Here is a 55,868-nt window from a genome sequence, read left to right on the forward strand (position 1 = left end):
TGCGGATCATCATCGCTCTGGTGGTGATCTCAATCCTTGGCCTGCTGGCGGTCCCGTCTGCGAATGCGGGCGGACTGCCCGAGGCGAAGTTCCAGCCGCGCAATGCGCCGATCACCTCCGGCGCATCCGTCACCGAAAAGCAGATCATCGAGAGCGCGCTGCCCTTCCTTGAGAAATGGGAAGGCGTGCGTCTCAAGGCATATATTCCGGTGCCCGGAGATGTGCCGACGATCTGCTCGGGCACCACGCGGGGGGTGAAGCTAGGCATGGTGCTCACGCCCGCGCATTGCAAGGCGATGCTGCGCTCTGAGGCAACCGAGTATTGGCGCGGGGTTGCCGCCTATATGACCGAAGCAACCTTGCGCAGCCGGATCACCGTGCCGCGCGGTGGGGCGTGGACCAGCTTCTCGATCAATCTCGGCTGGGTGACCGCTGGCCGCGCGACGGCAATGCGCCGCCTGAATGCCGGCGACATTCGCGGGAGCTGCGATGCCATGACTTGGTACAATCGCGCAGGCGGGCGGATCATGCGCGGGCTGGTCAACCGGCGCGACGCGGAATGGGTCAACTGCGTGTCTGGGCTGGGCAATGCCTAGCTGGCGCCTGATCTTTGGCGTCGGGGTGATCGTCGCGGCGTTCTGGGCTGGGTGGCTCGCTCGCGGCACCTATGAGCGCGCACGGGATGCGGATGCGTTGCAGTCGCAGATCCACGCCACGAACAAGGCGCAACGCGCTGCGAACGAGGCAAACGCGGCCAACACCGCCGCAGAGGTGGCCCGCCTCGCAGCACAGGCCGAGAATTACGCGCTGGGGCAGCAACTGGAGGATCAGGCATATGCTGACACGTCAAATAGCTGCGGCCTGTCTGCTGGCCGCGTTGAGCGGCTGCGGCAGCGATGAGCAGGCGACACCGATTGCGCCAGTTATCCCGCCGTCGCTGCTGGTGCCTTGCGCTGCGCCGGTGGCGATCACGCCGGGGGCAATGAGCGATCGCGATGTAGAGATCGGCTGGGGCCGGGACCGCGCCGCGTTGCGGGCGTGCGGGTCTCTGCATCGCGGGCTTGTGCAGGTTGTCGCGCCTGCGGATGGGTGATTGCAGGCGGATCTGGCTGCGTCCAGTCGGCGGTGCAGTCTACTCGCCGACTGGCCAATCATCCGGGGTGTTTGGACTGCGCGGCGGGATTCGAACCCGCAATCTCAGAAATAGAAGTTCCGTGCCTTATCCAGTTTGGCTACGCGCAGGTTTCTGGGGGTTTAGGACTCGGCTCGGATGATGGTCAGTCCCCGCGTCATTTTCTCAGGAACCATCATCTTCTCGTTGCCGACTGCGGGCTTGTTCGTGAGGGGCTGCACCTCGATCATGCTCTCGACGTGCAGCGCGCCGAGGTGGATACCTGCGACCTTCCATTGAGTGACAAGCCCGAAGCGTGGGCAGCGATATTCTAGCATGTCGCCGGGCTTGATCTGGGTGTGATCGTCTATGGTCTGATATGGCATATCGGCCTCCGGGGTTTTTAGGACTAGTCGTTTTCGGCTTCGTATAGCGCCTGATCTTCGGCGCTAGGATCGTGGTTTTCACGGCGGTGCTGGCAGGCCGCACAGTCACATTCATCGTCGGCGCATGTGCAGCAATCATTGCAGTTGCCGCACTCGCATATCGGGCCAGCCGCCCATTCGCCGCACAGGCATTCATTGCAATACTTCTGCGTCATGTCGGCCTCCGGGGTCAGTTGGATTGGATTTTGTCGGCGGTTACGATGCTCAAGCCTTGAGCGCGCAGTGCCTTCCATAGCCGGTGCGCTACTTCGTGGCGCGCGGCCTCATCGCCAGCGTTCGCGGCGGGCAGCGGCCCGTAGTCATTCGCAAAAGCCACGGCTGCGGATCGGATAGCCTCGACCCTTTGCTCGGGGGTCATTTTCTTGCGCATCTGCGACTCCTTTCGGGGTTTAGATGGACTCGCGGGCCGCTTCGATTTCGGCCTCGACCTGTTCCTCTGCGGTCAGCGTCGGGTCTTCCCGCCACGCTTCAAGCCACGGCTCAGGCCCGGTAGTCGCGACAAGGCTTTCGCCCTGCGGCATGTAGCCAACCCGCACCGCTTCGGCGTCGATGGCGTCAAGATACTGCTGTTCAGTCTTCATGGTGGTTCCTCCGGGGGATTGTTGGATTCAGTCGTCAAATGGTTTGCAGGTCCATGAGTGAGAGACATGGATCGACATTTCGAAGTCCTTGTCGCAGCTTTCGCATGTGCTGCTGTCGTTGCTCTCATTGTAATAGTTGGCGGGATCTTCGCTCGGCTGGTGCTGGTGGCCGCAGTATGGGCATTCCGGCCCGTCTGTGCTGTAGGTTTCATCTGGCATCGGCCCCTCCGGGCTCAGTTGGACTGGTTGAAAGGGCGCACTTCCGGGCCCCACACGAAATCGGGGATCCACTGCCCGGGTTCGATCCCGGGGACGCTGACACTCAACCGCTCATCGCCCTCCCCGTTGTTGTCGTTGACCTGAACGACCTCCCAGTCTGTGGACGCCCAATCCTCGCCCTCGGGCATGCGTGTCGGATGGACCAGCTTGGCCCAGTAGTGGCCTGGCCTGTTTGGTGTCGGATGCTTTGGCATGGGTTACTCCGGGAGTTAGTTGGACTGTTGTTTTTCTGCTTCAATCTTGGCGCACGCCTCGGCAAATAGCTGTGCATTCTCGCGCTGCGTTTCGAGGTATTTTTCGTAGAGCGCCTCTGAAACCTCTCCTTCGCCGTGGCAAAGCGGGCAGGATGCTTGTCCGTAGTTTTCGCAGACGCACAGGTCGCCACCGCAATGGCAGTCGATTTCGCCCCATCCCGAACATCGTGGGCATTGGCAGAAGTCCTCGTCAAAATCTTCGCACATAGCGCCTCCGGGGTTTTAGGACTGGTCGACCAAAGCGCTCTGTAGGGCGCAGATCATCTCTGCCGCGCTGCCATATGCACCGATAATCTCTTCCTGAAATGCGGATTTCCCGTTGTGAGCTGCGACAATCCATCCACCGTTCGGAGCCCCTCGAAGCAAGAGCTGATCGGTCTTGGAAAAAACGCCAATCATCGGCTTTTCATTGGTGTGGCGCGATGTCTCGCTGGTCGCAATTTCTTCAGTCATTTAGTCGGCTCTCCTATGTTCCATTGTTGCGCTTTCATATCATTTACAGAAAGCACATTCTGTTGACGCTTGCAATTGCTTTCTGTACTGAGAAAGAAAGCGGACAGAAAGCGAGTGGGATGGACATTGATAAGAAAGAGGACCCGTTCAACGGGAAATGGGCTGTCGTTACCGTCAATGAACGCCTGCCATCGAGGGGTGAGCAGATTGCCCGGGCCCGCGCTTGGGGCGTCACTGAATCGATGCTGGGGCGCAAGGATATCTCAGCACTGATCGTGGATGATGTGACCGGAAAGAGAACGACGAACTGGCCGGGGCTGCTCAAGAAGCGCGCGGTTTTCCTCGACGTGATGGGCACGGTATTGCCTGCCGGTGATCAGGTTTTTTTCGCCACGCCGCTCTGCATCGGGTTCTCGCCCGCGCATGCGCGCCAGACCATCGAGCGCATTTGGTCGTGCGGGATGCTGGTTTACGTTCACACGGTGCGCGGCAACGGGTCAGCTCTCTATGAGGCTGGCGACGATATCACCGACTTGCTGGATATGGTGGCCGCAGAGCAGAATGCCGCCAATGTTCGCAAGTCCCGCAACAAGGTCTAAACAGGAGCGAAGGCATGGAGCGAGCGAGGCGAAGATGTGAGACGTGCCCGTTCCGCGGCGCGACGGATAGCTACAGGCGGTCTGCGTCTCACCTGCAACCGGAGGACTGGCCGTGCCACACCGAGGATCTGCACGGCGATCTTGGCATCCAGTGTCGCGGGCACTGGCAGGCGGCGCGGAAATTCGGCCACCTGATCGGACCGCAAGCTGATGAGCGAGATTTGTCCGACGAAGGGCGAGCAGAACAGCGGGCGCTGATGGCGCTCGAATCCAACTGAGGAGCAAAAGCGGACATCAGCCACTGTTGTCTCGGAGATATTGGCGATATAGACAAGTTTTGGAATACCGATGATCTGCGTCGCAGTCTTGCGGACATCGGGGTACCCATCTCTCGGGTGGGATGGGGCGGATAGCCGGGATCGCGACCCGGAACCGTTCGGCGGGGAGAACTGCGAATGCTCCCCGCCAAGCCTGAAATATGAATTCAATCAGCTAAACCTTACCAGCGGTCCAGGGCAAGCCGATCCAATCGGCTCGCCAATGGTTTTAGTTCATTTGCAGGTGTAAGAGTATTCCCACTGTGCAACCAAAACCATGCGGTTTTCAGTGATAGTGCACCCCTTACTGGAAGCAAATGATCTGGCAGCATCGCGGAAGGTTTGCTCGAGCTTCATATTGTTCCCGCCGATCCCAAATGTTGCACCGGCTTTTGCTCCCTCTAGCGAGGCCTTTCCAACGGTCGGAGTGATCATGAACTTGCCAAGGTCTGGACGGTCGAAGATGCGCCACGTTCTGCCGTCCGCAGAATAAAGCGATGGCTTGAAGTCATAGTTTTCGAAGGCATATCCAACGCCTTCCCCCGCGCATGCTGACAACGCACAAATACCGGCTAAGGCAAATATAAAGCTTTTCATGTGTCTCTCCTCTCAAAAGCTGATAGAGAGTACATGCTGTATGGTTTGGTTAAATATGTTCGAGATAATCTGCTTCAAAAGGTAGCAAAATGGCATCAGGGGAAAGCAGCGTTGCCAATAGCGTCAGCATTACCCGCTAAACCTTGCCAGCCGTCCAGCCAAAGCGAACGTCTGGCCTTCCTCGATGCCCGCAGCGGGCGCACCTCATCCGCGCGAGAATCTCGGGCCTGATGGTCCACCCCATTTCATCGAGCCACTCTCGCGGCAGGTCTGCGAGCTCAAGTATGCGCCCGTGGCCACACTGCAGGCAGTTGAGGCTGGCGAAGTGGCCTCTCTTCATGTGGGGCCTGTCAATCTCTGGCTCCATTTACGAAGTGCTCCAAAGTTCACTGAACCTGGAAAGGCCGAAATTCCTTGGCCAAACCGAGAACATCGCCCATATACGAAGTGTTTCAGGGGCTAAATATCAATAGCTTGGCGACGATCCGCTTTGTTTACACCGAAGATGTCGGGGGTTCGAGCCCCTCACCGCCCACCAGTTCCCACAAGCACACCCCATGTGCTGCGCTAAGGCGCAGAGGATCTGCGCGGGTATCGCGCTGTGAAACTCCGGCGATTTGACCTAGCTTTAAGCCAAACGGAAGGAGACATCTCATGAGCTGGAATCCCGCCCTCGATCCCGACATTCCGATTGGCGATGCTGTCGATGCCATTGAGACCGTCATCGCCCCCCGGGCGCGCGATATCGGCGGTTTCGAAGTGCGGCGCGCCTTGCCCTCGGCTGCGCGCCAGATGATCGGGCCGTTCATTTTCTTCGATCAGATCGGCCCGGTCGAGTTTCTCTCGGGCAGTCGCGGCATCGACATCCGCCCCCATCCGCATATTGGCTTGGCCACCGTGACCTATCTGCTCAAAGGTCGGCTGCATCACCGCGATTCTCTGGGCACCAATCAATGGATCACGCCGGGCGCTGTGAACTGGATGAGCGCGGGCTACGGAATCACCCATTCCGAGCGCACCGATGGCAAGGTGCGCGAGACAGGTCAGGATCTCTTTGGCGTGCAGACATGGGTTGCGCTGCCGGAGGATCAGGAGGAAGGGCAGGCGCGTTTCGAGCATGTCGGTGCCGAGGCGCTGCCGCTCCTAGAGGGCGAGGGTAAACAGGTGCGCCTTGTGCTGGGCGATGCTTGGGGGGCGCGCGCTCCGCTCAAACTGCCCTCCGAGATGTTTTACGCCGATGCGACACTTGAGGCGGGCGCCAAGCTGCCTTTGCCCGACAATCACGAGGATCGCGGCGTCTATGTCCTGAATGGCGCTGTCACCGTGGCGGGTGAGACCTATGAGACGGGTCAGATGCTGGTCTTCCGCCCCGGGGATCGGATCTCGCTCACAGCGGGCCCACAGGGCGCGCGTGTGACGATTCTTGGTGGGGCCACGATGAACGGTCCGCGCTATATCTGGTGGAACTTCGTGGCCTCCTCCCGCGACAAGCTGGATGCCGCCAAGGAAGCTTGGCGGGCGGGCGATTGGGCGCATGGCCGCTTCCGCCTGCCGCCCGACGATGACGCCGAGTTCATTCCCGCGCCCGAGCGCTGATTTGCCTAAGGCGACGGGCAGGTCTCTCGGTCCGCCCCGCCACAATCCGGCCCGGCCCTTTGGAAAAATCCAAGGGTCGGGCCTTTTAATTCTCAGCAAAGAAAGGCCGAAATTCGATGGCGTGAAATTTGCCGCATTTTTTCGCGTCGGGCCGCTTGACGGGGGTAGGGGACCTGCGTATTACGCATCCCACGCTCGGATGGCGATCTGGGCAGATGGAAATACGCGGTTGTAGCTCAGTTGGTTAGAGTACCGGCCTGTCACGCCGGGGGTCGCGGGTTCGAGCCCCGTCAACCGCGCCACCATCCAGATCGCCCCGAGTGTTGTGCGCGGTTGTAGCTCAGTTGGTTAGAGTACCGGCCTGTCACGCCGGGGGTCGCGGGTTCGAGCCCCGTCAACCGCGCCACCATCCAGATCGCCCCGAGTGTTGTGCGCGGTTGTAGCTCAGTTGGTTAGAGTACCGGCCTGTCACGCCGGGGGTCGCGGGTTCGAGCCCCGTCAACCGCGCCACCATCCAGATCGCCCCGAGTGTTGTGCGCGGTTGTAGCTCAGTTGGTTAGAGTACCGGCCTGTCACGCCGGGGGTCGCGGGTTCGAGCCCCGTCAACCGCGCCACTTCTTTCCCTGTTTCGCTTGAGATACCGCCTTCGGGCGGTTATATCCGGGCGAACAGGTATGGAGACCGTCATGATCCTCTTTGTCCCAAGGTTTCGACCAGCCTTGCCGCCATGGGCGGCGATCTGACAGCGAGACGGGCCCGCTTTCGGGTCCCGGAATGGACAAGACGAGGGGCAGCAGCGCCCCGGCAGGAGTGACGCGATGAAAGACGAATTGGACGCAAAAACCCTTATCGATCAGCTGGGCACGCAGGCCCGCGCGGCGGCAACCGAGCTCAGTGTAGCCAGTGCCGAGCGTAAGGATGCCGCGCTGATCGGGGCCGCCGAGGCGATCTTGGCCCGGCGCGCAGAGATCCTCACCGCGAATGGCGAAGACATGGCTTATGGCGCCTCAAAAGGGCTGAGCCCGGCGATGATGGACCGCCTGATGCTCGACGAGGCGCGTTTGAGCGCAATCGCCGACAGTTTGCGCGCGGTGGCTGGGCAAACCGACCCCGTGGGCGATGTGATTGCTGCGTGGGACATGCCGTCAGGCCTCCATATCGAGCGCGTGCGCACGCCGCTTGGCGTGATCGGCGTCATCTATGAATCGCGGCCCAATGTGACGGCAGATGCGGGCGCGCTCTGCCTTAAATCGGGCAATGCGGTGATCTTGCGCGGTGGCTCGGAGAGCTATCATTCGAGCCGGGCGATCCATGCCTGTCTGGTGGAGGGGCTGCGCGGCGCGGGGCTGTCCGAGGACGCGATCCAGCTTGTGCCGACGCGCGACCGCTCGGCGGTGACCGAGATGCTGCGTGCGACGGCCTATATCGACGTGATCGTGCCGCGCGGCGGCAAGGGGCTGGTGGGTCTCGTGCAACGCGAGGCGCGCGTGCCCGTCTTTGCCCATCTTGAGGGGATCTGCCACGTCTATCTCGATGCCGAAGCCGATCCGGCGATGGCGGTAGAGATCGCGCTCAACGCCAAGACGCGGCGGACCGGGATCTGCGGGTCGATGGAATGCCTGCTGCTGGATCGTGCCTTTTATGCGCGTCACGGCGCGGCTGTGATCGAGGCGCTGGTGGCGGCCGGTGTCGAGATGCGCGTTGAGGGGGAATTGAGCGAGATTGTCGGCACAGTGCCCGCCACGCCGGAGGATTTCGGGCGCGAGTTTCTCGACATGATCTGTGCGGCGCGTCTGGTTGATGGGCTGGAGGGCGCGATTGCGCATATCCAGACCTATGGCAGCCAGCATACCGATGCGATCGTGACCGAGGATGCGGCGGTGGCCAGGCAGTTCTTCGCGAGGCTCGACAGCGCGATCTTGATGCATAACGCCTCGACTCAATTTGCCGATGGCGGCGAGTTCGGGATGGGGGCCGAGATCGGGATTGCGACCGGCAAGATGCATGCGCGCGGCCCGGTCGGGGCCGAACAGCTCACTTCGTTCAAATATCAAGTTACGGGAAAAGGCACCTTGCGCGCCTAAGGCGGGTGGCGGTGCGGTTCGGCTATAGCCGGATCGTGCCGCCCGCCTCACCGATCTCCCAGCTCAGAGAGCGCCCCAGCCGCGCCATTTCGCGCGGCAGAAGGGCGAACTGCACCTGGGCGGGAGTGATGTCATGCAGACCGCCGTTCAGCGCCTTCCAAGGCGCGGCCTGCGGCCTGCTTTTTTCGCCCTGCGCGCTGAGGACCCAACCCTTGGATCCCGATGCAATCCGCAGCACACCGCCAAAGGGCAGGAGCGTCTCCAGACAGAGGATCGCCAGAAAGGCCAGCTTCACCTCGGCGCGCGGCAGGTCGCCTGATATCTGCCAGTCAACGGCGATCCGACCTTGGGCAAACATACCATCGAGCAGCCCCGAAATCTCGGCCTGTCCCAAGCGCTGCTCCTGCCCGGCCTGCCCGAACGCCACGCGAAAGAATTTGACCCGTGCATTCGCGGCCTCCACGCTTTGCGCGATCAGCTCCATCTCTGGCCCAAGCTGCTGACCCGAAAGCGCCAGCAGCTCGACCCCGTTTCCAATTGCGCCCAGCGGACTGATCAGGTCGTGACAGAGCCGAGATCCCAACAATGCGGCCAGAGACTCGTCGTCAAGACTTGCGTCGGAGGGCTCAAGGGGCATTTATATCTCCGAAAGTGAGGGCGTGATGTACGAAATACTCGAACCCGGAATGTTGGTGCGAAATCCCCGCGAACCCGATTGGGGTGTGGGGCAGGTGCAGTCGCGGATTGCGCAGAGGGTCACGGTCAATTTCGAGCATGCAGGAAAGCTGGTGATTGATGGCCGGCAGGTGCCGCTGGAGTTGGTTTTGCCCGATCAAGGTTGATAAAAGGTTAATCTTTGCTCTGTCTTTGTTGAAGCATGCGCGCAACGCCGCGGCCTCGCAAGCCCCCGCGTTTGGTTGAGAGATATTGCCAAGCGCGATACGGGTTTCTATGTACCTGCGACACGATCAAGGGATGGGGCCGCGTGACTGACACCGCTTCCTTCGAAATTCGACTGGCCGAGACAGCCTGCGATCTCGAGGCGTCGCAGCGCCTGCGCTACCGTGTTTTCGTTGAGGAATTGGGCGGTGGCGGTGCGACGGTGGATCATGCCGCGCGTATCGAGCGGGATTCTCTCGACGCGGTCTGCGATCACCTCGTTCTCATCGATCCCGCCCGGGCTTCGGGCGATCACGTCGTGGGCGCCTACCGGCTGTTGCGCAGTGATCAGGCGGCGCGCGCGGGGCGGTTTTACTGCGATAGCGAGTATGACCTGGGGCCGTTGCGACGCTCAAACCGCAAGCTGTTGGAACTGGGACGGTCCTGCGTGCATCCCGATTATCGGGGCGGGGCTGCGATGTTGCTGATGTGGAATGCGCTCGGGGATTACGTGCTGGCCCATGACGTCGAAATCCTGTTCGGCGTGGCCTCGTTTCACGGCACGGATGCGACGGCTCTGGCGCAACCTCTGGCCTGGCTGCATCACCATCACCTCGCCCCCGAGGCGCTGCGTGTGCGCGCACTGCGCGAGGCCTTCCAGCCGATGGATCTGGTGGCAGAGGACGCGTTGGATCGGCGCGCCGCGATGGCGGATATGCCCAATCTGATCAAAGCCTATCTCCGGCTTGGCGGGTTTGTGGGCGAGGGCGCATTCATCGATCACGCCTTCAACACCACCGATGTCTTGCTGCTGATGGATACCGAGGCGATGAGCGCACGCCACCGGGCCTTTTATACCCGCCGGTTCGAGGAGCGTGCATGAGTTGGATTGAGGCAGAGCCGCCGGTGACACAGATCGGCGCAGTGGGTTGGGCGCGCGTGTTGTGGCGCGGTCTGATGCTCGGGAGCGTGACCTTTGGCGGGCTCATCATACTGCTGCTGATCCGGCTCATCGAGGCGCCCAAACACGGGATGCGCCGCCCTTGGACGCCGCATATCACGCGGTTTGTCTGCCGGATGGCCTTTCCGATCCTTGGGATCGAGTACAAGGTGACGGGGCTTCCGATGACACAGATCGGCGCGGTTGTCGCCAATCACGGCTCGTGGCTCGATATCTTTGCGCTTAATGCGTGCCAGAGCGTCTATTTCGTCTCCAAGGCCGAGGTCGCGCGCTGGCCTTTCATCGGTTGGCTCGCCCGCTCCACCGGGACCGTCTTCATCCGGCGCGCCCGCAGCGAAGCCAAGGCGCAGCAAAAAATTTTCGAGGAGCGTATCCGCGCGGGTCATCACCTGCTGTTCTTCCCAGAGGGCACTTCAACAGATGCGCGCCGGGTTTTGCCTTTTAAACCAACGCTTTTTGAAGCGTTCTTCAGTCACGGCCTAGACCGGATCATGCAGATCCAGCCGGTCACGGTGATCTACCGGCCGCCCGAGGGCGAAGATCCGCGCTTTTACGGCTGGTGGGGCGATATGGCCTTTGGTCCGCATCTGCTCAAAGTCTTGGCGCAAAAGCATCAGGGTGGCGTCGAGGTGGTGTTTCACCGTCCTGTCAATGTCTCGGATTTCGACTCGCGCAAAGGGCTCGCGGCGGCGGCGGAATCGGCGGTGCGCGCAGGTCTGCCCTATGAGATCGCGCGCGCCCGGTAATAGGCCAGAACGTAAAGCCGCATCGCCGTGGCAAGCCCGGTCTCAACACCGCGTTCGACATCAATTTCAGACGCCAGCGCGTTGATCCCCATGCCTTTATCGCGTGCGACATCGCGAAAGGCGCGCCAGAATTCATCCTCAAGCGTCACCGAGGTGCGATGCCCGCCCAGCGTCAGCGAGCGCTTCTTGGGGCGGCTCATGTCTCATCCTCGCGGCGATGCCCGTCAAGCTGGCGATCACGGAGCGCGCGCTGTGCGTCGTCACTCTTTTTCTGGGCGGCGGTGCGACCGAATTTCGCAGCATTTTCAGCGCCCTGCGCGCGTTTCTTCGCGCGGGCCTGTTGCTTGCGAAACTGATTGAGATTGCTCACTTTGCTCATCGTTCAAGAATGCCACAGGGCACGCGGTCGGAAAAGAGGTGGCGATCTGCTTTCGCGCATCACGCGCGGTGATGCGCTTCCCGTTTGACCCTGTGGCCAATCGCGGCCTAGATAGGGTCGACACGAGCGGGCGGAGTATCATCCATGAAAGTCATCATCTGCGGTGCAGGTCAGGTCGGCTGGCAAATCGCACGCCATCTTGCCGGGGAACGCAACGATGTGACGGTGGTCGATTCGAACCCCGATCTGGTACGCCGCGCCGCCGATACGCTGGACGTTCAGGGCGTTGTGGGCTTTGCCTCGCATCCGGATGTGCTTGAGCGTGCAGGCGCGCGCGATTGCGATCTGATGATTGCGGCCACCCATTCGGACGAGGTGAATATGGTGACCTGTCAGGTCGCCATGTCGGTCTTTGGGGTGACCCGCAAGATCGCGCGAATCCGCGCGCAGGCTTATCTGCAGCCCGAATATGCCGATCTCTATCGGCGCGATCACCTGCCCATCGACGTGGTGATCAGCCCCGAGCGCGAAGTGGCGGAAGCTGCGTTGCAGCGTCTGGCCGCGCCCTCGACTTTTGACACCGAGAGTTTTCTGGACGGTGATCTGCAACTTCTGGGGATCGAGCTGGACCCGGAATGCCCGGTGCTTGAGACACCGCTGCGCCAGCTTACGGATCTGTTCTCGACGCTGCGGGCCTTGGTCGTGGGGATCCGGCGCGAGGGGCGGCTGTTTGCCCCGGAGCCGGGCGATCAGCTGTTCGCAGGCGATCAGATCTATGTCTTTTCTCATGTCGAGGATACCGCGCGCACGCTTGATATCTTTGGCAAATCCACCCGCAAGCAAGAGCGGATTGTGATCATTGGCGGCGGCAATGTGGGCCTTGGCGTGGCCCGCGCGCTTGAGGCGCGCTCGGACCGGGTGCGCGCCAAGATCATCGAGGGACGGCGCGAGCAGGCGGAAGCGGCCGCCGATGCGCTCGACCGCACGATCGTGCTCAATGGCGACGGGATGAGCTCGGAGCTGCTTGAAGAGGCCAATATCGGCAATGCCGATGCGGTACTTGCGGTCACCGATGACGACAAGACCAACATTCTGGTCTCGGTGCGCGCCAAGCAGGCGGGCTGTCGGATGGCGATCTGTCTGATCAACGATCCGACGCTCGCCCCCTTGCTCAGCGCGCTCGATATCGACGCCTATATCAACCCGCGCGCGACCACCGTGTCCTCTATCCTGCGCCATATCCGGCACGGGCGGGTGCGCGCGATCTACTCGATCGGCGATGCAGAGGCGGAGGTGATCGAGGCGCAGGTGATGGGTACCTCGCCGATGTCGGGCAAGATGGTGCGCGAGATCGACTTCCCCGAAGGTGTGCTGATCGGGATGATCCGCAAGGGCGACAAGCTGGTCAAACCCTCGGGCAATACCCGCGTTGAGGAGGGCGATATCGTCGTGCTCTTCGCATTGAGCCCTGATGTGCCGGAGGTGGAGCGCCTGTTGCAGGTGTCCATCGACTTCTTCTGATGTTGATGCGTCTGCGCGGATTGCCGGTTTCGATCCAGCTCATGCTGGTCTCTTCGCTTGCGATGTATTTGCCCGCGACCCATGCGCTGATCACCCATCACCACCTGATCGCGCGGGCGTTTTTCTATTCGGGCACGCTGTTCTTCTTCGTCTCGAGCCTTGTGGCTCTCGCCAATGCCTCCAACCCGCGACCGCGCCGCGCGGGGCGGGCGAACCTTCTGAGCATGCTGGCGGTGTTTCTGATCCTGCCGATGATGCTTGCGGTGCCGTTCTATATCTCGCTGCCCGACACGTCCTATTTCAACAGCTGGTGGGAGATGGTCTCCTCGCTCACCACGACCGGCGGCTCGCTTTATGAGCCCACGCGCCTTGCGGGCTCGCTCCATCTGTGGCGCGGGTTGGTGGCGTGGCTCGGCGGGTTTTACATGCTGGTGATGGCGATTGCGGTGCTCGCACCGATGCGCTTGGGCGGCTTTGAGGTGTTCTTCTCGGGCGGCCCGTCGGGCGCGCCCAAATCCGGCGCACCCGCAGCCGAGGGCGGGGCCGATACGAGCGAGCGCGTGGCCCATTACGCAACGCGCATTGCGCCCGCCTATATCGCGATGACCGGCGGGTTGTGGCTGCTGCTGCTGATGGCGGGCGACACGCCGCTCACCGCTTTCATTCACGCGATGTCGACGCTGTGCACCTCGGGGATCTCGCCTGTGGGCGGGATGGAGGGCAGCAATTCGGGGCTGGTGGGCGAGTTTCTGATCTTCGTGTTCCTGATCCCGGCGCTGTCGCGCAGGCTTTGGCCGGGCGGCGGCGAGCTGCGCGCCTCTGATCGGCGCCGCGACGACCCCGAGCTGCGTCTGGCTGCCGTGTTGATCTTGATCGTGCCGCTGTTCTTGTTCCTGCGTCACTGGATCGCGGCGCTGGAAGTGAAGATGCCCACCAATTTTATCGCGATCTTCGATTCGATCTGGGGAAGCCTTTTCACTTCGCTGTCTTTCCTGACCACGACCGGTTTTGAATCCACCGCGTGGCAAGAGGCGCGCAACTGGTCGGGGCTGGGCACGCCGGGCCTGATCCTTGCGGGGCTCGCGATCATCGGCGGGGGCGTTGCGACCACGGCGGGCGGGGTGCGGCTCTTGCGGGTCTATGCGCTGTTGCGCCATGGTGAGCGCGAGCTGGACAAGCTGATCTACCCGACCTCGGTGGCAGGCGGCGGTGCCATGGCGCGCAAACTGCGTCGTGACGGGGCCTATATCAGCTGGATTTTCTTCATGCTGTTTGCGATCTCGATCGCGGCGGTGATGATGCTGGTTTCGCTCTTTGGCCTGTCCTTCGAGCCCGCCACGATCCTGACTATCGCCGCGCTCTCCAATACCGGGCCGCTGGCAGGCATTGCAGCCGATGTGCCGCTGAGCTGGGCCCATCTGAGTGAGCCGATCAAAGCCATATTCGCGCTGGCTATGGTCTTGGGGCGGCTTGAGACTTTGGCGATCATCGCGCTCTTCAACCCGGAGTTCTGGCGCGGCTGAAAAGCCATAGATCCGGCAAAATAATGCGTACAACCTAACAATTTGTTTTTTGGGCTGGAATCTCCGGCCTTGCACTGCATACTTGAGGAAACAGACGGGTCAACGGAGCTGTCCCGTAATCCGCGACAAAAACAAGGGCAAGAACAATGGCTGGCGACAAACAGAACCTTCAGGACGCATTCCTCAACCACGTTCGCAAGACCAAGGTTCCGGTGACGATCTTCCTGATCAACGGAGTGAAACTGCAAGGTGTGATCACCTGGTTCGACAATTTCTGCGTGCTTCTGCGCCGCGATGGCCAGTCGCAGCTTGTCTATAAGCACGCGATCTCGACGATCATGCCGGGGCAACCGATCTCGCTCTATGAAGGCGACGACTGAGCGCCCCGCCTTGAGTGAACTTCACGTCTCCGAACGCGCGCCCACACGGGCTTATGTGCTCCATCCCGACATCCCGTCGCGAGAGGGCCCTCGGCATTTGCCGAAATTCGCCCTCGCCGAGGCCGAGGCGCTTGCCCATGCGCTGCCCGGCCTAGAGGTCGTGGGCGGGCAGGTGGTGCGCCTGCCCAAACCCCATCCGGGCCATTTGTTTGGCACGGGCAAAATGGCCGAGCTCAAGACGCAGCTCGAGGCTGATGAGATTGAGCTGGTGCTGATCGACGGTCCGGTCTCGCCGGTGCAGCAGCGCAATCTCGAGAAGGAATGGGGCGTCAAACTGTTGGACCGCACCGGGCTGATCCTCGAGATTTTCGCGGATCGCGCGCGCACCCGCGAGGGTGTGTTGCAGGTCGAACTGGCCGCACTTAGCTATCAGCGCACGCGCCTCGTGCGGGCCTGGACCCACCTTGAGCGCCAGCGCGGTGGTTTGGGTTTCGTGGGCGGGCCGGGCGAGACGCAGATCGAGGCCGACCGCCGCGCCATTGACGACCAGATGGTGCGCCTGCGCCGCCAATTGGCCCGCGTGGTCAAAACCCGCGAGCTGCACCGCGCCGCGCGTCGCAAGATCCCGTTCCCGATTGTGGCGCTGGTGGGCTATACCAACGCGGGCAAGTCGACCTTGTTCAACAAGGTGACCGGCGCCGAGGTCTTCGCGCAGGACATGCTGTTTGCCACGCTCGATCCCACGATGCGCGGGCTGACGCTGCCCTCTGGGCGCAAGGTGATCCTGTCCGACACGGTGGGTTTCATCTCGGATCTGCCCCATGAGCTGGTCGCAGCTTTCCGCGCCACGCTCGAAGAGGTGCTTGAGGCCGATCTGATCTTGCATGTGCGCGACATCTCGCATCCCGAGACAGAGGAACAGGCGCAGGACGTCAATGATATCCTAGGCACCTTGGGGGTCGATGAGGACGTCGTGCTCTTGGAGGTCTGGAACAAGATCGACGCGATGGCGGAGGAGCCGCGCGCCGCCCTTCAGGTTCAGGCCGGGCGCGAGCCCGATATCGAGGCGGTCTCTGCGCTCAGCGGCGCGGGGCTCGATGGGTTGCTGTCGGCGATCGATGCACGGCTGGCCGAAGAAAAGCTCTTTGAGACGCTCGACGTGCCCTTTAGCGAGGGGCGCAAACATGCCTGGCTGCACGAGCAAAACGTCGTGCGCGCCGAGCAACAGAGCGAGACCGGCTGGCGCTGCGATGTCGAATGGAGCGCGGCTCAGCGCAACCGTTTCCGCGCTCTTTGATCGTAGGCCCAAGAGGGCGGTTCTGCCCTGCTGCCAAATCTTTTCAGGTTGGGCAGTCCCCCCCAGGATATTTTCGTCAAGAGGAAGCCAAAAACCGGCTGACTTCCTCTTGATCTAAATATCCTTGCCGGAGGCATCCGACATCTGAATGGGCTTAGTTTCCGCCTTGTTTGCCTGCAGGCAGCAAATGGGTCGTGCCCACAGAGGCTGCCCGTGCCAGCGCTGGATCCAGCGACATCGGGATGTAATCGCCCGCGCGCCACAGCTCGGCCAGATCGTCGTAGTGATGGCTCAGCGGGTGGCCGGACTGCCCGGTTGAGATGATAAAGACCGAGCTGTCGGGATCGGCGAAATCCAGCACTTCGCGATAGCCTGCCGCATGGACATTGGCGAAAGCATCGGGCCCGTCGCCACCACGGGTCTCGCCGCGCATGAGGGTGAAATCGCCCCCGGAGGTGGATTGGCGGATGTTGACGAACCATTTCAGACCCGGAACCTTGCCCAGAACCGGGTGATCCTGCTCGGCGATATGGGCATCGCCCCAGCGCCAGCTCTCGACATTGGGCCCGTATTTCTTGGTCAGGTCCAGAAGGGCCGCGTCGAGCGATTGGCGCGCGATATCGGTGCAGGTCTCTTTCGGGGCGGACTGCACGATATCGCACCAGCGGCTCGCGCCATCGGTGTTGCGAAACACCCGCTCGATGAACTCCGGCTCGATATGGGTGAACTGTTTGGCCAGCGGGCCCAGCTCGTCGCGGATCAGGCGGTTTTGCAACTCTCGCATCCAGGCCGCATAGATCAGCGGCTCGGGAAGGTGCTCGGACATCTCGCCATCCCAACTGGCCAGCAGCTCTAGTGCGCGCTGGCGTTGCCGCTCGGGCGTGCCCGCAGGGGCCGGGTCGCCCGTGAACCACAGATTGGCGCCCACCAGCGGCAGCAACCCGCGCGCCGCCGGGCTCACAGTGTCGAGCTGCGCCGAGATGAAGCTGTCGCGCGAATGCACCTCGCGCTCGCCCAACAGCTTGGTCAGGCGCTGGATGCGCTGCGTGTCGCCCCAGTTGAAGCTCACATTATAGGGGAAGGGCCGATCCACCGTCTTGTTGTTGGTGTTGAGAACGATCCCGCCCTTGGGATTGATGAATTGCGGGTTGTCCTTGAAGGGCAGATAGCCCTGCCAGCGGTTTTTCTCTTCCCAGCCGGGCGCGGGCATCCGGCCTTGCGTGACATTGTCCTTGTCGCGCAGCGGGATCTTCCCGGCGGTCACAAGTGCCACGCCCGTCTTGTCGGCCAGCGTGATGTTCTGGGCGGGGGCGACGATTTGCTGCGCGGCCTTCAGGGCCTCGGGGATCGATTGCGCGCGCATCAGCTCGACCGCGCCAGTCATCGTGGTGTCTTTCGGATCGAGGGCGGTCCAGGCCAGCGAGACGACCGAGTTGGGCGGCGTCACGGTGGCCAGATCGAAATGGCTGCCGGGGATGACCGGGCCGTTATCGGTCCAGCGCAGGGTGATTGTGACGGGTTTGGCATCCTTGACGTTGATGATCACCCGTCTGCTGCGGAACTTCTTATAGCCGTCGGGGGTGCGATACTGCGTCGGATCCTTGGGATCGAGCTGTTCGATATAGAGATCCTGATCGTCGACATAGGCCGTGGTCAGCCCCCAGCCGAGATCCTTGTTGCGCCCCGAAAGCACCAGCGGCATGCCGGGGATCGTGCCTCCGATCACACCGCCGCTCTGAAGCTGGAGCCGGGCGAGATACCACACAGAGGGCGCGGTCAGACCCAGATGAGGGTCATTGGCCAGCAGCGATCCGCCTGCCGCCGAGCGGTCGGGGGCGGCTGCCCATGCGTTGGAGGCGCCCGCCAGACCGCGTGCGGGCACCGGCGAGAGCATGCCCTCACCGCCATCGGCCACCTCGGTCTGGCGCGGGACGCTGGGAAACAGGCTGGCATAGCTGGGCAGGGTGGCCGTCGCCTGATCGGTATCGTCGGGCATCAAATCATTCACCCAGCCATGGCCCAACATCGAGACGCGCGCGCGCAGCACCTCGTCTTGCAGCTGCGAGGTGAGTTGCAGCGCCATCAGCTTCATGATCGCAATCGAATCCGCGGGCGTCCAATAGCTGATCTTGGAATTGAACAGGAAGAACTCGGGCGCCCCGCGCCCCATAGCGCCTTTGTTGACGATCTCAATCCACTGATTGACGCCGCGCGCATAGGCCTCGAGCGCCTTCTTTGTGTAGTCGTCCTGCGCGGCGACAGAGGAGACCGCTGCGTCGTAAAGGCCAAGGCGGCGCATCAACTCGTCAGTTTTCAGCGTGCGCGCGCCAAACATCTCGGAAAGCCTGCCTTGCACGGTCCGGCGCATCAGCATCATCTGCCACAGCCGGTCCTGCGCATGTGCGAGCCCCAGAGCAAAAAACGCATCGGGATCGCCTTTGCTAAAGATATGGGGCACATCCTCGGTGGTGCGCACGATCTCGACCGGGGCTTGCAAGCCTTCCACCTTATAAGTGGCGTTGTAATCGGGCAGGGAGCGCGACGCAAAATACCAGACCAGCCCGCCTGCCAGAACGATGCCAACCAGCACCGCCATGATCAGCCGCACGCCCCATCGAAATGCCTTGTACATGCTTGCCTGCAACTCCCTCGTCTGGGGGCGTCGGTTGACGCGCCCGGTCCGCGCGTTACTAGTTGAGCGCGACGACACAATCAACGCAAGAGCGCACACAAGGCGCGTCATTGCATTCACGCAAGGGAGAGTTTCATGGCGAAACTGGCATTTCTGGGTCTCGGGGTGATGGGCTATCCGATGGCGGGGCACCTACAGGCGGCAGGGCATGACGTCACCGTCTATAACCGGACCGCCGCCAAGGCCGAGGACTGGGTGAAGGCCCATGGCGGGTCAAGTGCGGCGACCCCGCGCGAGGCCGCAAAGGGCGCCGATTTCGTGATGTCCTGCGTGGGCAATGACGATGACCTGCGCGAGATCTGTCTGGGCAAGGACGGCGCCTTCAAGGGGATGAAAACCGGGGCGATCTTTGTCGATCACACCACGGTTTCGGCCGCCGTCACCCGTGACCTGGCCGAAGAGGCCGGTGGGCATGGCGTGGCCTTTGTCGACGCGCCGATCTCGGGCGGACAGGCGGGCGCTGAGAACGGTCAGCTGTCGGTGATGTGCGGCGGCGCTCAGGCTGATTATGACAAGGCCGAGCCTGTAATTGCGGCCTATGCCAAGATCTGCCGCCGGATCGGCGAGACCGGGGCCGGACAGGTCACCAAGATGTGCAACCAGATCGCGATTGCGGGGATCGTGCAGGGGCTCTCGGAAAGCCTCAACTTCGCCGAGAAAGCCGGTCTCGATATCGCCTCGGTGGTCGAGGTGATCTCTCAGGGGGCTGCGGGAAGCTGGCAGATGGCCAATCGCTCAAAGACTATGGCTGAGGGCGAATTCGAGCACGGCTTTGCTGTCGACTGGATGCGCAAGGATCTCGCGATTTGTCTGCAAACGGGTGACGAGATCGGTGCAAGCCTGCCCGTCACCGCGCTGGTCGATCAGTTCTACAAGGACGTGCAATCAATGGGCGGGAACCGCTGGGACACCTCGGCGCTGATCGCGCGGCTGCGCCGGTTCGACTGATCAGCCGCGCGCCAGATACACCGCCCATGTCAAACCAAAGAGCACGGGCTGGTGGATCAGGTAGATCGGCAGGCTGTGGCGCCCGGCAAACAGCGCCACGGCCATGATCCCGCGCCGCTCCCCGATGCGGTAGCGCGGCGCGCGCTCCAGCCAGCCCAGACGGGCCGAGAGCTTGGCCGCAGCCATCCCCCAGAGCAAGGGCGCAAGCCACGGAAAAACCGGCTCGAAATCGACGGAGGCACGCCATTGCGTCGACAGGCCCAGCCACCACAGGGCGGGATGGTTGAACGCGGCATTGGCGTAATCGAGATGGATCCACAGGATCGCGACGCCAAGCGTGGCCAGCAGCGGCCAGGGCAGGGCGATCAGCAAGAGCCCGATCACCGAGCTCACCGCGATCGAGTGCAAGATACCGTAATAGATGAAGAATTGCGGCATCATCAGATAGGTGGCGAGGCTCACCAGCGCCGCCGCCGCCACCAGCTTGACCAATCGCTGACAGAACGGGCGCAGCCGCACGCCGTGGCGATGCGCAAGCACAAGGCTGAAGCCCGCCAAGAAGATGAAGCTGCCCGCGACGAGACGCGCGAAGGCCTCCCAGCCAGGTTCGAAAATCGTGCCGGGCGGGGCAAAGCCGAAATTCTGTAAATCAAATGTGAAATGGAAGATCGCCATGCCGATCAGCGCAATGGCGCGGGCAAGGTCGGGAAAGACGAGGCGGGCGCGACCGGGTGCGCCTTGGGCGGGATCGTGTGTCATGGCACCTCCATTTGATGCTTTTTCGTCATCGGTCAAACCGGCGGTGTTGGCAAGAGCGGCCATTCCTCTGGGCCCCACACGAAACCCTCTCGATCTGTCACGCAGCTGTTACGCGTCGTCATGGAACTGGAAGCAATTTCAGTCGCTTCCTCGACACAGTCATGCCGCTTCGTTCGACCTCCTGGCCGCCCGATGCGGGCGCACGAGGAGGAACCCATGTCGATATTTCAACCGCTGAAGGAGCTCACGCCCGTTCAGCGAAATACCGTTCTGGCCGCCTATCTGGGCTGGCTTCTTGATGCATTCGACTTCTTCATCTTGGTCTTCGTGCTCAAAGATGTGGCCAAAGAGTTCAACACCACGATCGAGGCGGCGTCGGTTGCGATTTTCCTCACGCTGGCCGCGCGTCCGGTGGGCGCGTTCCTCTTCGGGATGGCGGCGGATCGTTGGGGGCGCAGGATCGTCCTGATGATCAACATCCTTGCCTTCTCGGCTCTGGAATTCGCCTCCGGTCTGTCCACCTCGCTTGCGATGCTGATCGTGCTGCGCACGCTTTACGGTGTGGCGATGGGGGGCGAATGGGGCGTGGGCGCTTCACTTGCGATGGAGACGATCCCGCCCAAGGCGCGCGGTGCGGTCTCGGGTATCCTTCAGGCGGGCTACCCTTCGGGCTATCTTGCGGCCTCGATCGTGTTCTTCGCGCTCTACCCGGTGATCGGTTGGCGGGGCATGTTCTTCGTGGGGGCGCTGCCGGCGCTGCTGGTGTTCTTCCTGCGTCGCAAAATCCCGGAATCCCCGAGCTTTGAGCCGCTCGCAACCCGGGCCGCAGGGCCGTCGCTCGGAAGTCAGCTCAAGCGCAATCTGGGGCTGCTGATCTGGGTTGTACTGATGATGACCGCGTTCAACTTCTTCAGCCATGGCACGCAGGATGTCTATCCGACCTTCCTCGAGACCCAGCGCGGCTTTGACAGCCATGTCACCGGCGCCATCGCGATCTTCTATAATATCGGCGCGATCATTGGCGGCATCGTCTTCGGGGCGTGGTCGCAGAAAATCGGTCGTCGGAAGGCCATTGTGATCGCATCGCTTCTGGTGCTGCCCTCGGCATGGCTTTGGGTCTATGCGCCGGGCACCGTTCTGCTGGCCGTTGGGGCCTTCCTCGTGCAGTTCTTCGTGCAAGGCGCGTGGGGCGTGGTGCCTGCGCATCTCAACGAGCTCTCACCGCAGGGCATGCGCGGGACCTTCCCCGGTACGGCCTATCAACTGGGCAACCTGATCGCTTCGGGCAACGCGACGCTGCTGACCGGGTTGGCTGCGCATTGGACGCAGGCCGGGCAGCCTGATTACGGGCGCGCCATGCTGGTCGAGACGATCATCGTGGCCATCGCCGTGGCAGCACTTGCGGGCTTCGGGATCGAGCGGAAAGAGCGTGTCTTCTCAAGCGATCCGCACGCGGAATAAGGCCTGCCACCGGGCGCGCGTGCCCAGCTAAGAGAGCGTGAGGGGCAGGGCGCGCGCCACAGCTCCCAAAAGAAAAGGGGGGGCCGTTTGGCCCCCCGGTTTCGATCAGAACGGGATTTCGTCGTCGAAATCCGAACGGCCACCGCCGCCCGAGGACGAGCCGCCTTGGCTTCCGCCCGAAGGCCCGCCAAAGCCGCCGCCTCGTCGAAATCCGAACGGCCACCGCCGCCCGAGGACGAGCCGCCTTGGCTTCCGCCCGAAGGCCCGCCATAGCCGCCGCCGTCATCATAGCCGCCCGAGGACGGGCCGCCATAGCCACCCGGGGCGCTGCCACCGCCGCCACCGCCGCCACCGCTGCCGCCACCATCGCGCCCGTCAAGCATCGTCAGCTCGGAGCGGAAGGGCCGCAGCACGACCTCGGTCGAATAGCGGTCCTGACCCGACTGGTCTTGCCATTTGCGCGTCTCAAGCTGGCCCTCGATATAGACCTTGGAGCCCTTGCGCAGATATTGCTCGGCCACTTTGGCCAGCGGCTCGGAAAAGATCGCAACCGAATGCCATTCCGTGCGCTCCTTGCGCTCCCCCGAATTGCGGTCGCGCCAGGTCTCGGAGGTCGCGATGCGCAGGTTGCACACCTTGCCCCCGTTGGAAAAGGTCCGCACTTCCGGGTCGCGGCCCAGATTGCCGATCAAAATGACCTTGTTGACGCTGCCTGCCATGCGCACCTCCTGCGAATTTTCTCATGCCGCACCACTCCGGGCGCGGCGATTCTCGATATGTCCGAGATGGTATAGAACAGGCGCCCGCGCGAGGACAGGGGCTAGAGATGCGCGATGCAGCCCGCCGCTCGGCGGATTGGCGCGTAAATCTTTAGGTGGAGAGCGCAGATTCAGGACCGGCTCAACCGTTTAGCCGATGGGCGCGGACGACGTAGAGGTGCAGGTGGGCCTCGTCGGCACGGGACGGTCCCGGGCCGCGTTGAACAGGAGTTTCTCCCCATGAAGAATGTCACCGCACTCGCCTCCGCAGCCCTGATCGCGGCCATCTGCGCCCAGCCCGTTCTGGCTGAAGGCAAGGAAGGTAAAGTCGCCCCCGCCAAGGAAAAAATGCTCACGACCCAGCTCACCAAGAAGGGCTATGACGTGCGCCGCATGGAGATGGAAGGCGGTCTGATCGAGGTCTATGCGGTCAAGAACGGCAAGCGCATGCAGATGTACTTCAACACGGCGCTCAAGCAGGTCGAGCACAAAGCCGACAAGGGCTAACGCGCTTGGCGGATCGGCCCCCTGCGGGCCGGTCCGCTCCCTGTTCCTTATCAGTGCGAGGAGACCGAGAATGACACTGAACCAAACTGACGACCAAACGCCTGCGGATGATCCCGCATCCGCGCCGCATATCACCCACCGCGTCTGGGATCCCTTCGTGCGGATCTTTCACTGGTCGGTTGCGCTGATGTTTACGGCAAATGCGTTTTTCACTTCCCCCAAACACGATCTGCATCACTGGATCGGCTATGGGGTGGCGGCTCTTGTCGGGCTGCGGGTGCTCTGGGGGATCTGGGGCTCGCGCCATGCCCGGTTTTCCGACTTTCCGCCCTCGCCTTCGGGCGCTTTGGGCCAGCTGCGCGATATGGCAACGGGGCGGCGTCATGTGCATATCGGCCACTCGCCGCTGGGCGCGTTGATGATCTACAATCTGTTGGTGACGCTTCTGATCATCGTGGGCTCGGGCTATCTGATGACCACCGATCAGTTTTGGGGCGTCAAATGGCCCCATGATGTGCATGTGATTGCCGTGGATTGGGCCGAGCTGTCGGTGGCCGCCCATATTGCCGCGGTGCTCTATGAGAGTGTCCGGTTGCGCGTCAATCTTGCCCACGCGATGATTACGGGTAAGAAAGTGTTCAAGCGCGTACGAGGGTAACTCATAGATGGCTGCGAAACGTGACTGGCCCCTGTCGGTCTGGACGAAGGAAGGCGGGCTCGCGGCGCTGATCTTGCTGCAGGCGGGCTGCGCCTTCGTTTTCGTCTCCGATATCACCGGTGATCTGAGGCAGTATGGGCTCGACTCACTGCATCTGAGCATAGAGCTTGTGGCCAATCTGGGCCTCGTCGCGGCCATCGCGATCGAGGCCCGGCTGCTGCTGTCACTACTGCGTCGGCAGGAACGCTCGGAGCGCGCCCTGTCGGCCGCGCAGGGCGCGATGGCCGAGCTGATGCGCGCGCATTTCACGCTCTGGCGGCTCACGCCCGCCGAGGCCGATGTCGCGGGCTTCACGATCAAGGGATTTTCTGTGGCCGAGACTGCCGAGCTGCGCGGATCGGGGGAGGCGACAGTGAAATCGCAGCTCAACGCGGTTTATCGCAAGGCCGGCGTGTCCGGACGCGCGCAATTGGTCTCGATCTTCGTCGAAGAACTGTTTGCAGGCCCAATTCGCAGCGATGCCGAGCCGCAACAGGTTCCAAAAAGATCACGCACCCCCCACTGATCGGCGGTCCTTTGCCGATTGATTCGCGGTTTTGGTTTATTTTCTGATGTTTTGCCGTTAAGGACGTCCCCGAGTAGGGGAAGTGAACGTTAGGGTGGCCGATGCGTAAGTTAATCGGGGTCGTCAGTCTTGGGGTGAGTTTTGCGCTCTGTCCGTTGATTGTACAGGCCGAAGGGCTCAAGCTCAGCAGCAATTCGTCAAAATCTCGTGCAATGCTGTTTCGCAATCAGACCCGGCTTCTGGATTCCCGTGGCGCCCAGCAATATGAGCATTCCTCGCGCCTCAAGCCCGGTGACAAAGCGGCCGCAATCTCGGGCAGCGAGAGGGTTCCGTCTTATAATGGGAAATATCGCGGTCAATATATCGGGATCGCGCAAGCCGCCGCCGCCCGCCACAGCATCCCAAAAGATCTGTTCTTGCGCCTCGTGCAGCAGGAGAGCGGCTGGAATCCGCATGCAGTGTCCCACAAAGGTGCCCGTGGGCTGGCGCAGCTGATGCCCGGGACCGCCGCCAAGCTTGGCGTCGATATTCGCGATCCGGCCCAGAACCTCGAAGGTGGGGCACGCTATCTTCGGATGATGTTTGACCGGTTCGGAAGCTGGCGCTTGGCGCTTGCGGCCTATAATGCGGGCCCCGAGGCCGTGGCCAAACATGGGGGCGTACCGCCCTATCAGGAAACGAAAAACTACGTTCGGGTTATTCTGGGAGGCTGATCTCTTATCGCCTCCAGCCGCACCATATATTCAAAAACCCCGCAATCCGAACAGGATGCGTGGTTTTGTTTATCTATTGCGCGAAGATACTCGCGCAAGTCACTGATATCAGGGAATGATCCGCGTGTACTTGGTACCTGCGAGCGAGGCACCTGCGATCAGCCCGGCTTGGCCAAAGACCAGCGCGATCACCGGAGCGGTCGAGGTCAGCGTCGAGGCGTTGATCGCGCCGCCACGGTCGGGCAGTGCATAGCGCGCATCTGCGCCCATTTCCCAGCCATCCGAGCGGCGGAAGGTGGACAGCGCTTCGGGCGTCATGAAGAATAGGGCGTGGGCGAATTGCTGCGCGCCGATCTGGAAGCCGACGCTCGCCGAGGCCGCCGAGTAGTAATCGACAGTCACATTGTTGATCCGCAGTGCTCCGCGCCCGTAAGAGCCCCCGACGCCAAATCCGGCCTCCGTCATCAGCGGCATCCACAAAACACCGACCGATTTCGCTTCAAGATCGCGCGTTCCAGGGTATTTGTTGAGAAGGAAGTTGCGGGTCGCATCCACCCGGGCGTCAAGCTGCACGGCTCCGGTGTTGCCGATCCCGTTGCCACAGGCCGCAAGGGTCAGACCCGCACCGCCCAGCGCCAAAAGGCTCCGTCTGGAAATCATCGTCATGGTTCTCTACTGCTCCGCTCATTTGCCTGATAGAACAGGCCTATTCGGTCTTATTCTGACCGGTTCGGGCAAATAATACCCCATGGAACCGGCCCTGTCACTTGCTGTTGAACTCGAAAACGTCTTTGTGGCGGATCGATGCTTAGCTTTCGCGCAGCAATTTGGCCGCCGCTGGGGCGAAATAGGTCAGAACGCCGTCACAGCCCGCGCGGCGGAACGCCATCAGGCTTTCAAGCATCACCTTGTCATGATCGAGCCAACCGTTCTGCACCGCCGCCATCGCCATCGCGTATTCTCCCGACACTTGATAGGCATAGGTCGGCACGCCGAAGCGCTCTTTCACGCGGTGGCAGATGTCGAGATAGGGCATGCCGGGCTTGACCATGACCATATCGGCCCCTTCGGCCAGATCGCGGGCCACCAGCCGCAGCGCCTCATCCGAATTGCCCGGGTTCATCTGATAGGTCTTTTTGTCGCCCTTGAGCGCACCCGTCGCGCCCACCGCGTCGCGGAAGGGGCTGTAGAAACATGACGCGAATTTCGCCGCGTAGCTCAGGATCGTCACATCGTTATGGCCTGCGCCCTCAAGCGCAGTGCGCATTGCGCCGATCCGCCCGTCCATCATGTCCGAAGGGCCCAGAATATCGGCCCCGGCATCGGCCTGCGCCAGCGCCATTTTTACAAGGCAATCAACGGTTTCGTCGTTGAGGATGATTCCATCGCGCACCAGCCCGTCATGGCCGTTGGCATTATAGGGATCAAGCGCAATATCGGTCATCACCGCGATCTCGGGCACCTCTGCCTTGATCGCACGGATCACCCGGTTGGTGATATTGTCGGGGTTCCATGCCTCTTCGCAGCGCTCGGTTTTCACGGCCGGGTCGGTATAGGGAAAGAGGCAGATCGCGGGAATGCCAAGCTGGGCGGCGTGCTCTGCTGCGCGCACCGCACCCTCCAGCGTGTAGCGTGTCACCCCTGGCAACGAGGGCACCTCGACATCGGCGCCCGCCACATCGGTCACGAAAATCGGCCAGATCAGATCCTTCACGCTCAAACGGTTTTCCTGAGCCAGATCGCGAAGTGCTGCCGTCCGGCGCATCCGGCGCAGGCGGGTATGCGGAAACGGGGGAAGGATCGGTGTCATCTCGGGCTCCTTATCTTTTGCTTTCAGGTGCCACGTATCCCCGCCGCAGGCAAGCCGGGCTGCAACAGTGCGGTCGCAAGGCCGGTTTAGATCTTTTGCTTGGGGCAGGGCTGGTCTAGATACGCAAGAGATTGACCAACCTGCGAGGGACGCATGGAAATTTTCCGCATCATTGCCGATCTGATCGATCTGCGGAGCTTTTCCAACCTGTGGTACTGGATCGCCGTCGCGGTGGTCTGGTCGTCTGCCTCGCATTGGGTGCTGGGCGTGCCGTGGGACATGGTCGGACGCGCGCGCCGCAAAGGGGGCCGCGCCACGAGCGATCTGGTTGCGCTTGCCGAGATCAATTCCCGGCGCCTCGATACGATCTGGAGCGAGGCGGGGCTGGTGATCTCGATCATGTTCCCCTTCGCGTTGAGCTTCCTTGCCGTCACAGGCTTTGTCTACGGGGCGGAGTTCTCTCAGGCGCTGTTCCTATTTGCTCTGCCGCTGAGTGCGGTCTTCGCGCTCTCGGTGAGCCTCTCGCGGCGGCTCAGCGCGCAGTTTGAGAGCAGCAGTCTTGCGCCCGAGGCCGTGATCGCGGCACTGGCGCGCCACCGGGTCTGGATCCAGTTGATCGGCGTCGTGGCAATCGTCGTCACCTCCTTCTGGGGAATGTTCCAGAACCTGCGCTACGCCGCGTTCCTATAAGCGCTCTTGACACCACGATCAGGGTCGATACCTCGCTACGCATGGATCATTTTGTACTTTCAGGCGCCCCTGAGGGCTATGACGCGGCGCTGATCGCGCGCGAGCTGGCCAAGGGTCAGCCTGTCATTCATGTGGCGCGCGACGATCGACGGCTCGCGGCGTTGCGCGCAGCGCTTGGCTTTTTCGCCCCAGAGGCACTGATCCTCGATTTTCCGGCTTGGGATTGTCTGCCCTATGACCGGGTCTCGCCCAATCCTGATATCTCCGCGACCCGGATGGCGACGCTGGCGGCGCTTGCAGCCGGGGTGCCGGGGCCGTTCATTTTGCTCACAACCGTCTCAGCCGCGATGCAGAAAGTTCCCGCGCGCGCAGTTCTCGAAGGGGCGAGCTTTACCGCGCGTGTCGGTCAGCGCATCGATGAGCGGGCCTTGCGCGATTTTCTCGTGCGGATGGGGTTTTCGCAATCCTCGACCGTCTCCGAGCCCGGCGATTACGCACTGCGCGGGGGCATCATCGATATCTACCCGCCCGGCGAGGGCGGCCCGGTGCGGCTCGATCTGTTTGGCGATGTGCTCGATGATGCGCGCGGTTTTGATCCGGTCACCCAGCGCACCACCGAAAAGCTGCCCGGAGTTGAGCTGGCCCCGGTCTCCGAAGTGATCCTCGACGAGCCCTCGATTGCCCGGTTTCGGCAGAATTACCGCGTGGAATTTGGCGCCGGCGGCGCGGAAGATCCGCTCTACGAGGCAGTGAGCGCGGGCCGCAAACAGGCGGGGATGGAGCATTGGCTCGGGTTTTTCCACGACCGGCTGGAGACGCTGTTCGACTATCTCCCGGACGCCACGGTTATGCTCGACGACCAGACCGTTGCGGCGCAGGAAAGCCGCTGGATCGGGATTGCCGATCAATATGATACGCGGCGCGAGGCGATGACGCGGCGCGACCGGCTGGATTCGGTCTATAAACCCGCGCCGCCCGCGCTGCTCTATCTCGATCCCACAGCATGGGAGGCGAGCTTGAAGCCGCGCCGCGTCCTGCGGCTTCAGGTGATCTCAGCTCCGCCGGGACCGGGTGTGCTCGATGCGGGCGGGCGTGTGGGCCGCAATTTCTCGCCCGAGCGCCAGATCGAAAACATAAGCCTTTTCAGCACGCTGAAAGATCATGTTCAAGCGCGGCTCGGCAAGGGGCCGGTGGTAATTGCCAGCTGGTCGGAAGGCGCGCGCGAGCGTCTCAAGGGGTTGATGGAGGATGAAGGTCTCTCGGGCGCCAAGCTGATTTCGGATGCGCGCGCGATTGCCGAGGGGCTGAACCTCACCGTCTGGCCGCTGGATGAGGGGTTCGAGGCACCGCGCGGCGATCGCGAGCTGACCGTGATCTCCGAGCAGGACGTGCTGGGCGCGCGGCTGGTGGCCAAGCCCCGGCGCAAGCGCAAGGCTGAGAATTTCCTGACCGAGCATAGCACGCTCAGCCCCGGCGATCTGGTGGTCCATGTCGATCACGGGGTCGGGCGCTACAAGGGGCTTGAGACCGTGCAGGCGCTTGGCGCGCCGCATGATTGCGTCTTGCTGGAATATGCAGGCGGCGACCGGCTCTATCTGCCGGTGGTCAATATCGAACTGCTCTCGCGCTATGGCCATGAAGAGGGGCTGCTCGACAAGCTGGGCGGCGGCGCATGGCAGGCCAAGAAGGCCAAGCTAAAAGAACGCATCCGGCTGATCGCCGATAAGCTGATGCGGATCGCAGCCGAGCGGCATCTGCGCAACGCGCCGATCCTCGAGGCCGCGCATCACGATTGGGAGGCCTTCGCCGCGCGCTTCCCCTATACCGAGACCGACGATCAGATGTCGGCCATTGATGACGTGGTCGAGGATCTGAAATCGGGCACGCCGATGGACCGGCTGATCGTGGGCGATGTGGGCTTTGGCAAGACCGAGGTGGCGATGCGCGCGGCCTTTGTGGCCGCGCAATCGGGCATGCAGGTCGCGGTGATAGCACCCACCACGCTGCTCGCGCGCCAGCATTACAACTCGTTCGCGGAACGCTTCCGGGGCACAGCCCTCACCGTCCGCCCACTCTCGCGTTTTGTGTCGGCCAAGCAAGCGGCGGCAACGCGGGCGGGGCTGGCGGACGGCACCGTCGATATCGTGATCGGTACCCATGCGGTTCTGGCCAAATCGGTCAAGTTTCGAAATCTCGGACTTCTCGTGATCGACGAGGAGCAGCATTTCGGCGTGCAGCACAAAGAGCGCCTCAAGGAGATGCGGTCGGAAATCCACGTGCTCACGCTCACCGCGACACCGATCCCGCGCACGCTGCAACTCAGCCTGACGGGCGTGCGCGACCTGTCGATCATTGGAACGCCGCCCGTCGACCGGCTCGCGATCCGCACCTATGTCTCGGAATTCGACACGGTCACGCTGCGCGAGGCCCTGCTGCGCGAACATTATCGCGGCGGGCAAAGTTTTTACGTGGTTCCCCGAATTTCCGATCTTCCCGAAATCGAGGATTTCCTGAAAACGCATGTGCCCGAAATCCGCTATCTGGTTGCCCATGGGCAGATGGCGGCAGGCGAGCTCGATGACCGGATGAATGCCTTTTACGACGGGCAATATGACGTGCTTCTGGCCACGACGATTGTGGAATCGGGGCTCGATATCCCGACCGCCAACACGATGATCGTGCATCGCGCCGATATGTTCGGCCTCAGCCAGCTCTACCAGATACGCGGCCGGGTCGGGCGCGCCAAGACCCGCGCCTATTGCTACCTGACAACGAAGCCGCGCGCGCCGCTCACCCCGCAGGCGCAAAAACGCCTGCGCCTGCTGGGCTCACTCGACAGTTTGGGCGCAGGCTTCAGCCTTGCCAGCCAAGATCTCGATCTGCGCGGCGCGGGCAATCTGCTGGGCGAAGAACAGTCTGGCCATATCAAGGAAGTCGGCTACGAGCTCTATCAGGCGATGCTGGAGGAGACGATTGCCAAGCTGAAATCGGGCGAGCTGACGGAAACCGGCGATGGCGATTGGTCGCCGCAGATCAATTTGGGCGTGCCGGTGATGATCCCCGAGAGCTACATTCCCGATCTCGATGTGCGCTTGGGCCTCTATCGCAGGCTGTCGTCGCTGACCACCAAGGTTGAACTGGAGGGCTTTGCCGCAGAGCTGATTGACCGGTTCGGGGAGCTCCCGCGCGAGGTGAACACGCTGCTTCTGGTGATGCGGATCAAGGCGATGTGCAAACGCGCGATGATCGCCAAGCTCGATGCGGGCCCCAAAGGCGCGACCGTGCAGTTCCACAATGACAAATTCCCCAATCCCGCAGGGCTGGTGGAATTCCTCACCGCCGAGCGCGATCTGGCGAAGGTGAAAGACAACAAGCTGGTCATCCGCCGCGACTGGAGTTCAGAGAAAGACAAGATCAAGGGCGCCTTCGCGATTGCCCGCGATCTTGCCGCCAAGGTCATCGAGGCCGCGAAGAAAAAATAAGCTCCCCTTCATCTTGGCCCAAATACCTCGGGGGGAGGCCAAAGGCCGGGGGGCAGAGCCCCCAACCCCGAGACCAAAGCCAAAGACCCAAAAGAAAAAGGGCGGCACCGCAGCGCCGCCCTTCAAACCTCTCGCCGAGACGACGATCTCAGTCCTTGGGACCGATCATATCCTCGGGCCGCACCACGCGGTCGAAGGTCTCCTCATCGACGAAGCCAAGCGCAATGGCCTCTTCCTTCAAAGTCGTGCCATTCTTATGCGCGGTCTTGGCGACCTTGGTGGCATTGTCATAGCCGATGGTGGGTGCAAGTGCCGTCACCAGCATCAGGCTTTCCTTCATCAGCTTTTCGATGCGCGGCTTATTGGCCTCGATTCCGCTCACCATATTGTCGGTGAAGGCCGAGGCGCTGTCGCCCAGAAGCTGCATCGATTGCAGCACGTTATAGCTCATCATCGGATTGTAGACGTTGAGCTCAAACGCGCCTTGCGAGCCTGCAAAGCCGACCGCCGCGTCATTGCCCATGACATGAGCGCAGACCATGGTGAGCGCTTCGGCCTGCGTCGGGTTCACTTTCCCCGGCATGATCGACGAGCCCGGCTCGTTCTCGGGCAGCAGCAGCTCGCCCAGACCCGAACGCGGGCCGGAACCGAGATAGCGGATGTCATTGGCGATCTTGAAGAGCGAGGCCGCCACGGTTTTCAGCGCGCCCGAGAACATCACCATCGCGTCGTGACCGGCCAGCGCTTCGAATTTGTTGGGGGCCGTGACGAAGGGCAGGCCGGTGATTTCGGCCATATTTGCCGCAACAGCCTCGGCCCAGCCCTTGCGGGTGTTGAGCCCGGTGCCCACGGCGGTGCCGCCCTGTGCCAGCTCATAGATATCTCCCAGGGCGCTCTCGACCCGCTCGATGCCTTTTTTCACCTGATGCGCGTAGCCCGAAAATTCCTGGCCCAGCGTCAGCGGCGTGGCATCCTGCGTATGGGTGCGCCCGATCTTGATGATATCCTTGAATTCCTCGGATTTCGTCTCAAGCGCGGCATGCAGTTTGCGCAGCCCCGGCAGCAGCCCGTCACGCGCCTGCATTGCGATGCCGACATGCATGGCGGTGGGGAAGGTGTCGTTCGAGGATTGCCCCATATTGCAGTGATCATTGGGGTGGACAGGATCCTTGGAGCCCATCTTGCCGCCCAGCATTTCAATCGCGCGGTTCGAGATGACCTCGTTGGCGTTCATATTGGACTGCGTGCCCGAGCCAGTTTGCCAGACGACAAGCGGGAAGTTGTCGTCGAACTTGCCGTCGATGACCTCGGTGGCCGCGGCAATGATCGCATCGGCGATCTTGGCATCCATCGTGCCCTGCGCCTTATTGGCCTGCGCGCAGGCTTTCTTGATCACGCCCAGAGCGCGAATGATCGGGACGGGCTGGCGCTCCCATCCGATCGGGAAGTTGATGATCGAGCGCTGGGTCTGTGCGCCCCAGTACTTGTCGGCGGGAACGTCAAGCGGACCGAAGCTATCGGTCTCGGTGCGGGTCGCGGTCATCTGGGCCTCCATGCGCTGCGAAAACTCCCCAGCGTTCTAGGACGGCGCGGGGGCGTTTGCAATCAGTATGCAGAGGTATACCGGCTTACTTGCGGAATTGATCGAGGCTGACGACTTCGGCATCGCCGCGCGGGGCCGGGGCCTCATCCTCGTCATCGCTTTCCTCGGTGTCCTCATCCGTGAGGTCATCCTCGTCATAGCCCTGCGTCTCAAAGCGCAGACCGAACTCGACGGAGGGATCGACAAAGGTCGAGATCGCATCGAAAGGCACGTAAAGCGGCTCGGGCGCGTTGCCGAAATTCAGCGTGATGTTGAAGCCCTCATCGCTGACCTCAAGCCCTTCATACCAGTGCTGGATCACGACCGTCATTTCTTCGGGATAGCGTTCATGCAGCCAATCGGCCAGCTCGGCATCGGGATGACGGGTGTCGAAGGTGATGAAGAAATGATGCTCACCCGGCAAGCCGTTGGCCGCAATATCGCTCAGCACGGTCTGAATCAGGCCGCGCATCGCATCATGCATCAGATTACCGTAATCGATCGAACGCGTCATTCCCGGTCCCTTCTTATGGTTGCACTCAGCATAAGGGATTCGTGGCTGGAGAAAAGGGGGGCTGCGGGACGAGTTGGGGCGCGTTCGCGCCGCTCATCCGATTGGGCGTGTGAGTTCACGGATCAGCTTGAGCCGGATCGCGCGGGCATAATCGAGAAAGCCCTGAGCGGTCACGACAAACCCGTCTCTCGTGATCACGTGGCGCAGGTAGAAATTGGTCACCGTGCGCCCAAACCCGTCAATTGCCAGCCCGTTGAGCGTAATCCCCTGCAGTTCCGCGGACCGCCGTGCGGCTGCGGTCGGGCGTCCCGCATTGAGCGGCCCATCGCCCGAAAGATCCGCCACATGCCGTTCGCAATCGGCAACATCAGCAAATTGCGCCACGGCGAATGTGATCGCTTCGCCCACCGCCGTATCCGAACCAAGATAGGCGCGCGGCATTGCCTGCACGCGGGCGGCAAATCGTGCGGCATCGGCATGAGAGTTGATCGCGATCCAAGGCAGGCTCAGCGTCATCTGGCCCGCGCCGGACCATTGCGCGACCGCCAGCCGGTCACGGCCTTGCACTAAAGCGTCTACGACGACCGGATCGAGCAGCGCTGCACTAAGCCCATCGACCTGAAGGCGATATTCGTCCCGGTCGATCGAGCCCGACACATCCATTGACAGCAGCAATGCCGTCTCGCAGGCGTGGGCTGTCACGGGCAGGGCCACGCCAAAAAGCGCCGAGCAAAACAGCGCGGCGCGAGAAAAGGCAGGGCGACATCGCAGGCTCATCGCAAAAGGATGCCACCGCTTCGCATATTTCCAAAGGGAAAAGGTGCAGGATTCTGTTGCAAGGCTCCTGCGGGCCCCGCCTTACGCGGCTAAGCGCAAGGAGTTAGGTTTCGATCTCTCGAACTGCTTACGCAGCAAGAGCGACCGGAGCACGGTTGTCGTTGGCAACTGTACAAATCGCACCGATGACGGTGGTAGCTCACCGGGACAAAGCTTACCCCTTTAGACGTTCGTCGATCCTATTTCGGCCCCATTCTCCCCCAACGAGGGTGGTTTGGTGGAGCCGCCGGGTACCGCCCCCGGGTCCGATCCGCTTATTACGAGCGCGTTTATGTCCATAGTCCCCACGAGTGGGAACGAGACAGATATAGGCGGCACGGCGCGGGGGATCAAGGGGGGCAGATCAACTCCCCTCAGCAGGAATGCCCAGCAAAGTCATCGCAAGCCCCACGACTGCCAGCGCCCAGAAGGCACCACTTTTCAAACCCTTGCTTTGCAACGCAGCGAGCACCGCCTGCAAGGTGTAATAGGCCGCGAAGGCGCGCGAGGCATAGGAGATGATCACGAAAATATCCGTGCTCCACGTCAGCGCGACGCCCGTCGCAATCAGCACCGGATAGGCGTGTTTGGGCGCGATCTTTCCCCTCGTGAATTCCGAGATCAGACCGCCCGCGCCGCCCGTATCCGCGACGGCTGCGGAGAATTGCGCGGCCAAGGCCGCCGCCACCAGCATGCCCGGCAAGATGGGCGCTACGACCCGCATCATGTCGATGATCGCGGTCTCATTGAGGTTATGCGCATCGGGGGTGAACAGAAAGGCCAGCAGCGTGATGTAGATCATGTAGATTGCCGTGGCCAACATCTGCGCCCAGCGCATCGCGTCGATCCGCGTCGGCGCATCATAGCTTTTGCCAAGATAGCGCGCGGTCTCGAAGCCCTGCACGGTCACGATCAGACCAAAGATCAGGCGCAGCGCGTCCCATGGCCCCATGCGGGAGGGATCGAAGATCAGCGCGTGATCGACGGCCTTGCCGCCAAAGAACACCGCAAGGCCCAAGAGCAGCCCGCCGATGATCGCGAGCTTGAGGGCGACGGTCGCATATTCCATATTCTCCAGCGCATGAAACCCGCCGCTAAATCCTGCCACCGCGACCACGCCCAGCATCACGGTCGTGACGATCCGCGCCGTGAGATCGCCATCCCAAGGTGTAAGAGAGACCGCGAAGGCCCCGAAAAGATTGAGATAATAGGCGACCGAGATCACATAGGCGAAGGCCAGTGCCAGCTGAGCCACCTGCTCGATCCGTGCGACAAGCGCTGTGTCGGGCGTCTCTTCGGCGGCGATATTGGTGCGCACGGCTGCGCCAAACAGCCAGCCCGCCAAGCACAGAACCGCCATCGCCACCGGGGCCCATGCGCCAAATTGCACTTCGAGGATCGGCCCAAGGATCAAAAAACCCGAGCCGATGATAGAGGCCAGCGGCGTGATCATCGCCCGCCAGCGCGGACGCCCGCGCAGGAATGGCAGGAACATCGCGCCAAGGATCGCAAGCGACAGAAGGAAGATGGAAAAATTGAGAAGCATAGGGCCTAGGCCTCGCAGCATGACAAAGGACGGATGTACCGCTGGAGCGATAAGGCGCGAGAAGGCATGCGGTTCCCTGTCACGGCGTTGTGACACGCTACTGGCCCGCGTGGCGCGCTGCAAGGGGCTGTCAGCGGCCAAATCGCGTCGATAAATGAACCAACTGGGCCGTTGGGCGTAATGTCCTAGCAAGATAACCGAAGGGGCAGTTTGTGAGCGATGTGAATATCCTGTGGCTGCGGCGCGATTTCCGCTTTCATGATCATCCCGCAATGGTTGCGGCCTGTGCCGACGGGGCGCGGGTGATCCCGGTGGTGATCCGTGATGCGCAGATCGACTCGCTTGGGGCCGCTCCGAAATGGCGGATGGGCGAGGCGATCGCGCAGTTCTCGGACGCGCTTGGCGAGATCGGGTCGCGGCTGATCCTGCGCACGGGCGAGCCTTTGCAGGTGCTGCGCGAGCTTGTGGCGCAGACGGGCGCGCAATCGGTGCATTGGTCGCGCGCCTATGATCCGGCCTCGATTGCGCGCGACACAGAGGTTAAAACCGGTCTCAAGGCAGATGGAACGGGTGCGCAGAGCCATGCGGGCCATCTGCTGTTTGAGCCGTGGAGCGTGGAGACCGGCAAGGGCGAGCCCTACAAGGTCTATAGCCCGTATTGGCGCGCCGTGAAGGATCGCTTCATCGACGCACCGCTGAAAACCGTGTCTGAACTTCCCGCGCCAAGTGATTGGCCAGACAGCGAAAACCTGAATGACTGGGGTTTGGGTCGCGCGATGAATCGCGGCGCTGACGTGGTTGCGCGCTATGCGCATGTGGGCGAGGCTTCGGCGCAGGGGCGTCTGGCGGCCTTTCTGCGCGATCATGTGGACCATTACAAAGAGATGCGCGATATCCCGTCTTCGGGGGCGACCTCGGGGCTGTCGGAAAACCTGACCTATGGCGAGATTTCTCCGCGCGCGATCTGGCATGCGGGCTGGCGGCATCTCGAAGAAGGCGCGCAGGGCGCGGAGCATTTCCTCAAAGAGCTGGTCTGGCGCGAATTCGCGTGGCATCTGCTCTATCACTTCCCCGATCTGGCGGATGCAAATTGGCGCGAGGAGTGGAACGGCTTTCCTTGGCGTCCTGACAATAACGACGCCGAGGCGTGGCGGCGCGGTATGACGGGCGAACCTTTCGTCGATGCCGCGATGCGCGAGATGTATGTGACGGGCACGATGCACAATCGCGCGCGGATGATCGTGGCTTCTTACCTGACCAAACATCTGATGACCGACTGGCGGGTCGGGCGGCGCTGGTTCGAGGCGTGCTTGATCGATTGGGATCCAGCGTCGAATGCGATGGGCTGGCAATGGGTGGCAGGTCCGGGGCCGGATGCAGCACCGTATTTCCGCGTCTTCAACCCCGAGACGCAACTTGAAAAGTTCGATAAATCAGGTCTCTACTGTCGGGACTTCATCGCCGAAGGGCAGGGGAACCCGCCCCAAAGCGCGCGCGATTTCTTCGCCGCAATCCCGCGCAGCTGGAATCTTTCGCCTGATCAGGACTACCCGACGCGTATTGTGGCGCTCAAGGAGGGACGTGAGCGCGCGCTGAGCGCTTATCACAGCCATCGAGACTAGGCGCGACGCCTGTCGCAGCCGGGCTTCATGCCACGCTTTATCCGCAATTTCGCCCTAATTTTGGTCCATTGGCTCCGATAGTCTTCTAGGCTTCCGGGGTGCGTCGTGGGGGCGAGGGATTACGGAGTAACGGTATGCAGCGTTTGGTTGTTCGAAATTCACAGATGCAGATCCCGACCATGGCCAAGCTTTGCGCGGCGCTGTGGCTTGCCTTCACGGGGTTCTTCGCCGCGCAAGAGATCCTGCCCAATCTGCCCGATGGGGTCGAGGGCGCGGGCGTGCTGCCCGTGATCGCCGCCTCCTTCGGATTGTTGATCGGCTGGCGCGTGGTCGGGCTTTATCCGGGGCGGCGCTGGCATGAGGCGTTAAATGACGGGCTTCGCGGGGCGGTCTATATGATGCTCTGGAGCTACGGGTTTCTGGGCGTCGCGCAGATGCTCAAACTCGCATCGCGCATGCGCTATCGTGATATCGGCGAGGCCACTATCGACATTGTCGGGCAGGCTGCAATCGTCGCGCAGGCCTCGATGTCGCTGAGTGTGGCCGCTGTGCTGATTGTCGGCGCGGCCTTTGCCGGTCTCAGCTCGGAATGGGCGCATCGGCGCTTTGGGCGATAAGCGCGTATCGGGAAAGCCTTGACATCACGGGTCAGGCTTGCACGCTGCGGCCAGTTCAATTGCAATCGGCCTCCCAATTATGATTCAGCATTTTTTCTACGGCACGCTGTGCCATCCGCCACTGCTCGCGGCGGTGATCGGGCGCGTGCCCGAGATGCGCCGGGCCAGCCTTGCCGATTTCGCAGCCCGCGAGGCCTGCGCCGAGGGGGTGGGCTTGGGCTTTCCGATATTGGTGCCCGAGGCCGGGATCACCACACGGGGGCTTTTGTGCCAGCTCAGCGACAAGGAAGCCGAGGCGATCAGCTGGTATGAATGGGGCTACCGGGCCGAGCAAATGGATGTGGTGGGCCCCAAAGGGCTGGAGCCTGCGCGCGTCTGGCATCCCGAGAGCGGGCATTGGGAGGTGGGCGATCTCTGGACGCTCGATGACTGGATGCCACGTTGGGGCGCGCTGAAAACCGAAGGGGCGCGCGAATTTATCCGCGAGGCGCGTCAGATCGGTCCAGAGGCCGCCAATCGCCGCTATGGCTCGATCTTGTTGCGCGCAGCCTCCAAGATCAATGCGCAAACCGCGCCGCTGCCCGAAACCCTGCGCAGGAAGGCCACGCCTGACGACGTGAAGATCGAGGCACAAGATATTGGTTATCATGGGTTCTTTCTGGTCGAAGATTATCGCCTTCGGCATCGGCTGTTCGATGGCGGGCAGTCCGAGCCGCTGGAGCGCGCAGTGTTCGTCTCGGGCGATGCGGCGGTGGTTTTGCCCTATGATCCGGCGCGCGACCGGGTGCTTTTGATCGAGCAGTTTCGGCCCGGTCCGATGGCACGCGGAGAGCCCAACCCGTGGCTCATCGAGGCCATTGCGGGGCGCGTCGATCCCGGTGAACCGCCCGAGACTACCGCCCGGCGAGAAGCTCTGGAGGAGGCAGGCATAACGCTTGCGGAGTTGATCAAAGCCCCGCGCTTTTATGCCTCACCGGGGGCAAAGACGGAGTTTATCCATTGTTATATCGGCGTGACCGATCTGCCCGATGAGGCCGGATCTCCGGGCGGGCTTGCCTCTGAAGGCGAGGATATTCGCCCGCATCTGGTACCGTTTTCGCGCTTGATGGAGATGGTCGAGAGCGGCGAGGCGGGCAATGCGCCGCTGGTCGTTCTGGCCCTTTGGCTGGCACAGAACAGGGCACAGTTGCGCGCCAAGGCTTGAGGTGCAGCGCGGCTCGGCCTAAGTCTGAGGCAGCGCTCGAGAGGTGTGCGCGACAGTGGAGGCTTCAATGCGACTTTTCAGTGATCTTGCGGCTGCGGTGGGCCATACGCCGCTCATCAAATTGCGTCAGGCCTCAGAGGCCACGGGCTGCACGATCCTTGGCAAGGCGGAGTTCCTCAATCCCGGCCAGTCGGTCAAGGACCGCGCGGCGCTGTTCATCATCCGCGACGCGATCCAGCTCGGCACGCTGCGCCCCGGCGGCACCATCGTTGAGGGCACGGCGGGCAATACCGGGATCGGGCTTGCACTGGTCGGCGCCTCGATGGGTTTCCGCTCGGTGATCGTGATCCCCGAGACCCAGAGCCAGGAAAAGAAAGACATGCTGCGGCTTGCAGGGGCCGAACTGGTCGAAGTCCCAGCCGCGCCCTACAAGAACCCGAATAATTTCGTGCGCTATTCCGAGCGTCTGGCCATCGCGCTCAATGAGAGCGATCCCAACGGGGCGATCTGGGCCAACCAGTTCGACAACACGGCCAACCGGCAGGCTCATATCGAGACCACCGGTCCCGAGATCTGGGAACAGACCGGCGGCAAGGTCGACGGCTTCACCTGCGCGGTGGGGTCTGGCGGCACGCTGGCGGGCATCGGCCTTTATCTTCAGCCCAAGGGCGTCAAGATCGCGCTGGCCGACCCCGACGGCGCAGCGCTGCACAGTTTCTACACCACGGGCGAGCTGAAATCCGAGGGTTCCTCGATTGCCGAGGGCATCGGGCAGGGCCGGATCACCGCCAATCTTGAGGGGTTCACCCCTGATATGAGCTTCAACATCCCCGATAGCGAGGCTCTGCCCATCGTGTTCGACCTGCTGGCCCATGAGGGGCTGTGCCTAGGGGCCTCTTCGGGGGTGAACGTTGCGGGCGCGATCCGCATGGCCAATGAGATGGGGCCGGGCCACACGATTGTGACGGTGCTGTGCGATTACGGCCAGCGCTATCAGTCGAAACTGTTCAATCCTGCCTTCCTGCGTGAAAAGGGCCTGCCCGTGCCGGACTGGCTTGACGGGCCGGGGCGGTCGGTGCCGGATGTGTTCGCCCAATGATCTGGCGATTGGCGCGCCTGTGTTTGGTGCTTCTCATGCTGGCTCTGCCGGGGCTGGCACTTGCGCAATCGGGCGGTCAACCCGATACGCCCGACTATAACGCTTGGGAAAAGATTGCGAGCAGCGCTGAGACCCAAGTTCAGGACGGCACGATCAACGGGACCGCGCTCGATGACCTGCGCAGCTCGATCACTGATTGGCGCCAGAAATTTCAGGCGGCCGAAGGGGTCAACTCGGCTCAGATCGATACGGTGAAAGCCCAGATCAGCGGGCTTGGACCGGCCCCCAAAGAGGGCGAGACCGAAGATAAGGCGATTGCAAGCCGCCGCTCGCAGCTCAATGACGAGCTCTCTTCGCTGCAAGCGCCCGTGATACGCGCCAAAGAGGCCGAGAGCCGCGCCGATGCGATCGTCGCCAATATCGACAAGCTGATCCGCGCACGACAGACTGACAAGTTGCTGCGGCTGACGCCGACACCGCTGAACCCGGTCAACTGGCCCGCGGCGCTGACGGTCACGACGGCTTTGGGCGGGGCGCTTGGCTCGGAGATGACGCAGCGGCTGAGCGGGCGCGACCCTTACGCCACGCTGCGCGATCATGCGCCGGTGATCGTCGGGCTGTTGCTGCTGGCCTTGCTGCTGACGATCCGGGGACGGGCGTGGATCGAGAAGCTTGCGCTGGTGCTTGAGGCCAAGCTTGCGCTGCGCGCGCGCCGCGTGATCGATGCGATCGTCTCGCTGGGGCAATTGTTCCTGCCACTCGCAGGCGTCATCTTGTTGGTCACGGCACTGCGCCAGACCGCGCTGATGGGGCCGCTTTGGGATGAGCTGGCGATTACGCTGGCCGGATCCTCCACCGTGATTATCACCTCGATCTGGCTCGCAGGCCGTGTCTTTCCGAAAAGCGAGACGCAAGAGGCGCCGTTAAAACTCTTGCCATCGCGCCGCCGTGAGGGGCGGATCCTGACGATCACGCTGGGCGTTCTCGTCGCGATGCAAGGGCCGCTGGCCTCATGGATCACGAGCCGGGGCGAGCAGGTGCTCGACAGCGCCGCCAAGACCGCAGCGCAAGCTGATGCGCTGGCCACGACGCTCGATGCCGGTTTCGGCGTTCTGGCCTTTCCGGTGCAGGTGCTGGGCGGGCTGTTCCTGTTCCGCTTCGGGCGCCTCATGCGGCGGCATATGCGCTATGAGACCGCCGATAACGAGGAGAGCGTGTTTCGCGACCGTCTCGTGGTGGCCATCGGCTCTCTGGTGATCGCGGTTGCTGTGATCGGGCCGCTGCTGGGCGCGATTGGTTATGTGAACGCCGCAAACGCCCTGATCTGGCCGCTGGTCAAGACGTTGGGCCTGATGGCGCTGGTGCTGCTCACGCAGGAGTTCTTCGCCGATCTCTTCGTTCTTGTGACGCGGCGCGAGGATGATGCGCGCGAGTCGCTGATCCCGGCGCTGATCGGGTTCTTGCTGGGGCTGATGGCGCTGCCAATTGCGGCTCTGATCTGGGGGGCACGGGTCGATGATCTGCTTGAGCTTTGGGCGAATTTCCAAAGTGGGATGTCGGTCGGGGGCGTGAATATATCACCCGGGGTCTTTGTGACCTTCGTGGTGATCTTCATGGTCGGGCTTCTGGCCACGCGGATCGTTCAGGGCGCGCTCAAGACCTCGCTGTTGCCCAAGACCAAGATCGACAAGGGCGGTCAGAACGCGATTGTCTCGGGGCTTGGCTATCTGGGGATCTTTCTCGCAGCCCTGATCGCGATTTCCTCGGCCGGGATTGATCTCAGCTCGCTCGCGATTGTCGCAGGTGCATTGTCGGTGGGGGTTGGTTTCGGTCTGCAAACCATCGTTCAGAACTTCGTCTCGGGGATCATCCTACTGATCGAGCGGCCGATCTCGGAGGGCGACTGGATCGAAGTCGGCAGCCAGATGGGGATCGTGAAGGCGATCTCGGTCCGCTCTACCCGGATCGAGACTTTCGACCGTACCGAAGTGATCGTGCCCAATGCCGATCTGATCTCGGGTCAGGTGACGAACTGGACGCGCTCGAACGTGACGGGGCGGTTGATTTTGCCAGTGGGCGTGGCCTATGGCACGGACACGCGGCTGGTCGAGAAGATCCTGCTGGAGATCGCGCAGAACGAGGCGCTGGTGATGATGAACCCGGAACCCACCGTGGTGTTCAGCGGATTTGGCGCAAGCAGTCTTGATTTCGAGATCCGTGCGATCCTGTCGGATGTGAACTTCATCCTGCGGGTGAAAAGCGACATGAATCACGAGATCAACGCCCGGTTCGCCGAGGCCGGGATCGAGATTCCCTTCCCGCAGCAGGATCTGTGGTTGCGCAATCCCGAGACCCTGCGCGCAGCGCCCCAGCGTCCCGCCACGGATGAGACGCCGCCTGCGCCCGAAAAGGCCGATGAGCCCAAAGAGCGCGCCGAACAGCTTGGCCGTCCGATGAAGGGTGAAGGGATGGAGGAGGTCGACCGCCAAAGCGAAAGCGACACCGATGGTGACGCAGGCGGAGACGGGGCGCGCTAGATGGGTGATGTGCCTGCGTTTCGCGCCAATCCCTATCTGCGCCGGGTTGAGACGGAGGTCACGGGCCACACGGCGGAGGGCGGGATTTGCTGCGCGGATTCGATCTTTTATCCCACGGGGGGCGGGCAGCCCGGCGATAGCGGACGGCTGCATTGGTCCGGTGGCTCACTTGGCATTGCCACCGCCATAAAGCCGGGCCCTGATGCGCCGGGGCCCGCGATCCTCGTGCCCTCCGAGCCGCAGCCAATGCCGCGCGTGGGCACGATCGTGACCCAAGAGATCGACTGGGAGCGCCGTCACCGCCACATGCGGATGCATACGGCGCTGCATCTGCTGTCGGTGGCGCTGCCCTTTCCCGTGAGCGGTGGTCAGATCGGCCCGGAGCGCGGGCGGCTGGATTTCGATATGCCGGAAAAGCCGGAAAATCCCGATGCGATCACAGCGCAGATCAACGACTGGATCGCGCAGGATCTTCCCGTCAACGAATATTGGATCACGCAAGATGAGCTGCGCGCACATCCCGAGCTGATCAAGACGATGTCGGTCAGCCCGCCTGCGGGTTCAGGCCCGGTGCGGCTGATCGCGATTGGAGAGGCGGCTGCGCGGATCGATCTGCAACCCTGTGGCGGCACCCATGTCGCGCGTCTGTCAGAGATCGGGGCGGTGCGCCTTGGCAAGATCGACAGCAAGGGCCGCCAGAACCGCCGGGTCTATCTTCATCTCGTCTGAGTGAGCCCTGCGCGGCTTGTGCGCGCATCGGGCGGCGGGAAAACGAGGTCATAGAGCCAGTTAAACCCAAAGGCGTAGACCAGATAGAAGAGCGCAAAGGACAGGTCCATCACGAAGGCCGCGCCCAGCGAGATCCCCAGATACCATGCGATGAACGGCATCAGCACGATCAGCAAGCCGCCCTCGAAGCTTACGGCATGGACGATGCGGATGCGCAGCGTTTTGACCGTTGTGCCGCAAAGGCGCCGGAGCGCGCGATCAAAGGCGTAGTTATACGCAAAATTCCAGACGGTCGCGAGGGTTGCGCTGACGATCGTGACCACACCAATCGCATGCGCGGGCATGTGAAAGACCGCAGAGCCAAGCGGAATGACGATCAGGAGGGCGATGATTTCGAAGCTGAGTGCGTGACGAAGACGGTCGAGCGGAGAGCGCATGGGACACCAAATATCGGTGCCGGGTCGTCCCGGCTATGGACCAGATCGGGGAGGTCGTCCTCGCAGGGTCCAGATGGCACGGGATTGCGCGATTTTCAAGAGGCTGCGGCTTGCGCGGCGCCCTTGGTTGCAGCCGGGGAACCATGGGTCCCCCGGCGCGTGGCTCTTACTTCTCTGGGAGCAAGCCGCGCGGGCTGAAGCGCAGCACCCCGAGCAAGATCACCCCCATCACCAGCATCCGCATATGAGCGGCCGAGGCGATCATATGGGCCTTGAACGGGCCATCGGGGAAGGGGCTGGCCAGCAGCCCCATGATGTCTGGCCCCCAGTCGCCGGCCTTGACCCAGACATACCAGATCAGCACACCGCCTAGAATTGCGCCCCAGTTGCTGCCCGAACCGCCCACGATCACCATCACGAGGATCAGGAACGTGTAGCGCAGCGGGTTGTAGCTGGAAGGCGTCATCTGCCCGTCGAGCGAGATCATCATCGCGCCCGCAAGCCCGATCACCGCCGAGCCCAGCACGAAGATCTGCAGATGCCTGCGGGTGATGTTCTTGCCCATTGCGGCCGCAGAGATCTCGTTGTCGCGGATCGCGCGCATCATCCGACCCCAAGGTGAGCGCAGCGACATCTCGGTGAGCCACAACAGCACGAGTATGACCACAACAAAGAGCACCAGAAAGGCCAGCTTTACGGTGATCGTGGAGCCCAGCGTCGGATCGATCCCCCAAGCCTGCATCTGGGCCACGAAGGCCTGACTGTTTTGCAGGTTGATCTCGTAGGGCACCGGCCAGGGACGCGGAATGCCGTTGACGTTGAGCACGCCACGATCCAGCCATTGCTCGTTTTTCAGGACCGCCACGAGGATCTCGGCAATGCCGAGCGTCGCGATGGCCAGATAATCCGAGCGCAGACCGAGGGCCGTCTTGCCCACAAGCCATGCGGCACCCGCAGCCAAGATCGCGCCCACGGGCCAGCTGATCAGGGTCGGAAGGCCAAGACCGCCGAGGTTGCCAGCCGCCGACGGGTTGATCGCCTCAATGGCCGAGACCGCCGGGTCAAGAAAGAACCGATAGGCGAAAAAGCCCACGATCAGCACGGCTGCCACGGCCAGCCCGCGCGCGAGCCCATGCAACCGCTTATACAGCCAGACGGCAGCGAGCACGGCAATTGCAGCGATGATGAAGGCCACGATCAGGCCAAACCCACCGGCTTTGAATGCGCCTTGCGTGGGGGGCATCGAGATCAGCACGGGCGCCAGACCCCCAAGGGCCACAAAGCCCATCGCGCCTGCATTGAACAGGCCCGCATAGCCCCATTGCATATTTACCCCCAGCGCCATGATCGCCGAGATCAAGCCCATATTGAGGATGCCGAGCGCCGAGTTCCATCCCGAGGTCACCCCCTCAAGGACGATGAGCGCGGTCATGATCGCGAAGAACAGCGGGGCGCGCAGGCGGCTGGTTTCTGCAGCTTGACGAGTGTTGCTCATACGATTTTCCCCTTGAAGAGACCCGTCGGCTTGAAGATCAGAACGAGGATGAGGATGGTGAAGCTCACGGCGTATTTGTAATCGGTCGAAAGAAGCTGCACGAGCCCGTCAGGCTCCCAGTTCGGGATCAGGTAGGTGACCACCTTTTTCCACGCATAGGTCAGACCCACTTCCGAGAAAGAGATCACGAACCCGCCCGCAATTGCGCCCACCGGATTGCCGATGCCACCCACGATCGCCGAGGCGAAGATCGGCAGCAGAAGCTGGAAATAGGTGAAGGCTTTGAAGCTTTTGTCGAGCCCGTAGAGCGTGCCCGCAATGGTGGCCAGCGCGCCGGTGATGATCCATGTGACCGCCACGACCTTATTGGGGTCAATGCCCGAGAGGAGCGCCAGATCCTCGTTGTCGGAAAAGGCGCGCATCGATTTCCCGGTGCGCGTCCGGCCCAGAAACCAGAACAGCGCAGCCACCACGATAACGGCTGTGACCACGGTGATCACTTGCGTCGAGCGCAGCGTGAGCGGCTCGGTCAAGCCGGTCATCTCGCGCCATTGACGGGCGTTGATGATAAAGCGCGCGCCATCGTCGAAGTTGATCTGATCGACGCCGATCAGGAAGCGGGTGAGCGCATTCATCACGAACATCACGCCGACCGAGACCATCACCATCACGACGGGGGCGGCCCGCACGCGGCGGTAATAGCGATAGACGACGCGGTCGGTCCCCAGCATCAGCGCCGAGGTGATGACGATGCCAAAGGGCAGGGCGAGCAGGGCTGTTGGCAACGGACCGAAGCTGATGCCCATGGCCTGAAAGCCCCAGGTGATCAGGATCGTGACGCCCGTGCCAAAGGCCATCGTGTCGCCATGGGCGAAGTTGGAGAACCGCAGGATCGAATAGATCAGCGTGACGCCAAGCGCGCCAAGCGCAAGCTGCGCGCCATAGGCAGTGGCGGGGATGATGACATAGTTGGTAACCGCGACCAGCGCGTTGATGATATCCATTGGATCAGCCCCCCAGGAAGGTGCGGCGGACATCGGGATCGGCCAGCAGCGCCTGTCCGGTGTCGGTGTATTTGTTCGCGCCCTGCACAAGCACATAGCCCTTATCGGCGATCTCAAGCGCCTGACGGGCGTTTTGCTCCACCATCAGGATCGAGATGCCGGTGCGGGCGACCTCGATGATGCGGTCGAACAGCTCGTCCATCACGATGGGCGAGACCCCGGCGGTGGGCTCATCGAGCATCAGGAGTTTCGGCTGGGTCATCAGCGCGCGCCCGACGGCCACCTGTTGGCGTTGACCGCCCGACAGCTCTCCGGCGTTCTGGCGCCGCTTGTCCTTGAGGATCGGGAACAGGTCAAAAACCTGCTCCATCGTGACGCGGTAATTATCGTTGCGGATGAAGGCCCCCATCTCGAGGTTCTCCTCAACCGTCATCGTCGGAAAGACGTTATTGACCTGCGGGACGAAACCCATGCCCTTCTTGACGCGGTCTTGCGGCGAGAGCGCGCTGATATCGGTCCCGTCCAGCGTGACCTGACCTGCGCGCAGGCCCAGCATGCCGAACACTGCCTTCATAGCGGTGGATTTGCCCGCCCCGTTGGGGCCCACGATGACCGCAATCTGGCCCTTGTCGACGGTGAGCGTGCAATCGTGCAAGATATCGGCCTTGCCATAGCCGCCCGTCATGTTTGTGGCGCTGAGATAGCTCATTCCTGGTCCCCCTCATCGCCGCTCTGACCGGCCTCGTCACCAAGGCCCGGCTGGGCGCCGTGATCTTCATGCGCAAGCGCCTCGCGGCCCTCTTCGCCTTTGACCTTGTTCTTCAGACCGGTGCCCAGATAGGCCTCGATGACGGCCTCGTTTTCCATGATGTGATCGGCAGAGCCCTTGGCCAGCACGCGCCCCTCGGCCATCACGATCACCGGGTCGCAGAGACGTCCGATGAAATCCATGTCATGCTCGATCACGCAAAACGTGTAGCCGCGCTCTTTGTTGAGGCGCACGATCGCATCGCCGATGGTATTGAGCAGGGTGCGGTTCACACCGGCGCCCACCTCGTCGAGAAATACGATCTTGGCCTCGACCATCATCGTGCGACCAAGCTCCAACAGCTTTTTCTGGCCGCCCGAGAGATTGCCTGCCTTCTCATCGCGCAGATGCGAAATCGTCAGGAAATCAAGCACATCATCGGCTTTCTCAAGAAGCGCCGCCTCCTCCTTCTGGATCTGTTTGCGCCCAAACCAAGTGTTCCACAGCGTCTCGCCCGATTGGGCGGCGGGCACCATCATCAGGTTCTCGCGCACGGTGAGCGAGGGAAACTCATGGGCGATCTGGAAGGTGCGCAGCAAGCCTTTGTGAAACAGGGCATGCGGCTTGAGGCCGGTAATGTCCTCGCCATCCATCGTGACACGTCCTTCGGTGGGTTCATGAACCCCGGCGATCACGTTGAAAAGCGTGGATTTTCCCGCGCCGTTGGGGCCGATTAGCCCGGTGATGGAGCCAGTCTCGATTTCGAGACTTGCCCCGTCGACAGCGTGAAAGCCGCCGAAGGATTTGACGAGATTCTCAACCCGGATCATGGGGTCCCCTGAAAGCTTGCGATTCACATAAACTATGCGCCGCAATGTTTTGTTTTAATTGAAAAACAGCCCGGATTTCTCCGGGCTGCCTTAGGCCGTGACCGCGCTTAGCGGTACTTCACGGTCTCGATTTTGCCGTCTTTGATAGTGATTTCGCGGAAAGAGCCTGCGGCTTCGCCGTTTCCGATCAGACGCACAGCGGTGGCGCCTTCGTAATCGATCGGCTTGCCTTCCTTGAGCAGTTCAAGACCTTTGGCCAGCTCACCGGCATAGATCTTCTCGCCGGGACCGTTTGCGACTTCCATAACCTTGGTCTTGTAGACGCTCGGATCGGTCGATTTGGCGTCCTGCATCGCAAGCAAGATCAGAGCCGCCGCATCATAGGCCGAGGCCGAGTAGGCCGACGATCCATCGAAGCCAGCCGTTTTAGCCGCCGCGAGGAAGCTATCCATGCCTTGGCCCTGCGAATCCGGGTACTGGCCAATCGAGCCATTGATTTCCTTGCCGAAATTGTCTTCCAGCGTCTTGCCGACCATCCCGTCGGGGAAGACGAATGTCGAGAAAGCACCTGTGTCGAGCGCGCCGCGCAGGATGCCCGAGCCGCCTTGGTCGATATAGCCCACGATCACCAGCGCATCGCCACCGGCCGAGGCGAGCGAAGCCACTTCCGCGGAATAGTCGCCCTTGCCGTCTTCATGCGCGGCCGAGATCGTGACCTTACCGCCCTTCGCTTCATAGGCTTTGTCGAAAGCGTCGGCGAGACCTTTGCCGTAATCGTTGTTGGTATAGGTCACGGCGACCGATTTGATACCTTTTTCAATCACTTCGTCGGCCATCACGTCGCCCTGACGGGCATCGGACGGGGCCGTACGGAAGAAAAGGCCATCATCGGGCATCGTCGACAGAGCCGGCGAGGTCGCGGAGGGCGAGATCATCACAACACCATTGGGCATGGCTACGTTTTGCAGCACAGCGGTCGTGGCGCCCGAGCATTGCGCGCCCACGATCCCCGAAACTTTGTCGGAGGTCACCAGCGTTTCAGCCGCAGCAGTCGCAGCGGAAGCGTCGATGCAGGTCGAGTCGCCCTTGACCGGGGTGACGGTGCTGCCATCCATGAATTTACCGGAATCCGAGACTTCCTTGATGGCCAGCTCAGCGCCCGCATCCATGTTCGGCGCCATCGATTCCAGCGGACCCGTGAAGCCCAAGAGCACACCGATCTTGACGTCATTTGCATAGGCGCCGGACGCACCCAGCGCGATTGCGGCCGAAGCCAGAAGAATTTTTTTCATAGTTTCACTCCCGTGTTGGAACTCGCGTTCTGGCGCGAGATTAGTGCGCGTTTTTATAAAAGGAAACACCGCGCTCACTTGGCAGTCACGGAAAATTGGATCAAAAGGTCAAGCCGGTACCTGGGGTGCATAACGTCAACGTCAGTGCCTGTGTGGCATTGTGAAGCCTGCAAGGTGGGCTCTGGATTTCACTCCAGCGCCCGGTCGGCCTCGGGGGTGCCGCCCGAGGTGCCGCGCTCGCGATAGGGCGTTGTCTGATAATGTGCGCGGTAGCATTTCGAGAAATGCGAGGGCGAGGCAAAGCCGCAGGCCATCGCCACGTTGATCACGCTCATCTCCGTCTGCATCAAGAGGTTACGCGCCTTTTGCAGCCGCAATTCCATGTAATAGCGCTTCGGGCTGCGGTTGAGATAGCGCCGGAACAGCCGCTCAAGCTGGCGCGCGGACATGCCCACTTCTGTGGCCAGCAATGCGGGGCTGATCGGATCCTCGATATTGTTTTCCATCCGCCCGATGACCTGCGCAAGCTTCGGGTGGCGCACGCCGATCCGCGTCGGGATCGAGAGCCGCTGCGTGTCGCGATCCGTGCGGATCGAGGAATGGATCATCTGATCGGCCACGGTATTGGCCAGCTCATCGCCGTGATCGGCGGCAATCAGGCGCAACATCAGATCGATGGAGGCGGTGCCGCCTGCGGTGCTCAGCCGGTTGCCATCGATCACGAAAACCGAGCGCGTCAGCTCGACATCGGGGAAATCCTCGCAAAACGCATCTGTGTTTTCCCAATGGATCGTCGCGCGCCGCCCATCGAGCAGACCCGCCTCGGCCAGCGCCCAAGTCCCGGTGCACAGCCCGCCCATGGCGGCCCCACGCCGCGCCTCGCGGCGCAGCCAGTTCAGGATCGGCTTGGTGATCGTCTCGGCCACATCGATGCCGCCGCAGACCAGCACCGTCGAATCGCGGGGCAATTCTTCAAGCCCCATATCGGTGCGAAACACCGCGCCGTTCGAGCAGGTGACATCGCGATGCGCTTCGCCCACCAACTGCCAGTCATAAAGCTTCTGACCCGTCGCCTGATTGGCCAGCCGCAACGGCTCGATGGCACTCGCAAAAGCCATCATCGTGAAGCGCTCGAGCAGCAAAAATGTGAAACTGCGCGTGCGTGTCGCGGCGGCAAGTTTGATCGTCCCCTGAGAGGGCGCGGGACGTTGCTGGCGGTGCGCGCTTTGCGACATGGCTACGGCTCGGCTATTGACCTTTTTTTTCACGCAAACAGCAAATCTCGGGGCCGCGCAAGCGAAAGCTGTTCCACTGAGCGGACCGAGGCCGGTCGAAATGGGGTTTGTTCTGCTCTCCGCCTTGGGTATAAGCGCGCCCGGTACCTTAGAAATCGTATTGGAAGGATCAGACAGATGGGTAAGGGTTGGAGCAAATCGGACTGGCGCGCAAAACCGCGGGTTCAGATGCCCGACTATCCCGACGCGGACGCGCTCCATACGGTAGAGCAGACCCTGTCGCGTATGCCGCCGCTGGTCTTTGCCGGCGAATCCCGTCGGTTGAAAGCGGAATTGGCGCAGGCGGCACGCGGTGAGGCGTTCTTGCTGCAGGGGGGGGATTGCGCAGAGGCGTTCGGTGAGTTTTCCGCCGACAACATCCGCGACACGTTCAAGGTCATGCTGCAAATGGCCGTGGTGCTGACCTGGGGTGCGAAAGTCCCGGTGATCAAGGTTGGCCGGATGGCGGGGCAATTCGCAAAACCGCGCTCGGCCGCGACCGAGACCATCGGCGGCGTGGAACTGCCCAGCTATCGCGGCGACATCATCAACGGTTTTGATTTCACCGAAGCCGCGCGTCTGCCCGATCCCAACCGGATGCTGCAGGGCTACACGCAGGCGGCGGCTACGCTGAACCTGCTGCGCGCCTTCTCGACGGGTGGTTTTGCCGATATGCACCGGGTCCAAAGCTGGATCGCGGGCTTCACCGACGCGGAGGAAGCCGAAAAATACCGTCAGGTCGCGGAGCAGATCTCCGAGGCGATGGAGTTCATGCGCGCCGCCGGCATCACCGCCGAGACTGCCCATGAGCTTGGCTCGGTCGAATTCTACACCAGCCACGAGGCCTTGCTGCTCGAATATGAAGAGGCGCTGTGCCGCATCGATTCCACCACCGGTCTGCCGGTGGCCGGGACGGGTCACATGATCTGGATCGGGGATCGCACCCGTCAGCCCGATGGCGCCCATGTCGAGTTCTGCCGGGGCGTGCAGAACCCGATCGGTTTGAAATGTGGTCCGACCACCACCGAGGACGATCTCAAGGTTCTGATGGAAAAGCTGAACCCGGAGAACGAGGCGGGTCGTCTGACGCTGATCGCGCGGTTCGGCGCGGGCAAGGTCGGCGATCATCTGCCGCGCCTGATCCGCGCGGTCGAGGCCGAGGGCGCCAATGTGGTTTGGTCCTGCGATGCGATGCATGGCAACACGATCAAATCCGACAGCGGCTATAAAACCCGGCCCTTCGATTCCGTGTTGCGCGAAGTGCGCGAGTTCTTCGCGATCCACAAAGCCGAGGGCACGATCCCGGGCGGTGTGCATTTCGAGATGACCGGGCAGGACGTGACCGAATGCACCGGCGGCGTGCGTGCGGTGACCGATGGCGATCTCTCAAGCCGCTACCACACCGCCTGCGATCCGCGTCTGAACGCCTCGCAATCGCTGGAGCTGGCCTTCCTCGTGGCCGAAGAGCTGCGCGATCGCCGCCAGCTTGCCAAGGCCGTGTCGCTCTGAGCGCAAACGACCCTCACGATAGCAAAAGGCCCGGATCGCTCCGGGCCTTTTTCGTTTTATATCTAACACTTATCGGGCGATGTTAAGCCTCGACCCAAGCCGCGCCATTGGGGCCAAGCGTGAGTTTTCCGCCCTCAATCGAAGCCGCGAGCGACGGGCCCGTCAGCGTGCCTTCGGGGGCCTGAAGGCTCACCGTCTCGGCGCTCAGGTTGAAGATGCAGGTCACGCGTTGATCTTGCGCGACCCGCACGAAGCCCAGAAGCGGCTCGTCCAGATCAAGAAAATCGGAGCGCCCGCTGGAGAGCGCCTGCGAGCCTTTACGGAAGGCGAGCATTGCGCGATACTGTGCGAGCACTCCGTCATTGGTCTTTTCCTGCAGGCTCACGGCACGCGCCGCCTGCGGGGCTTTCACCGGCAACCACGGCTTGACCTCGGAGAAGCCCGCATTGGCGCTTTCATCCCAAACCATCGGCGTGCGGCAGCCGTCGCGTCCCTTGTTTTCGGGCCAGAAGCGCAGGCCGGGCGGGTCGGTCAGCTCGGAATATTCCAGCTCGGTCTCGCTCAGGCCCAGCTCTTCGCCCTGATAGATCCCGATCGTGCCCTGGAACGAGGCCAACATCGAGATTGCCAGCTTGGCCACCGCATCCTGAGTGCCGTAATTCTTCCAGCGCGTCACATGGCGCTGAACGTCGTGGTTCGAGAAGGACCAGCTTGGCCAGCCATCGGGGGCATTGGTGAAGAAGCCCTCGATACGCGAGCGGAAATGCTCGGGCGTGAATTTCGGCCCCAGCATGTCAAAGCTATAGGCCATGTGCAGACGGTCATCGCCGCGGGTATATTCCTCCATGATGCCGAGGGCGCGATGAGGCACTTCGCCAACCTCGCCGATCAGCATGCGCGCGTCATACGCGTCCATCACTGCGCGCATCCGCTGCAGAAATGCTAGGTTTTCCGGTCGGTTCTTGTCATATTCGTGGTCTTGCATGTCGTAGGTCGCGACGGGCGGCCAGCCTGCCGGGTCGGCGGGCATCGGGGGGTTGTCGCGCAGCTCGGGGTCGTGGAAGTAATAATTCACCGTATCGAGCCGGAACCCATCCACACCGCGATCAAGCCAGAAGCGCAGCACATCCAAAAGCTCGTCTTGAACGTCGGGGTTGTGCAGGTTGAAATCTGGCTGCTCGATCAGGAAGTTATGCAGGTAATACTGGCGCCGCTCGGGGGCGTATTCCCAAGATGACCCGCCGAAATTCGACTGCCAATTCGTGGGCGGCGTGCCATCGGGCTTGGGATCCGCCCAGACATACCAATCGGCCTTCTCACCAGTCTTCGATTTGCGCGATTGCTGGAAATAGGGGTGCTTATCCGAGCTGTGCGAGAGCACCTGATCGATCACCACTTTTAGCCCCAACTCATGGGCGCGCGCGACCAATGCGTCGAAATCGGCCAAGGTGCCGAATTGCGGATCGATATCGCGGTAATCCGAGACGTCATAGCCCATATCGGCCATTGGCGAGGTGAAGATCGGCGAGAGCCAGATCGCATCCACGCCAAGGCTTGCGACGTGATCGAGCCTGCGCGTGATCCCTTTGAGATCGCCGATTCCATCGCCCGAGTCGTCTTGAAAGCTGCGCGGGTAGATCTGGTAAATTACCGCGCCGCGCCACCATTCCGTGTTCATTTCGCGCTCCTGTTGCAATTGCATTATGCCTCTTCTCGCGGCAACCTTACCTGTGTTAGCGCAAACGGCAACCGCTGCGCCGTGGATTTTCCGGCTTGCCTTGACGATGGCGGGGGCAGGCCGCATCAATCATTCGAGAGCTGTTTTCGCAGCCATTCCTCGCCTCGGAGACACGCCCCGTGAAAGACACCCATTTGCCCACCGTTCAGGTCCTGCGCGACGAGATCGAACATCACCTGACCTATTCGATGGGCAAAGATGCCCGCCATGCTTCGGTCTATGATTGGCGCATGGCGCTCAGCCTTGCAATCCGCGATCGGGTGGTTGCGCCATGGTTCGCCGCGACCCGCAAGACATGGGAGACCGGGGCCAAGCGGGTTTACTACCTGTCGATGGAGTTCCTGATTGGGCGGATGCTGGAAGATGCCGCGATCAATCTTGGCATCCGCGACACCTGCCGGGAGGCGCTTGAGGCGCTTGGCCTCGATTACGAGGCGGTGGTCGAGAACGAGCCCGATGCCGCGCTTGGCAATGGCGGGCTGGGGCGCTTGGCTGCGTGCTACATGGAGAGTATGGCAAGCCTTGGCTGTCCGGGCTACGGCTATGGCATTCGCTACGAGCATGGGCTTTTCAAGCAGAAATTCGAGGCCGGGCGGCAGGTCGAGCTGCCCGAGGACTGGCTGCGCCAGCGCCACCCCTGGGAGTTCGAGCGCCCCGAATCCGTCTATGAGATCGGCTTCAAGGGCACGGTCGAAATGGTCGATGGGAGGGCCGTCTGGACGCCCGGCGAGACGGTGCTGGCTGAGGCCTGCGATATGCCGATTGTGGGCTGGGAGGGCAAATGGGCCAATACGCTGCGCCTGTGGTCGGCCAAACCCACCGAGCAATTCGACCTCGCGCGCTTCAACCATGGCGATTACGCCGCCGCCGCCGAACCCGAGGCGCTGGCACGGACGCTCTCGCGCGTGCTCTATCCCGATGACACGACCTATGCGGGCAAAGAGCTGCGGCTCAAGCAGGAGTTCTTCCTGACCTCCGCCGCGCTGCAAGACATCCTGCGGCGCCATCTCGCAGCCGAGCTCGCGCTGGAAGATCTGCCCGATCACGTGGCAATCCAGATGAACGACACCCATCCCGCGATTGCGGGGCCCGAGCTGGTGCGGTTGTTGATGGATGTGCATGGCATGGAATTCGAGGCCGCCATCGACATCACGGTGAAATGCCTTGGCTACACCAACCACACGCTGCTGCCCGAAGCGCTCGAACGCTGGGCGACCTATCTGATGGGCACCGTGCTGCCGCGCCATATGCAGATCATCGAGAAGATCGACAGCTGGCACCGTGCAGCCCATCCCGGGCGGCCCGATTACGTGGGGATCGTCAAGCATCAAGAGGTGCGGATGGGCGAGCTGGCCTTCATCACCGCCCACAAGGTCAATGGCGTCTCTGCACTGCATACCGAGCTGATCCGGGAAAACCTGTTTCCGCAGCTCAACCGCCTGCATCCGGGGCGCATCATCAACCAGACCAACGGGATCACGCCCCGGCGCTGGCTGCGCATGGCCAATCCCGCGCTCTCGCATCTGATCACCGAAACCATCGGCGCGGGCTGGGAGGCCGATCTTGACCGGCTGCGCGCGCTCGAGCCGTATATCGAGGATGCGGGTTTTCTCGATCAGTTCATGGCCGCCAAGCGCGTCAATAAAGAGCATCTGGCGCATTGGATCGCGCAGAACCAAGGCATCACTGTCAGCCCCGATGCGATGTTCGACGTGCAGATCAAGCGGCTGCATGAATATAAGCGCCAGCTTCTGAACATCCTGCAGACCATCGGGGAATGGCACGAGATGCGGGACAATCCGCAGGCCGATTACCAGCCCCGCGTTAAGATCTTTGGCGGCAAGGCAGCCCCCGGCTATGTCGCGGCCAAGCAGATCATCCGGCTGATCAAGGACGTGGCCGAGGTGATCAACAATGATCCTGCCATTGGTGATCGTCTCAAGATCGTCTATCCGGCCAATTACAACGTCTCGATGGCCGAGCGGCTGATCCCGGCGGCGGATCTCTCCGAGCAGATCTCCACCGCGGGCAAAGAGGCCTCTGGCACCGGCAATATGAAATTCGCGCTCAACGGCGCGCTGACCATCGGCACGCTCGACGGGGCCAATGTGGAGATCCGCGAACAGGTGGGGGCCGAGAACTTCTTCCTGTTCGGGCTGACAGCACCCGAGGTGACGGCGCGGCGCGAAGATCCCGAACATGCGCGCCATGCGATCCTTGAGAGCCAGA

54 protein-coding genes, 5 tRNA genes, 1 other RNA gene and 2 pseudogenes (1 of these 62 running past the window's edge) are annotated in these 55,868 nt (G+C 62.0%); 32 read left to right on the top strand and 30 right to left on the bottom strand.

All coding sequences use genetic code 11. From position 1 onward, the window contains the following. The coding region (locus DL1_RS00005) for a lysozyme (protein WP_156022711.1) at positions 1–596 on the top strand (596 nt) is incomplete at its 5' end. After that, positions 589–900 (top strand): hypothetical protein, encoded by a 312-nt coding sequence (locus DL1_RS20690; protein WP_051693208.1) that lies wholly within the window; start codon positions 589–591, stop codon positions 898–900. The genes DL1_RS00005 and DL1_RS20690, both read left to right, overlap by 8 nt. Positions 901–1,165: 265 nt before the next feature. On the opposite strand, the gene DL1_RS00015 is transcribed toward DL1_RS20690, so the two are convergent. The 8 genes from DL1_RS00015 to DL1_RS00045 all read right to left on the bottom strand — a co-directional run bounded on the left by DL1_RS00015 (position 1,166) and on the right by DL1_RS00045 (position 3,124). Continuing rightward, positions 1,166–1,242, bottom strand: a tRNA-Arg gene (locus tag DL1_RS00015). A 12-nt stretch (positions 1,243–1,254) separates the two neighbouring features. After that, the gene (locus DL1_RS00020) at positions 1,255–1,497 is read right to left on the bottom strand and encodes a hypothetical protein (protein ID WP_038060647.1); all 243 of its coding nucleotides are present in this window, start codon (positions 1,495–1,497) and stop codon (positions 1,255–1,257) included. A gap of 229 nt (positions 1,498–1,726) precedes the next feature. After that, entirely contained in the window at positions 1,727–1,927 is a 201-nt protein-coding gene (locus DL1_RS00025; protein WP_038060650.1) for a hypothetical protein, read from the bottom strand. A gap of 19 nt (positions 1,928–1,946) precedes the next feature. Continuing rightward, positions 1,947–2,138 (bottom strand): hypothetical protein, encoded by a 192-nt coding sequence (locus DL1_RS00030; protein WP_038060652.1) that lies wholly within the window; start codon positions 2,136–2,138, stop codon positions 1,947–1,949. A 27-nt stretch (positions 2,139–2,165) separates the two neighbouring features. Further along, positions 2,166–2,357 (bottom strand): hypothetical protein, encoded by a 192-nt coding sequence (locus tag DL1_RS21455; protein WP_143081735.1) that lies wholly within the window; start codon positions 2,355–2,357, stop codon positions 2,166–2,168. A 14-nt stretch (positions 2,358–2,371) separates the two neighbouring features. Continuing rightward, the gene (locus DL1_RS00035; protein WP_038060655.1) at positions 2,372–2,611 is read right to left on the bottom strand and encodes a hypothetical protein; all 240 of its coding nucleotides are present in this window, start codon (positions 2,609–2,611) and stop codon (positions 2,372–2,374) included. 15 nt (positions 2,612–2,626) lie between these two features. Further along, positions 2,627–2,878 carry a hypothetical protein gene (locus DL1_RS00040; protein ID WP_038060658.1) on the bottom strand — a complete coding sequence of 84 codons (252 nt, stop codon included), beginning with the start codon at positions 2,876–2,878 and terminating at the stop codon, positions 2,627–2,629. 15 nt (positions 2,879–2,893) lie between these two features. Further along, positions 2,894–3,124 (bottom strand): hypothetical protein, encoded by a 231-nt coding sequence (locus DL1_RS00045; RefSeq protein WP_038060660.1) that lies wholly within the window; start codon positions 3,122–3,124, stop codon positions 2,894–2,896. 62 nt (positions 3,125–3,186) lie between these two features. Between DL1_RS00045 and DL1_RS00050 the strand changes: the two genes are divergently transcribed. Then, positions 3,187–3,723: a hypothetical protein gene (locus DL1_RS00050; RefSeq protein WP_143081736.1), complete on the top strand. Its 537-nt coding sequence runs from the start codon at positions 3,187–3,189 to the stop codon at positions 3,721–3,723. A gap of 551 nt (positions 3,724–4,274) precedes the next feature. On the opposite strand, the gene DL1_RS00060 is transcribed toward DL1_RS00050, so the two are convergent. Then, entirely contained in the window at positions 4,275–4,637 is a 363-nt protein-coding gene (locus tag DL1_RS00060; protein WP_038060667.1) for a hypothetical protein, read from the bottom strand. A gap of 654 nt (positions 4,638–5,291) precedes the next feature. Between DL1_RS00060 and DL1_RS00070 the strand changes: the two genes are divergently transcribed. The 6 genes from DL1_RS00070 (at position 5,292) to DL1_RS00095 (ending at position 8,317) form a co-directional block, all read left to right on the top strand. After that, positions 5,292–6,233, top strand: a complete 942-nt coding sequence (locus DL1_RS00070; protein WP_038060670.1) for a pirin family protein — start codon at positions 5,292–5,294, stop codon at positions 6,231–6,233. Positions 6,234–6,458: 225 nt separating this feature from the next. Then, positions 6,459–6,535, top strand: a tRNA-Asp gene (locus DL1_RS00075). 27 nt (positions 6,536–6,562) lie between these two features. Then, positions 6,563–6,639: transfer RNA gene (locus DL1_RS00080), tRNA-Asp, on the top strand. 27 nt (positions 6,640–6,666) lie between these two features. Next, positions 6,667–6,743 (top strand) — tRNA-Asp (locus DL1_RS00085). Positions 6,744–6,770: 27 nt separating this feature from the next. Continuing rightward, positions 6,771–6,847: transfer RNA gene (locus DL1_RS00090), tRNA-Asp, on the top strand. 204 nt (positions 6,848–7,051) lie between these two features. Next, complete coding sequence (locus DL1_RS00095) at positions 7,052–8,317, top strand: glutamate-5-semialdehyde dehydrogenase (RefSeq protein ID WP_038060674.1); 1,266 nt, start codon at positions 7,052–7,054, stop codon at positions 8,315–8,317. Positions 8,318–8,339: 22 nt separating this feature from the next. Here DL1_RS00095 and DL1_RS00100 read toward each other — a convergent pair whose 3' ends face one another. Further along, a complete protein-coding gene (locus tag DL1_RS00100; protein ID WP_038060677.1) occupies positions 8,340–8,954 on the bottom strand; it encodes a histidine phosphotransferase family protein in 615 nt (204 codons plus the stop codon). Between the two features lie 25 nt (positions 8,955–8,979). On the opposite strand from DL1_RS00100, the gene DL1_RS00105 reads away from it, so the two are divergent. From DL1_RS00105 to olsA, 3 genes are all read left to right on the top strand, one after another. Next, positions 8,980–9,159 carry a DUF3553 domain-containing protein gene (locus DL1_RS00105; protein ID WP_038060680.1) on the top strand — a complete coding sequence of 60 codons (180 nt, stop codon included), beginning with the start codon at positions 8,980–8,982 and terminating at the stop codon, positions 9,157–9,159. A gap of 143 nt (positions 9,160–9,302) precedes the next feature. Further along, positions 9,303–10,079: an L-ornithine N(alpha)-acyltransferase gene (gene olsB, locus DL1_RS00110; RefSeq protein WP_038060682.1), complete on the top strand. Its 777-nt coding sequence runs from the start codon at positions 9,303–9,305 to the stop codon at positions 10,077–10,079. Continuing rightward, on the top strand, positions 10,076–10,903 hold the full coding sequence (gene olsA / locus DL1_RS00115) for a lyso-ornithine lipid O-acyltransferase (protein WP_038060684.1): 828 nt from the start codon (positions 10,076–10,078) through the stop codon (positions 10,901–10,903). Before olsB ends, olsA begins: the two co-directional genes overlap by 4 nt. Here olsA and DL1_RS00120 read toward each other — a convergent pair. After that, positions 10,879–11,103, bottom strand: a complete 225-nt coding sequence (locus DL1_RS00120) for a ribbon-helix-helix domain-containing protein (protein ID WP_038060686.1) — start codon at positions 11,101–11,103, stop codon at positions 10,879–10,881. The two genes, olsA and DL1_RS00120, sit on opposite strands and share 25 nt — an antisense overlap. Continuing rightward, positions 11,100–11,282: a DUF4169 family protein gene (locus DL1_RS00125; RefSeq protein WP_038060688.1), complete on the bottom strand. Its 183-nt coding sequence runs from the start codon at positions 11,280–11,282 to the stop codon at positions 11,100–11,102. Before DL1_RS00125 ends, DL1_RS00120 begins: the two co-directional genes overlap by 4 nt. Before the next feature lie 111 nt (positions 11,283–11,393). On the opposite strand from DL1_RS00125, the gene trkA reads away from it, so the two are divergent. The 4 genes from trkA to hflX all read left to right on the top strand — a co-directional run bounded on the left by trkA (position 11,394) and on the right by hflX (position 16,003). Further along, on the top strand, positions 11,394–12,803 hold the full coding sequence (gene trkA, locus DL1_RS00130; RefSeq protein WP_342727275.1) for a Trk system potassium transporter TrkA: 1,410 nt from the start codon (positions 11,394–11,396) through the stop codon (positions 12,801–12,803). Then, complete coding sequence (locus DL1_RS00135; RefSeq protein ID WP_081856210.1) at positions 12,803–14,326, top strand: TrkH family potassium uptake protein; 1,524 nt, start codon at positions 12,803–12,805, stop codon at positions 14,324–14,326. Before trkA ends, DL1_RS00135 begins: the two co-directional genes overlap by 1 nt. A gap of 146 nt (positions 14,327–14,472) precedes the next feature. After that, positions 14,473–14,706 (top strand): RNA chaperone Hfq, encoded by a 234-nt coding sequence (gene hfq, locus DL1_RS00140; protein ID WP_038060695.1) that lies wholly within the window; start codon positions 14,473–14,475, stop codon positions 14,704–14,706. Next, complete coding sequence (gene hflX / locus DL1_RS00145; protein WP_051693209.1) at positions 14,690–16,003, top strand: GTPase HflX; 1,314 nt, start codon at positions 14,690–14,692, stop codon at positions 16,001–16,003. Before hfq ends, hflX begins: the two co-directional genes overlap by 17 nt. A gap of 154 nt (positions 16,004–16,157) precedes the next feature. On the opposite strand, the gene DL1_RS00150 is transcribed toward hflX, so the two are convergent. Next, the gene (locus DL1_RS00150) at positions 16,158–18,635 is read right to left on the bottom strand and encodes a penicillin acylase family protein (protein ID WP_038060698.1); all 2,478 of its coding nucleotides are present in this window, start codon (positions 18,633–18,635) and stop codon (positions 16,158–16,160) included. A gap of 93 nt (positions 18,636–18,728) precedes the next feature. Here DL1_RS00150 and DL1_RS00155 point away from each other — a divergent pair. Continuing rightward, a pseudogene (locus tag DL1_RS00155) lies at positions 18,729–19,643 on the top strand (NAD(P)-dependent oxidoreductase); the annotation flags it as partial. On the opposite strand, the gene DL1_RS00160 reads toward DL1_RS00155, so the two are convergent. Next, a complete protein-coding gene (locus DL1_RS00160) occupies positions 19,644–20,402 on the bottom strand; it encodes a heparan-alpha-glucosaminide N-acetyltransferase (RefSeq protein ID WP_038061444.1) in 759 nt (252 codons plus the stop codon). A 216-nt stretch (positions 20,403–20,618) separates the two neighbouring features. On the opposite strand from DL1_RS00160, the gene DL1_RS00165 reads away from it, so the two are divergent. Beyond that, positions 20,619–21,863, top strand: coding sequence for an MFS transporter (locus tag DL1_RS00165; protein WP_038060703.1), 1,245 nt, complete (start codon positions 20,619–20,621; stop codon positions 21,861–21,863). A gap of 200 nt (positions 21,864–22,063) precedes the next feature. Here the strand turns inward: DL1_RS00165 and ssb are convergent. Next, a pseudogene (ssb, locus tag DL1_RS00170) lies at positions 22,064–22,582 on the bottom strand (single-stranded DNA-binding protein); the annotation flags it as partial. Positions 22,583–22,861: 279 nt separating this feature from the next. Between ssb and DL1_RS00175 the strand changes: the two are divergent. The 4 genes from DL1_RS00175 to DL1_RS00190 all read left to right on the top strand — a co-directional run bounded on the left by DL1_RS00175 (position 22,862) and on the right by DL1_RS00190 (position 25,064). Next, positions 22,862–23,128 (top strand): PepSY domain-containing protein, encoded by a 267-nt coding sequence (locus DL1_RS00175; protein ID WP_038060706.1) that lies wholly within the window; start codon positions 22,862–22,864, stop codon positions 23,126–23,128. 70 nt (positions 23,129–23,198) lie between these two features. Continuing rightward, positions 23,199–23,786, top strand: a complete 588-nt coding sequence (locus tag DL1_RS00180) for a cytochrome b/b6 domain-containing protein (protein WP_081856211.1) — start codon at positions 23,199–23,201, stop codon at positions 23,784–23,786. A gap of 7 nt (positions 23,787–23,793) precedes the next feature. Then, a complete protein-coding gene (locus DL1_RS00185) occupies positions 23,794–24,351 on the top strand; it encodes a helix-turn-helix transcriptional regulator (protein WP_074854990.1) in 558 nt (185 codons plus the stop codon). Between the two features lie 101 nt (positions 24,352–24,452). Beyond that, positions 24,453–25,064, top strand: a complete 612-nt coding sequence (locus DL1_RS00190; protein WP_038060707.1) for a lytic transglycosylase domain-containing protein — start codon at positions 24,453–24,455, stop codon at positions 25,062–25,064. 108 nt (positions 25,065–25,172) lie between these two features. Here DL1_RS00190 and DL1_RS00195 read toward each other — a convergent pair whose 3' ends face one another. Continuing rightward, the gene (locus DL1_RS00195; protein ID WP_038060710.1) at positions 25,173–25,730 is read right to left on the bottom strand and encodes a lipid-binding SYLF domain-containing protein; all 558 of its coding nucleotides are present in this window, start codon (positions 25,728–25,730) and stop codon (positions 25,173–25,175) included. A gap of 142 nt (positions 25,731–25,872) precedes the next feature. Beyond that, positions 25,873–26,874 (bottom strand): porphobilinogen synthase, encoded by a 1,002-nt coding sequence (gene hemB, locus DL1_RS00200; protein WP_038060714.1) that lies wholly within the window; start codon positions 26,872–26,874, stop codon positions 25,873–25,875. A 153-nt stretch (positions 26,875–27,027) separates the two neighbouring features. On the opposite strand from hemB, the gene DL1_RS00205 reads away from it, so the two are divergent. Both DL1_RS00205 and mfd read left to right on the top strand, forming a co-directional pair. Continuing rightward, a complete protein-coding gene (locus tag DL1_RS00205) occupies positions 27,028–27,564 on the top strand; it encodes a hypothetical protein (RefSeq protein ID WP_038060718.1) in 537 nt (178 codons plus the stop codon). A gap of 41 nt (positions 27,565–27,605) precedes the next feature. Continuing rightward, positions 27,606–31,046 (top strand): transcription-repair coupling factor, encoded by a 3,441-nt coding sequence (mfd, locus tag DL1_RS00210; RefSeq protein WP_038060721.1) that lies wholly within the window; start codon positions 27,606–27,608, stop codon positions 31,044–31,046. A gap of 148 nt (positions 31,047–31,194) precedes the next feature. Here the strand turns inward: mfd and fumC are convergent, their stop codons facing one another. The 5 genes from fumC to DL1_RS00230 all read right to left on the bottom strand — a co-directional run bounded on the left by fumC (position 31,195) and on the right by DL1_RS00230 (position 35,504). Then, positions 31,195–32,589: a class II fumarate hydratase gene (fumC, locus tag DL1_RS00215; RefSeq protein WP_038061454.1), complete on the bottom strand. Its 1,395-nt coding sequence runs from the start codon at positions 32,587–32,589 to the stop codon at positions 31,195–31,197. 85 nt (positions 32,590–32,674) lie between these two features. Next, positions 32,675–33,142 carry an SspB family protein gene (locus DL1_RS00220; protein ID WP_038060725.1) on the bottom strand — a complete coding sequence of 156 codons (468 nt, stop codon included), beginning with the start codon at positions 33,140–33,142 and terminating at the stop codon, positions 32,675–32,677. Positions 33,143–33,235: 93 nt separating this feature from the next. Further along, entirely contained in the window at positions 33,236–33,919 is a 684-nt protein-coding gene (locus DL1_RS00225; protein ID WP_051693211.1) for a DUF1194 domain-containing protein, read from the bottom strand. 42 nt (positions 33,920–33,961) lie between these two features. Further along, positions 33,962–34,316: a transfer-messenger RNA gene (gene ssrA / locus DL1_RS21115) on the bottom strand. A gap of 6 nt (positions 34,317–34,322) precedes the next feature. Further along, complete coding sequence (locus DL1_RS00230) at positions 34,323–35,504, bottom strand: hypothetical protein (protein WP_038060728.1); 1,182 nt, start codon at positions 35,502–35,504, stop codon at positions 34,323–34,325. Between the two features lie 212 nt (positions 35,505–35,716). Here DL1_RS00230 and DL1_RS00235 point away from each other — a divergent pair, with 212 nt between their 5' ends. The 6 genes from DL1_RS00235 (at position 35,717) to DL1_RS00260 (ending at position 43,312) form a co-directional block, all read left to right on the top strand. Then, positions 35,717–37,126 carry a cryptochrome/photolyase family protein gene (locus DL1_RS00235; protein WP_038060731.1) on the top strand — a complete coding sequence of 470 codons (1,410 nt, stop codon included), beginning with the start codon at positions 35,717–35,719 and terminating at the stop codon, positions 37,124–37,126. A gap of 134 nt (positions 37,127–37,260) precedes the next feature. Continuing rightward, positions 37,261–37,743, top strand: a complete 483-nt coding sequence (locus DL1_RS00240) for a TrgA family protein (protein WP_143081737.1) — start codon at positions 37,261–37,263, stop codon at positions 37,741–37,743. Between the two features lie 79 nt (positions 37,744–37,822). Further along, entirely contained in the window at positions 37,823–38,947 is a 1,125-nt protein-coding gene (locus DL1_RS00245; protein WP_038060738.1) for an NUDIX domain-containing protein, read from the top strand. A 67-nt stretch (positions 38,948–39,014) separates the two neighbouring features. Further along, entirely contained in the window at positions 39,015–40,046 is a 1,032-nt protein-coding gene (locus DL1_RS00250) for a cysteine synthase A (protein WP_038060741.1), read from the top strand. Continuing rightward, positions 40,043–42,583 carry a DUF3772 domain-containing protein gene (locus tag DL1_RS00255; protein ID WP_038060744.1) on the top strand — a complete coding sequence of 847 codons (2,541 nt, stop codon included), beginning with the start codon at positions 40,043–40,045 and terminating at the stop codon, positions 42,581–42,583. Before DL1_RS00250 ends, DL1_RS00255 begins: the two co-directional genes overlap by 4 nt. Then, entirely contained in the window at positions 42,584–43,312 is a 729-nt protein-coding gene (locus tag DL1_RS00260) for an alanyl-tRNA editing protein (protein WP_038060747.1), read from the top strand. It abuts the gene before it with no gap. Here the strand turns inward: DL1_RS00260 and DL1_RS00265 are convergent. From DL1_RS00265 to DL1_RS00295, 7 genes are all read right to left on the bottom strand, one after another. Then, positions 43,300–43,749 (bottom strand): PACE efflux transporter, encoded by a 450-nt coding sequence (locus tag DL1_RS00265; RefSeq protein WP_038060750.1) that lies wholly within the window; start codon positions 43,747–43,749, stop codon positions 43,300–43,302. The genes DL1_RS00260 and DL1_RS00265 overlap by 13 nt on opposite strands. A gap of 166 nt (positions 43,750–43,915) precedes the next feature. After that, complete coding sequence (locus DL1_RS00270) at positions 43,916–45,244, bottom strand: branched-chain amino acid ABC transporter permease (protein ID WP_038060753.1); 1,329 nt, start codon at positions 45,242–45,244, stop codon at positions 43,916–43,918. Then, the gene (locus DL1_RS00275) at positions 45,241–46,248 is read right to left on the bottom strand and encodes a branched-chain amino acid ABC transporter permease (protein WP_038060756.1); all 1,008 of its coding nucleotides are present in this window, start codon (positions 46,246–46,248) and stop codon (positions 45,241–45,243) included. Before DL1_RS00275 ends, DL1_RS00270 begins: the two co-directional genes overlap by 4 nt. 4 nt (positions 46,249–46,252) lie before the next feature. Then, entirely contained in the window at positions 46,253–46,957 is a 705-nt protein-coding gene (locus DL1_RS00280; protein WP_038060759.1) for an ABC transporter ATP-binding protein, read from the bottom strand. Continuing rightward, the gene (locus DL1_RS00285; protein WP_038060762.1) at positions 46,954–47,826 is read right to left on the bottom strand and encodes an ABC transporter ATP-binding protein; all 873 of its coding nucleotides are present in this window, start codon (positions 47,824–47,826) and stop codon (positions 46,954–46,956) included. Before DL1_RS00285 ends, DL1_RS00280 begins: the two co-directional genes overlap by 4 nt. Positions 47,827–47,933: 107 nt before the next feature. Continuing rightward, positions 47,934–49,118 (bottom strand): ABC transporter substrate-binding protein, encoded by a 1,185-nt coding sequence (locus DL1_RS00290; protein ID WP_038060765.1) that lies wholly within the window; start codon positions 49,116–49,118, stop codon positions 47,934–47,936. A 188-nt stretch (positions 49,119–49,306) separates the two neighbouring features. Further along, complete coding sequence (locus DL1_RS00295) at positions 49,307–50,239, bottom strand: GlxA family transcriptional regulator (RefSeq protein WP_425441852.1); 933 nt, start codon at positions 50,237–50,239, stop codon at positions 49,307–49,309. Between the two features lie 291 nt (positions 50,240–50,530). On the opposite strand from DL1_RS00295, the gene DL1_RS00300 reads away from it, so the two are divergent. Further along, complete coding sequence (locus DL1_RS00300; protein WP_038060768.1) at positions 50,531–51,901, top strand: class II 3-deoxy-7-phosphoheptulonate synthase; 1,371 nt, start codon at positions 50,531–50,533, stop codon at positions 51,899–51,901. An 82-nt stretch (positions 51,902–51,983) separates the two neighbouring features. Here the strand turns inward: DL1_RS00300 and DL1_RS00305 are convergent, their stop codons facing one another. Further along, on the bottom strand, positions 51,984–53,579 hold the full coding sequence (locus DL1_RS00305) for an alpha-glucosidase (RefSeq protein WP_038061461.1): 1,596 nt from the start codon (positions 53,577–53,579) through the stop codon (positions 51,984–51,986). 179 nt (positions 53,580–53,758) lie between these two features. Here DL1_RS00305 and DL1_RS00310 point away from each other — a divergent pair, with 179 nt between their 5' ends. Next, a protein-coding gene (locus tag DL1_RS00310; RefSeq protein WP_038060771.1) for a glycogen/starch/alpha-glucan phosphorylase crosses the window boundary here: on the top strand, positions 53,759–55,868 show its 5' portion. 287 nt of this gene lie beyond the right edge of the window; only the first 2,110 of its 2,397 coding nucleotides appear in the window; the start codon lies at positions 53,759–53,761; the stop codon falls past the right edge of the window.

The sequence above is a fragment of the Thioclava dalianensis genome (assembly GCF_000715505.1).
In the GTDB taxonomy this organism is placed as follows: Bacteria; Pseudomonadota; Alphaproteobacteria; order Rhodobacterales; family Rhodobacteraceae; genus Thioclava; species Thioclava dalianensis.

Coding starts and splice junctions, on each gene's coding strand:
- DL1_RS20690 (WP_051693208.1), top strand. CDS start 589: ATGCCTAGCTGGCGCCTGATCTTTGGCGTCGGGGTGATCGTCGCGGCG.
- DL1_RS00020 (WP_038060647.1), bottom strand. CDS start 1,497: ATGCCATATCAGACCATAGACGATCACACCCAGATCAAGCCCGGCGAC.
- DL1_RS00025 (WP_038060650.1), bottom strand. CDS start 1,927: ATGCGCAAGAAAATGACCCCCGAGCAAAGGGTCGAGGCTATCCGATCC.
- DL1_RS00030 (WP_038060652.1), bottom strand. CDS start 2,138: ATGAAGACTGAACAGCAGTATCTTGACGCCATCGACGCCGAAGCGGTG.
- DL1_RS21455 (WP_143081735.1), bottom strand. CDS start 2,357: ATGCCAGATGAAACCTACAGCACAGACGGGCCGGAATGCCCATACTGC.
- DL1_RS00035 (WP_038060655.1), bottom strand. CDS start 2,611: ATGCCAAAGCATCCGACACCAAACAGGCCAGGCCACTACTGGGCCAAG.
- DL1_RS00040 (WP_038060658.1), bottom strand. CDS start 2,878: ATGTGCGAAGATTTTGACGAGGACTTCTGCCAATGCCCACGATGTTCG.
- DL1_RS00045 (WP_038060660.1), bottom strand. CDS start 3,124: ATGACTGAAGAAATTGCGACCAGCGAGACATCGCGCCACACCAATGAA.
- DL1_RS00060 (WP_038060667.1), bottom strand. CDS start 4,637: ATGAAAAGCTTTATATTTGCCTTAGCCGGTATTTGTGCGTTGTCAGCA.
- DL1_RS00070 (WP_038060670.1), top strand. CDS start 5,292: ATGAGCTGGAATCCCGCCCTCGATCCCGACATTCCGATTGGCGATGCT.
- DL1_RS00095 (WP_038060674.1), top strand. CDS start 7,052: ATGAAAGACGAATTGGACGCAAAAACCCTTATCGATCAGCTGGGCACG.
- DL1_RS00100 (WP_038060677.1), bottom strand. CDS start 8,954: ATGCCCCTTGAGCCCTCCGACGCAAGTCTTGACGACGAGTCTCTGGCC.
- DL1_RS00105 (WP_038060680.1), top strand. CDS start 8,980: ATGTACGAAATACTCGAACCCGGAATGTTGGTGCGAAATCCCCGCGAA.
- olsA (WP_038060684.1), top strand. CDS start 10,076: ATGAGTTGGATTGAGGCAGAGCCGCCGGTGACACAGATCGGCGCAGTG.
- DL1_RS00120 (WP_038060686.1), bottom strand. CDS start 11,103: ATGAGCCGCCCCAAGAAGCGCTCGCTGACGCTGGGCGGGCATCGCACC.
- DL1_RS00125 (WP_038060688.1), bottom strand. CDS start 11,282: ATGAGCAAAGTGAGCAATCTCAATCAGTTTCGCAAGCAACAGGCCCGC.
- DL1_RS00135 (WP_081856210.1), top strand. CDS start 12,803: ATGTTGATGCGTCTGCGCGGATTGCCGGTTTCGATCCAGCTCATGCTG.
- hfq (WP_038060695.1), top strand. CDS start 14,473: ATGGCTGGCGACAAACAGAACCTTCAGGACGCATTCCTCAACCACGTT.
- hflX (WP_051693209.1), top strand. CDS start 14,690: ATGAAGGCGACGACTGAGCGCCCCGCCTTGAGTGAACTTCACGTCTCC.
- DL1_RS00150 (WP_038060698.1), bottom strand. CDS start 18,635: ATGTACAAGGCATTTCGATGGGGCGTGCGGCTGATCATGGCGGTGCTG.
- DL1_RS00160 (WP_038061444.1), bottom strand. CDS start 20,402: ATGACACACGATCCCGCCCAAGGCGCACCCGGTCGCGCCCGCCTCGTC.
- DL1_RS00165 (WP_038060703.1), top strand. CDS start 20,619: ATGTCGATATTTCAACCGCTGAAGGAGCTCACGCCCGTTCAGCGAAAT.
- DL1_RS00175 (WP_038060706.1), top strand. CDS start 22,862: ATGAAGAATGTCACCGCACTCGCCTCCGCAGCCCTGATCGCGGCCATC.
- DL1_RS00180 (WP_081856211.1), top strand. CDS start 23,199: ATGACACTGAACCAAACTGACGACCAAACGCCTGCGGATGATCCCGCA.
- DL1_RS00185 (WP_074854990.1), top strand. CDS start 23,794: ATGGCTGCGAAACGTGACTGGCCCCTGTCGGTCTGGACGAAGGAAGGC.
- DL1_RS00190 (WP_038060707.1), top strand. CDS start 24,453: ATGCGTAAGTTAATCGGGGTCGTCAGTCTTGGGGTGAGTTTTGCGCTC.
- DL1_RS00195 (WP_038060710.1), bottom strand. CDS start 25,730: ATGACGATGATTTCCAGACGGAGCCTTTTGGCGCTGGGCGGTGCGGGT.
- hemB (WP_038060714.1), bottom strand. CDS start 26,874: ATGACACCGATCCTTCCCCCGTTTCCGCATACCCGCCTGCGCCGGATG.
- DL1_RS00205 (WP_038060718.1), top strand. CDS start 27,028: ATGGAAATTTTCCGCATCATTGCCGATCTGATCGATCTGCGGAGCTTT.
- mfd (WP_038060721.1), top strand. CDS start 27,606: ATGGATCATTTTGTACTTTCAGGCGCCCCTGAGGGCTATGACGCGGCG.
- fumC (WP_038061454.1), bottom strand. CDS start 32,589: ATGACCGCGACCCGCACCGAGACCGATAGCTTCGGTCCGCTTGACGTT.
- DL1_RS00220 (WP_038060725.1), bottom strand. CDS start 33,142: ATGACGCGTTCGATCGATTACGGTAATCTGATGCATGATGCGATGCGC.
- DL1_RS00225 (WP_051693211.1), bottom strand. CDS start 33,919: ATGAGCCTGCGATGTCGCCCTGCCTTTTCTCGCGCCGCGCTGTTTTGC.
- DL1_RS00230 (WP_038060728.1), bottom strand. CDS start 35,504: ATGCTTCTCAATTTTTCCATCTTCCTTCTGTCGCTTGCGATCCTTGGC.
- DL1_RS00240 (WP_143081737.1), top strand. CDS start 37,261: ATGCAGCGTTTGGTTGTTCGAAATTCACAGATGCAGATCCCGACCATG.
- DL1_RS00245 (WP_038060738.1), top strand. CDS start 37,823: ATGATTCAGCATTTTTTCTACGGCACGCTGTGCCATCCGCCACTGCTC.
- DL1_RS00250 (WP_038060741.1), top strand. CDS start 39,015: ATGCGACTTTTCAGTGATCTTGCGGCTGCGGTGGGCCATACGCCGCTC.
- DL1_RS00255 (WP_038060744.1), top strand. CDS start 40,043: ATGATCTGGCGATTGGCGCGCCTGTGTTTGGTGCTTCTCATGCTGGCT.
- DL1_RS00260 (WP_038060747.1), top strand. CDS start 42,584: ATGGGTGATGTGCCTGCGTTTCGCGCCAATCCCTATCTGCGCCGGGTT.
- DL1_RS00265 (WP_038060750.1), bottom strand. CDS start 43,749: ATGCGCTCTCCGCTCGACCGTCTTCGTCACGCACTCAGCTTCGAAATC.
- DL1_RS00270 (WP_038060753.1), bottom strand. CDS start 45,244: ATGAGCAACACTCGTCAAGCTGCAGAAACCAGCCGCCTGCGCGCCCCG.
- DL1_RS00275 (WP_038060756.1), bottom strand. CDS start 46,248: ATGGATATCATCAACGCGCTGGTCGCGGTTACCAACTATGTCATCATC.
- DL1_RS00280 (WP_038060759.1), bottom strand. CDS start 46,957: ATGAGCTATCTCAGCGCCACAAACATGACGGGCGGCTATGGCAAGGCC.
- DL1_RS00285 (WP_038060762.1), bottom strand. CDS start 47,826: ATGATCCGGGTTGAGAATCTCGTCAAATCCTTCGGCGGCTTTCACGCT.
- DL1_RS00290 (WP_038060765.1), bottom strand. CDS start 49,118: ATGAAAAAAATTCTTCTGGCTTCGGCCGCAATCGCGCTGGGTGCGTCC.
- DL1_RS00295 (WP_425441852.1), bottom strand. CDS start 50,239: ATGATGGCTTTTGCGAGTGCCATCGAGCCGTTGCGGCTGGCCAATCAG.
- DL1_RS00300 (WP_038060768.1), top strand. CDS start 50,531: ATGGGTAAGGGTTGGAGCAAATCGGACTGGCGCGCAAAACCGCGGGTT.
- DL1_RS00305 (WP_038061461.1), bottom strand. CDS start 53,579: ATGAACACGGAATGGTGGCGCGGCGCGGTAATTTACCAGATCTACCCG.